Genomic DNA, 54,532 nt, shown 5'->3' with positions numbered 1-54,532 from the left:
CTTGACGCACTGTGCCGGCGGTATGCCATTGATAATAGCGGGCGTAGCCTGCATGGCGCGCTGCTCGACGCCGAAATCCTCGCCGAAGTCTATCTGGCCATGACCGGCGGGCAGGTCACCCTGCACCTGGGGGCCCGTGATAATGAGGGGCCGGCCCAGCCGGTGGCCGGCGACCAGGCGGTGAGTGCCGATCGTCCCCGTCTGCCGGTCATCGAGCCCACCGCCGAGGAAGCGGCCGCGCATGCCTCATGGCTGGAGCAGCTCGACCGTGACAGCGATGGCGCATGTGTCTGGCGGTCGCTGACCGGGGAGGCCCGCGCGTGACGCAGCGTTCGCTCAATGCGCCCATTGGCGCGGTCACTTTTGATCTCGACTTCACCCTCTGGGATCTCAACGGTGTCCTCCAGCATGCCGAGGCGGTCTGCCAGGGCCTGCTCGAACAGCATTACCCGGCGGTGGCGGCGCGTTTCGACCCGCAGGGCCTGAGGACCCTGCGCGACGGGATCGCCGCTGAGCGCCCGGATATCGCCCATGATGTCACCGCACTGCGCCGCGCGGGGCTGCGTCGGGCCGGTGAGGTGTCGGGCTATCGGGGCGCGGCCCTGGATACGCTGGTGGAGGAGGCCTTTGAGGTATTCCTCGAGGCCCGCCATGCCGTTCGGCTCTATCCGGACACACTGCCTCTGCTGCGGGCCCTGCATGGCCGCCTCCCCATCGGCGCGATCACTAATGGCAACGCCGAGATCGCCCGTGTGGGGCTGCAGGGGTACTTCGACTTTTCGCTGTCCGCTGTTGATCTGGGCGCCGCTAAGCCCTCACACCTGGTGTTCGAGACGGCCGCGGCACGCGCCGGTGTTGCGCCCGAGCGCATCATCCATATCGGCGACGACGTGCACAGCGATGTCTACGGGGCGGCGACCAGTGGCCTGCAGGCCGTCTGGCTGAATCGTGATGATGCCGGCTGGCCCGATGACGTGCCCGATGTGCCGCATACCCGCGTCGACAGCCTCGCGGGCCTCGAGGGCATGCTGCTGGGACTGATCCGGGAGTCGGCGTGATGGCTGAATCGGTACAGGGCTTCGGCCTGATCGTGATCGGGGATGAACTCCTATCCGGCAAGCGCCGCGACAAACACTTCCCGCACCTGGTGGGCCTGCTCGCCGATCGCGGGCTCGAGCTGCGCTGGGTGCGCATGATCAGCGATGAGCCGGCTCTGGTGACCCGAACCCTCGAGGAAACCTTTGCCGGGGACGATGTGGTGTTCAGCTGTGGCGGCATCGGTGCCACGCCCGATGATCGCACGCGCCAGTGCGCCGCGGCCGCGCTTGGACGGCCGCTGGCGTTTCACCCTGAAGGGGTCGCCATGCTGGAGGCGCGGTTCGGCCGGCCGGTCGAACCCTCACGCCGGCTGCATCTGGTGGAGTTTCCCGAAGGCGCATCGGTGATCCCCAACCCGGTCAATCAGGTGCCGGGGTTCAGCGTCGCCGGCCATCACTTCATGCCCGGCTTCCCGAGCATGGCCTGGCCCATGATGGAGTGGGTTCTCGATGAGCACTATGCCGGGTGGCAGGACCCGGATCGGCTGACCGAGGCATCGATCATCGTCCACGATGCCCGGGAAAGCGATGTGATCCCGCTCCTCGAGCGCTTCGAGGGGGATTATCCCGAGCTGCGCCTGTCCTGCCTGCCAACGCTGCGCGAGGACGGCTACTCGCTGGAGCTGGGGCTGCGCGGCGCACCGGCCGCGGTGGAGGCCGCCATGCGGGCGCTCCGCGAGGCGGTGGAGGCCATGGGCTTCAGCGTGCGCCCTGCGCCGGTGAGCGGTGGCGATGGCGACTGAGGTGCTCGAGAGGCGAGGCCGCTCGCACCTGCGCCAGACCCTGGCGGTGGTGGCCCTCATGATCATGGCACCGCTGCTCGGCCGGCTGCTCGCCGGCGGCGACCCCGAGGTCTATCTGCGCTTTCCGCCAAGGCCGCTGGAACCGGCGCCGGGGAGTTTCTCGCTGCCGGTCTTCACGCTCTACGCGGTGCTCATCGTCGGCACGCTGCTACCGTTCGTGGTCCGCATTATTGTGGCCAACCGGCGCACCGCCGATGGCGCGCCGGCGCCACGGACAGCGTCGGCGGGATGGCCGCGCTGGGGCAGTGTGGCGCTGGTGGCTCTGCTGATTGTCTGGGTGATCGCCTGGGTGCCGATCCCGGGGTTCGAGACACTGCGCCGCTACAGCTTTACGCCCCTGTGGCTCGCTTATATCGGCGTGATCAGTGCCTGGATCCGGCAGCGCGGCGGGCGGGTGCTACTGTGTGAGCAACCCCGGCGGTTTCTGGCGCTATTCCCGGCGAGCGCACTGTTCTGGTATCTGTTCGAGTACCTCAACCAGTTCACCGGCAACTGGATCTATACCGGCACCGGCGTGGCCGAGCATGATGCGCTCAACTGGTTCGTGCGCTCGGCGCTGCCGTTCAGCACGGTGCTGCCGGCCGTGCTCGTCACCCGTGACCTGTTCGCCACCTGGCCGACGCTGTCCCGCGGGCTGGATGATTTCATTCGGATAAGCCCTCCGCGGCCGGTGGCGACCGCCTGGGCGGTGCTGGTGGCGGGTGGTCTCGGGCTTGTGGCGATTGCGATCCGGCCGGATACGTTCTTCTCACTGGTCTGGGTCGGGCCGCCGATGCTGATCGTCGCCATTCAGGCGATCAGCGGCGAGCGTCATCTGTTCAGCGGTGTCGCCACCGGGCAGTGGCGCGATGCCTGGCTGGCCGTGTTGGCGGCACTGTTCTGTGGACTGTGCTGGGAGCTATGGAATGTATTCAGTCTGGCGCGCTGGACGTACCATATCCCCAACGCTCAGGTGCTCCACATCTTCGAGATGCCATTGCTCGGGTACGCGGGCTATCTGCCCTTCGGGCTGACCTGCGTGGTGGCGGCGCAGCTGCTGACCGGTACCGACCCCCGGGCGCGCTACGACTGACAATCGCCAAGGATGTCTGTGATGAGTGACTATCGCCGACGCGGCAATCGAACGCTGGCGTGGCTGGCCGTGGCCATTGTCCTCGCTTATGCGGTGCCCTACGGGCTGCTGGGCGATCAGCCCGTATGGCACGGGGCGTTTCTGGTCTGGCTGGTGTTTGGTGCGGTGGCGATCGGTCTGATCGCGCGCCTCGTTTCGGGCTGGCGGCCATGACCCCGGGCCTGATCGCGGCGCTGACCGTCTACGCCCTGATCGGCATTGGTGTCGCCTTTGCCGCGCGCCGTGGGTTGGGCGCGGGGGCGGCGGAGTATTATCTGGCCGGACGCCGGGCGGGTGGCATCATCTCGGCGCTCAGTTACGGCGCCACCACCTACAGCGCGTTCATGATGGTGGGGCTCGCCGGGCTGACCTATGCCGGCGGTGTCGGTGCCCTGGGCTTCGAGCTGGTGTATCTGGCCGGTCTCGGACTGGTGGCGATCTTTGGCCCGCGGTTCTGGCTGGCCAGTCGCGCTTTCGGCTTCATTACGCCCGCTGAGATGCTCAGCCATCGCTACGCCAGCCGCTGGGTGGGGGCGGTCATGGCGCTGACCGCCTGCGTCTTCCTGATCCCCTACAGCGCGGTCCAGCTCATGGGCATCGGCTACCTGGTCTCGGGGGTGACTGACGCGGCAATCGGCTTTGAGCAGGGGATCCTGATCGGCGCCGCACTGGCGCTGATCTGGACGCTGGCGGCGGGCATGCGCTCGGTGCTCTGGACCGATGCATTGCAGGTGGTCGTCATGCTGGTGACCAGCCTGATCGCGGCGGGCTTCGTGATCGCCGCGCTGGGCGGCCCGGTGGCGTTCCTCGAATCGACCCGGGCCGACCACGGCGAATGGCTGAGCGTGCCGGGTCCCGGCCTGTTCAGCCTGACCACGTTCATCGGTCTGACCGTGCCGTGGTTTTTCTTCTCGATCAGCAACCCGCAGGTCAGTCAGCGGCTGTTCACCACCGAGTCCATCGGTGCCATGCGCACCATGCTGCTGGGCTTTCTGATTCTTGGCTTTGTCTACACCCTGATTTCGGTCATCTGGGGATTCTCCGCCCTGCAGCTGGTGCCCGATCTGGACCAGCCCGACCTCGCCACACCGCGTCTGCTGGCCACCGATGCGGTCCCGGCGCCGGTGGCGATCGTGCTGGTGGTGGGGATCGTCGCCGCGGCCGTGTCCACGGTGGACTCGATTCTGCTGAGCCTGTCCGCGCTGGCCGCGCGGGACCTTTATCGACCCCTCGCCCCGAGCGGTGGCCATCAGATGATCGCCGGTCAGGCGGTGATACTGATCGTCACCGCGCTGGCCATCCTCTTTGCCCGGCTGCAGCTCGACCTGATCACCGTGCTGTCGGTGGCGGCGTCGTCGGGGTTGCTGGTGACGGTGCCGAGCATTGTCGGCTGCTTTTTCTGGCGGCGGGGTACGGCAAGCGGCGCCATTGTCAGCATGCTCGGAGCGGGCGTGGTGGTGACGGCCCTGCAGCTGACCGGTTTCGATCCATTGGGCATTCCCGCCTCGATCTGCGGCGGCGCACTCGCCGTGGCCCTTTTCGTGGGCGTCAGCCTGGCGACCCGGGCGGATTCGGCCCGGGCCGATGCGTTTCTGGCGCCAGTCGAGGCGGGACTCGCGGAGCACCGCATCCGCTGATCAGTCGGTTCCGGAGGACTCCGCGCCTGCCAGCAGATCCCGGCGCAGTCCGCGGGTCAGCGGATCGTCGGCATCCAGCCAGATCCCGAAATACGCCGCGGCGAAATCGCCCCCGGCCACCTGACCGACCGGCTTGCCGTTGAATGCAAGGCGTGTCCCCTCACCGGGAATGTATTCCATGCGGTAGCGATCGCCGTCCGAGACGGCCTGGAACAGCGCGTGGAAGCGGTCGATCTTTGGCTGAAGCCGGGTCTGCCGGGCCGGACTCAGCTGCTCGTCGAGCTTGGTGTTGGCGGCCCGGATGATGTCCTCGGCACTGATGTCATGGAAATACTCGATTTCCAGGCGCCGGGGCGTGTCCGTGGCCAGTGCCTGATCGGCATCCGCATCGGGCGGCAGATACAGACCCGCGGCATAGACGGTGAACACGATCCGGTATTTGGCGACGCCCGTGCCGGTCAGGCGCAGTCGCTCACCGGCCTGCTCGATGCGTTCATCGAAACGCGCGCCGTTCTGCTCCACCGTGGCACCCGTCAGCGTCGGCACCATCAGCATGATGGCGGTGAGTCCCGCGATCAGAAGGTTACCCATTGTCTGCCTCCCCGGCATCGTCGCGCCGGAAGAACAGCGTCACCGTCCCGACCCGGAAGCCGAACTTGGTCACCTCGGCGGTATTCACCAGGGTGTTGTCGTCGTGCAGATACATCCAGTCGTCGAACTGCACGTTCCAGGTCCGGTCGCCCACTTCGAGGGCGAGGGTGTACTGCCAGTTGAAGGCATTGCCATAGCGCTTGCCCTTGGCCACGCCGACCACATCACCGGCCGTGCCCTCATAGGTGTGCTCGTCGATGCGCTCGATCTCCCAGACCCGGCGGTCGGTTTCGCCATCCGCATAGGCAAACCGTTCATCCAGGGTGATCCGGTCGCCCTCGACGGTCCCGGTGATGTCCACGGTGAACCGCCGCTTCACCTCGCCGCTGCGCGACTGGAACATCCCCCAGGCGGTCACCTCGCCGTCGAAGTATTCCTCCAGGCGCAGTTCGGGTGAGGTGCCCGCGTAGTCCTCGGGCGCTACCCCCGCGCAGCCGGCGAGGACAAGGGTGACCGCTGTGACAAGGGACAGGGCCAGCAGGCGAAGTCGCGTCATGAAAACCTCCGGGGCATGCGTTGATAGATTGGGTTATGCCTCATTTGACCCTATCATGCACGTAGAATTCTCAACCGTGGGATGCGCCATGTCAGACGATCAAAGCCTTCGGGAGCTGGCCGCCAGCGCGGACGTTGTCGTGTTTCATTCCACCGTCACCGACCTGGGCGGGCTTGATGAGCTGCTCGAGGACTCGGGGCGCGACTGGCGGGCGGTGGAAATGGGCATGGGTTCAGCGGAAAACCGCGAGCAGTTCGCCCGTCTGAAGGCCCTGACCGGCTCCGCGACATTGCCCCAGGTGTTCATCGGGGGCCACTTTGTCGGTGGTCTGCGCGCCGCCAGCGCCCGTCTGCAGGCCGAGGGGCGGCACCGCATGGCAGCGGACTGGATGGGCTATCTGGGCCTGATCCCGTTCGCCGCCACCGCGGCGGGTCCCTGGCTGGGCATGGCCTGGACCAGCGACTGGCTGCTCGCCTATGGCGCGGTGATCCTGTCGTTCATCGGCGCGATCCATTGGGGGCTCGCCATGGGTCAGCGCAATCCGCCGCCAGCCGCTTTCTACACCTCGGTGATCCCGGCGCTGGTCGCCTGGGTGGTGCTGATGCTGCCAGTGATCATCGCATTGCCAGTGATGGCCGCCGCCTTCATCGCCTGGCGCTACGGCGAGTACCGATTCGTTGAGCCGACGCTGCCGCGCTGGTTCCGGCGACTGCGCACGGTGCTGAGTGTGGGGGCGGCCGTTGCCCTGGCGGCCGGATGGCTGGCGCTGCTGCCGTTCACAGGTACGGCGTAAACAGCCACGCAATGGCGTCGCGGATGCGCGGCAGCATCGGTCGCTCGTCGAGTTCGCTGAGTGTCACGCGGTGTGCCTCGCGCCGCGCCGCCTCGATATGGCGGGCCATGCGCCCGCCGAAGTCCGTGTCATAGACCTCGAGCATGATCTCGAAATTGAGCCGCAGGCTGCGGGCATCGAGGTTGGCGGATCCGACCTGAGTGTAATGCCGGTCCACCACGATCAGCTTGGTGTGATCGAATGGGCCGGGCTGGTAATAGACGCCGACGTTCCATTTGACCAGCTCCCAGAGCATGTTGCGGCTCGCCCAGTGCATGAATGGCAGATTGTTGTGGCCGGGCAGGATGATGTCGACGCGGGTGCCGCGCACGGCGGCCGCCTGCAGCGCTGCGACCAGCTCCCGGGGTGGGAGGAAGTAGGGCGTCATGATGGCGATGTGCTCGCGCGCGGCTGCCACCGCCCCCACCAGCACCATGGTCAGCCGATGCAGGTCCTCGTTGGGGCCGTCGACCAGGGTACGACCGAGGGCGGCGCCACCGGCCGTCGGCGCGCTTGACGATGGCAGATCAGGGCGCTCACCGGTAATGAACTCCCAGTCGTCGAGGAAGACATCCTCGAGCTGCCGGGTGACCGGTCCGTTGACGCGGAAGTGGATATCGCGGATGCCCTCGCGGTGATCCGGCCGCTCGATGAGATGGCGATCGCCGATATTCATGCCACCGACGAACACCGTCCCGCCGTCGGTGATGAGCAGCTTGCGGTGGTTGCGCAGGTTGATGACCGGGCTCGGGGGGATCAGCCGCGGGGGCAGGAAGCGCTCGACGCGCACGCCGTCACGGCGCAGGCGATGGCGGATCGCCGGCCGGTTGTAGAATTCGCCGGCGCCGTCCAGCAGCACCCGCACGTCAACGCCACGCGCCGTGGCGGCGGCCAGCGCATCGGCGAATCGCTGGCCGGTCTGATTGCTCTCGAAGATATAGGTGGATAGATAGACCCGGTCGGTGGCCTGCTCGATGGCTTCGAGCATCGCGGGGTAGGCCGCCTCGCCGCCAACCAGACTCTCGATGCGGTTGTCGTGGGTCATGGGCAGCCCGGTCACCGCCCGCGAGATCTGGGCCTGCGTGCGAAAGGCGGTGGGGATGGATTCGGGCACGCTGGCGCTCGCCACGTCGAGCCCGGCCAGCTGCTCGCCGCGCAGGCGTCGGGCGCGCATGCGGATGCGGTTGATCCCCAGCAGGTAGTAGAAGATCGGGCCGACCACCGGAAACAGCAGGCAGAAGGCGATCCAGCCGAACGCCGCCGCCGGCTCGCGCTTGAACAGCAGCGCGTGGACGGCGCTGGCGGTCGAGACGAGGGCGACAGCCACCACGAGAATCCATTGTACCGGCTGCATTGTCTGCGCCCCTCTCCAAGACTACTATCCTAATGAGGTGTCCATCCCCACAGTGAGGGTGCCATGTTAACCCTTCGACGTATCCTGCAAACCGGCCTGCTGCTGGCGGCTGCGGGCCCGGCGGCCGCCGCACCCTCGGCCAGCCTGCCGGTACCGGCGGCGCTGGAGCCGGCCATCGCCTTCTGGGAGCGCATCTACACCGACGTAGGGGTGGGTGAGGGCGTGATCCACGACACCGACGGGCAGATGCGGATCATCGCCCGTATCGATGTGCCGCGACCGCCCCAATGGCAGGCCCGCCGCGACGCGATTGAGGCGGCGTTGGCGCGGCATCGCAAGGCACTGAACGCCGCAGGTTCGCCGGCGCTGGCCGAACGGCTGCGTTTTCAGGGCGGGCTGCGCGAGCGTTTCCGCGAGGGGCTGGTGCGCTCCGGGCGGTGGCGGTCGCATATTCGCACCGCACTGGCTGAGCGCGGTGTGCCCGCGGCACTGGCGGCACTCCCCCACGTCGAGTCGTCGTTCAATCCCCGGGCCCGTTCGCACGCCGGTGCCGCTGGCCTGTGGCAGTTCACGGCCGGCACCGGGCGGCGGTTCCTGCGTATCGATCCCTTGATCGACGAGCGGCTTGACCCGTGGCGGAGCACCACCGCGGCGGCCGCGCTCCTGGCCCACAACTACGCCGAGATCGGCCACTGGCCACTGGCCATCACCGCCTACAACCACGGCCTCAATGGCATGCTTCGTGCGGTCCGCGCCGTCGGCTCGACGCAGTACATGGAGATCCGCGAGCACTACGAGGGGGCGCGTTTCGGGTTTTCATCGAAGAATTTCTATCCGGCCCTGATCGCCGCCGCCCGGGTGGACCGGGATGCCCGCCGGTACTTTCCCGATCTGGAGCGCGAGGCACCGGCCCCGGTCATGCGCGTCGAGCTACCGCACTACACACCGGTCGACACCCTGCTGACGGAGCTGGCCATCGACCGGGGCACGCTGCAGCGCCTCAACCCCGCCCTCGGTCCGTCGGTCTGGGACGGCCGCAAATTCATCCCACGCGGCTACGGTCTGGTCCTGCCGCGGGCGGATCAGGGCGACTGGGCAGCTGCCGTGGCGCGACTGCCCGGGGATCGGCTGTATCAGGACCAGCGCCCCAGTCAGGTGCATCGTGTGCAGGCCGGACAGACCCTGTCCGGCATTGCCATGCGATATGACGTCGATGTCCCCGCGTTGATGGCCGCCAACGGCCTTGCCGATCCACGCCGGCTGCGGGCCGGCCAGCGCCTGGATCTGCCCCTTGCCGGGTCCGACCCCCGCCGCGTGGGCCGCCGGCAGTATGAAGTCCGGCCGGGGGACACCCTCGGTGCCATTGCGGTGCGTCACGACGTTGGTACCGATCAGCTGATGCGTCTGAATGAACTTGATCATCCCGACCGGATCCAAGCGGGCCAGCAGCTGATTGTCAGCCGCGCCGCGTCGGTCGCCGTGGTCGACATGGCCGACGAGCCCTGATAAGAGGGACGTTCCGGATGAACGCAACCAGGTCCTCGAGATGATTGAAGCCATCAAGCAGTTCTACGAAACGCGGATCAACCCGGGTGCAGCGACCGCCGACGACCCGGAGCCGCATCGGCTGCAGCTCGCCACGGCGGCACTCCTTATCGAAATGGCGCAGGCCGACAACCAGCGCCATAGCGTCGAATTCCAGGCCATCCACGACGGCATCATCGAGGTCTTCGAGCTCACGCCGGAAGAAACTTCAGAAGTCATCGATCTGGCCGATCAGGAGGTCCACGAGGCGGTGGATCAGTTTGAGTTCACCCAGCTGATCAACCAGCAGTTTGACTACGCCCGCAAGTGCCGGGTGGTGGAGCTGCTGTGGCGCGTATGCCTTGCCGACGCCGAAATGGACCGATACGAGGAGCATCTGGTGCGCAAGATCGCCGAACTGCTCTACATCGAGCACAGCGACTTCATCGCCGCCAAGCTCAAGGTCCAGCGGGACTACACCGCCACCAGTCACCTTGGCGACTACGACGACTACGAGTAATGGCGGCATTCCGGGCCCGACAGGTTGCACGCATCCGCGATGCGATCGCGGCGGGTCGCCAGGCGGTCCGCCAAGCCGGTAGCCGCGATCGGCTGACGTTTGCCCGGGCGTTTGTTGATGCCGGGGGGCCGCAGGTCCCCGGTGATCGCAGTGGCGAGGCCAGTACGGCGCTGGCCGAGCGGCTGATGCAGGCGGTCACGGCGGGCCGCACCCGGGCCGCTGATGATCCGGATCTCGATCGCGAACTCCTGCGGGTGCACAACGAAACCGACTGGGCGCTTGCCCTCGATGACGAGCGGGTCATCGGGTTTCTGCTCGATCTGCCCGAAGCGGCCCTGGAAACGCCAACCGTCGAAGCCCTGGCGCATCAGAGCCAGGGACTCGGACCGGGGGTGTTCAGGAAGGCCGATATCCTGGTCCTGCAGCCGGAGTGCGACGGCGCCCGGTTCATCCCCGTTACCGATCACGACATCGAGTGCTGACGCCCGCCGGCGCGGGTTGACTTGTGCCTGTGTTGGGTTAAGCTGGGGTCAATTACACAACATGTAGTGGGCATTGCGACGAATCCCGATACATGTTGTGGATAACCGCCGGCAAGCCGCCTCTGTCGCGGTTCCCGAGATGAATCGACCAGCGCAAGGAGACTCCCATGACGACCGCAACAAAATTGCGTGCGCTCCCCAAGGCCGTAACGGATATCCCCATTCAACCCGCCTCGGCGGATATCTGGGACAAGAAGTACCGGCTCAAGTCCAAGGAAGATGTGGTCGTCGACAAGACGGTTGACGATACCTACAAGCGGGTCGCCCGGGCGCTCGCCGATGTCGAGCCCGAGAAGGATCGTGAGCACTGGTACGAGCAGTTCCTCTGGGCGCTGCGCCACGGGGCCATCCCCGCCGGCCGCATTACGTCCAATGCCGGTGCCTGGGACCACAAGCCCGCCACCTCGACGATCAACTGCACCGTCTCGTCCACCGTGGGCGATTCCATGGACGACATCCTCGACAAGGTTCACGAGGCGGGTCTGACGCTGAAGGCCGGTTGCGGCATCGGTTACGAGTTCTCGACGCTGCGCCCCAAGGGCGCGTACGTCTCCGGTGCCGGCGCCTACACCTCGGGGCCGCTGTCGTTCATGGATATCTACGACAAGATGTGCTTTACGGTGTCGTCCGCTGGTGGCCGTCGCGGCGCCCAGATGGCGACCTTCGACGTCGGCCATCCCGACGTCATGGACTTCATCCGCGCCAAGCGCGAGGACGGGCGGCTGCGTCAGTTCAATCTCTCGCTGCTGATCACCGACGGCTTCATGCAGGCCGTGCGGGAGGGCAGCGACTGGCCGCTGGCGTTCCCGATCAAGCCCGATGAGGCCGAGAGCGAGGGGGTCGATGTCAACGATCCCGATCAGGTCCTGTGGCGCGAGTGGCCCAACCGCAAAAGCGGCTATCTGACCCGCGAGGACGGGCTGGTGGCCTGCCGGATCTATCGCTGGGTCAAGGCGCAGCGGATCTGGGACATGATCATGACCTCGACCTACGACTATGCCGAGCCGGGGTTCGTGCTCATCGATCGCGTCAACGAGATGAACAACAACTGGTTCTGCGAGGAAATCCGCGCGACCAACCCCTGCGGTGAGCAGCCCCTGCCGCCCTATGGCGCCTGCCTGCTGGGCTCGGTCAACCTGACCAAGTTCGTCCGTGAGCCCTTCACCGAGCGCGCCCATTTCGACTGGGACGAGTACCGCCGGGTGGTGGCGCTGTTCACCCGCATGCTTGATAACGTGGTGGAAATCAACGGTCTGCCGCTGGACAGGCAGCGCGAGGAGATCGAGCGCAAGCGCCGTCACGGCATGGGCTTTCTGGGGCTGGGCTCCACGGTGACCATGCTGCGCATGAAGTATGGCGAGCCGGAGTCGCTGGCCTTTACCGAGGACGTCTCCCGCGAGATGGCCCTGGAGGGATGGCGCGAGGCGCTGCGCCTTGCCGAGGAAAAGGGCCCGGCGCCGATCATGGAAGAGGATTTCACGCTGACCGAGCGCATGATGGCCTGGCGCCCCGAGCTGCGTGATGCCGGCTATAAGGTGGGTGACAGCATCAAGGGTCGGGTGCTCTGGGGACGCTACAGCCGCTACATGCAGCGGGTCGCCGGCGAGGCGCCGGAGCTTGTCGACGCACTGGTCGAAAAGGGGGCCCGGTTCACGCACCACACTTCGATCGCGCCCACGGGCACCATCAGCCTGTCGCTGGCGAATAATGCCTCCAACGGCATCGAGCCGAGTTTTGCCCATCACTACTTCCGCAATGTGATCCGGGAGGGCAAGAAGTCGAAGGAGAAGGTGGACGTATTCAGTTTTGAGCTGCTTGCGTATCGCACGCTCATCAACGAAAACGCGCTGCCGAGCATGGATGCGGAGACCCGCAATCTGCCCGACTACTTCATCGCCGCTGACGATGTGACCCCGAAGCAGCACGTCGACATCCAGTCCGCGGCCCAGAAATGGGTGGACTCGAGCATCTCGAAGACCGCCAACGTGCCTACCGAGTATCCCTACGAGGACTTCAAGGGCATCTATCAGTACGCCTACGAAAACGGCCTCAAGGGCTGCACCACGTTCCGCTTCAACCCTGAGGCGTTTCAGGGTGTGCTGGTCAAGGAGTCGGATCTGGAGAACACGATCTATCGGTTCAAGCTCGAGGATGGTCGCACCGTCGAGGTGAGAGGCGGCGACGAGGTCGAGTACGACGGCGAAGTGCACACCGCCGCGAACCTCTATGACGCCCTCAAGGAAGGGTACTACGGGAAATTCTGAGGACACACGCCATGGCAGTAAAAATCGATACCAAGATCGTCGACTACGAAGTCGGTCAGGCCGACGCCGAGGCCGAAGCCGCGGCGGCCAATGACGCCGGTGCACCCTCCGCGGCCGCCATCGAACACATGCACGAGGAGCTGCAGCGCCCGGAGCGACTCGAGGGGCAGACCTACAAGATCAAGACGCCCCTGTCCGAGCATGCGCTGTACGTGACGGTGAACGATCTGATCCTCAACGAGGGGACCGAGCACGAGCTGCGCCGGCCGTTCGAGGTGTTCATCAATTCCAAGAACATGGACCACTTCCAGTGGATCGTCGCTCTGACCCGCATCATCTCGGCGGTGTTCCGCAAGGGCGGGGACTGCACCTTTCTGGTCGAGGAACTGCGCAGCGTGTTTGATCCACGCGGCGGATATTTCAAGAAGGGTGGTCGGTTCATGCCGTCGCTGGTTGCCGAGATCGGCGAGGTGCTCGAGCAGCATCTGCGCTCCATCGGCATGATCGAGTCGGAGGGCCTCGATGAGCACCAGCGTCGGTACATCGAGCAGAAAAAGGCCGAGGCCACGGCGCGGGGTGAACAGGCGGAGACCGCTGAGCCCGCGGACGAGGCCCGCGACGATGGTTATCCTGCCGGCGCCGAGCTGTGTGGCAAGTGTCACGTCAAGGCGATGGTCGTCATGGACGGATGCCTCACCTGCCTCAACTGCGGCGACAGCAAGTGCGGCTGACCGCAATGGCCTGACGGATCGGGGCGACCGATGAGCGGTGGCCCCGGCTGATCGCCGGCTTGCTAGTCTGGAGCTATGCGCTCCCTCTCCCGATCCGTTCCCCCGTACCGTCAGACCGGCAGCTCGCTGGTGGAGGTTCTGGCGGCCTCGAGCCTGCTCGCCATGGGCGTGCTGGGCCTGGTGATGGGCCAATCGCGAGCCTCCCTTGACCTGCGCCAGATGCATGAACATGTCCAGGCGCAATTTCTGGCCATGGACCTGGCCGAGCAGGCCCGCGCCTACCGTCCGGGGCCGCTGCCGGCCAGCCGCCTCATCGCCTGGCGCGAGCGGGTCGCCGAGCAGTTGCCCCGGGGTGAGGCCCGCGTGCAATGGCCCGGTCCCCCGCCCACTCCGGGCACATTGACCATCACCTGGCGTGTCAGCGACCGGTCGGATCCCGGGTCCCTGAACTACGTGTTTCGCCCATGATCGGGCCCGCCCCGCGGCAGCGGGGGTTCACCCTGATGGAACTGCTGATCGCCTCGGCACTCGGGGCAATGGTCGTGCTCACCGCCGGCGAGGTTCTGGTAATGTCGCGGGCCATTGAACGGGCCGATCAGACGGAGGCCGAGCAGTTGGATGCGTTGCATCTGGCGCTGAGACTCATGGCGCGCTCGGTGCGGCAGGCGGGCTATCCGGGCTGTCACCCGAGCAGGCGCCAATCGTTGATCAGTGCCGGCCATGACTGGCTCGAGCCGGTGGTCGCCACCGGCGATGGCCTGACCCTTCGGTCAATGCGCCACCAGGCACAGGCCCGGGTGAACGACGCGCCCACGCGCAGCGACCGCCTTGTGCTGGATCGGCGGCATGGCATTGCACCGGGTGCGCCGGTGATGGTGGTCGACCGGCGCGGCACGGACTGCGTGCTGTTCCGTCATGCCGGCGACGACCCGTCGGTGTTGAACCGTGGCCCCGGCGTGGCGGGTATCAACGAGCGGCCCACCCGGGGGCATGGCCTGCTGGGCGAGGCCATCGAAATCCTCGTGCCGGCGCGGACCGAGTACTACATCGACACCTCGGTGGGCGGTGACCGCCTGAGCCTTTTCCGCCGCCGACGGGCAAACAGCGGTCACCGTGAGGAGCTGGTGGTGGGCGTGGAATCGCTGAGCGCCACCGCAGGGGTCGACATCGTTGGTGATGGCGCTGTCGATCGCTGGGTGTCGGGCAATGCCGACCTGGCGGGTGCAGCGGTGGTGGCGGTCCGCATCCGGCTGCAGGCCCAGTCGGTGGATCTGGCCACCACCATTGCGCTGCGCAACGGTCGCCCATGAGACGCCGGCAACGCGGGATCGCGCTTGTCGGGGTTCTGGGCGTGGTGTTGATCGTCTCGCTCATTACGCTGACGGCACTCGAGCGCGCCCGTCTGCAGATTCGCACCGTCACGGCGACCATCGATCAGGCCCAGGCCCTCGAAGCGGCGGAGTTCGCCCTGCGCGAGGCGGCCCGGCAGGCCGCGCAGTGGTCCCGGCCGGCCCTGCAGCCCACGCCGGTGCCCCGCCGGCGTGCCTGGCGGGCGGTGCTTATGGCCGAGGGCCGGACGCTGTCGCTGCCCCACCGGACAGACGATGGCGCGCCACCCCTGCGGGTTCTCGTCGAACGGCTTCGCCCGGTGAGCAGGCCCGACTGCAGCGACGGTGGCTGCGGCTATCGCATCTCAGCGCTCGCCGGTGGCCGTGGTGCCACCCGGGCCAGTGTGCTGCTGCAGGCGAGGCTCGTGGACGGTTCACCGCTGCGAACCTGGCGGGCGCTGCAGTGATATCCTTGATGCTCATCCATGCCGGGGGGAAGTCGAGAGATGTCGCGCATCGTATACGTCAACGGCGAGTTCCTGCCTGAGGACGCCGCCTGCCTGTCCGTCTTTGATCGCAGCGTCCTCTTTGCCGATGCGGTCTACGAAGTCACCGCCGTGGTGGATGGCGGGATGGTGGATTTCGACGCCCACCAGCAGCGGCTGTGCCGAAGCCTTGCCGAGCTCGGCATCGATTTCGACCCCCGGGCTGCCGGACTGCTCGAGCTGCATCGCGAGCTCATCCGTCGTAATGCCCTGAATGAGGGGCTGGTCTATCTGCAGGTCAGCCGAGGCGTGGCGGATCGCAGCTTTCTCCAGCCCACCACCTGCCAACCCTCGGTCGTGCTCTTCACCCAGGCCCAGTCGCTGCTCGAGACCGCCGCCGCCGGGACCGGGCTGAGGGTGATCACCCAGCCGGATCTGCGCTGGCACCGGCGTGACATCAAGACCACCCAGCTGCTCTACCCATCAATGATGAAGACCCTGGCGGTGGAGCAGGGCGCGGATGATGTCTGGATGGTGGAAGGAGGAACGGTCACTGAGGGCAGCTCCAGCAACGCGCACATCATCCGTGCCGATGGGGCGCTCGTCACCCGGCCCACGTCGCCGGATATCCTCCACGGGATCACCCGCGCGGCGGTTCTGGATTACTCGCGGGAGACCGGCGCTGCGGTCATCGAGCGCCCATTCACGGTGGCTGAGGCCCAGCAGGCGCGCGAGGCGTTCATCACCAGTGCCACGGCGTTCGTGACCCCGGTGGTGGCGGTGGACGGCGTGGCCATCGGTGATGGCAGGCCGGGGCCGGCCACCCACCGGATCCGCTCGCACTATATTCAGCGCAGCCGCGAGCGGCTGCAGTACTGATTACTCGGGCTTTGCCCCGCCCATCACATCGATGAGCCGCTCGCCACGCGGCAGGCCGCGCACCAGGCGGATATCGCCACTGTCGTCGCGGTAGTAGACCGAGGGCGTACCGCGAATCCCCAGTCGGCTCATCAATTCGTTATTGGATGCCACGGCCTGCTGACTGGACGCCGGGATGGACTCGGCGGGTGGCGTGCCACCACTGTCGAAACGGGCCTCATGTTCGGCCAGTGCGGCGGCCGGATCATCCGCCGCCAGCAGAGTCGCGGCTTTGCCGAGACTGTCCTCGCGCAGGACACCCACCATGACGTGGCGGATCTGCACGGCGCCGGCATCCACCCAGTCGCGGGTCTGCTCGTAGAAACGGCTGCAGTAGGGGCAGTTCGGGTCGGTAAAGGCATAGATCACACGCTCGGCGGAGTCGCTGCCATCGGCGATCCAGCTGGCGTTGGCCACCTCATCCCATTCGCTCTGTGGCCGCGCGGCGTTGGCTGCCGCGGACAGGACCGGCTCGGACAGGTTGGTGCCGTCACCGTCGAGGAGTGTGCCCACGACCACATGATCCTGAGCGTTGGTGACATAAGCGGTGAGCGTCTGACCCTGAAAGCTCACGGTATACCCGGTGAGTCCGCCCGGTGCATCAAAGGTCTCACCGATGGTCGCCCCCCGGTCCTCCAGGGCCGCGATCGGATCGGGCAGTGCCGAGTCCTGGGCCTGAGCGCCGGCCAGGCCGGGGATCAGAAGAATGAGGGTCGCAAGTATCGATCGGATCATGCCAGGTGGCCTCCGGTGGCGGGCTTGGGGGCTAGCGGCTGTGGGGGCGAAAAAACCCCCGGCTCGCGGCGCGAGCCCGGGGGTTGCAGGGCATTGACGCGGACGGGTGTCAGCCGCTGGCACGCACCCAGGCGCTGCACCAGCCGTTGGTGTTGACCGCCTTGCCGGGGAAGGCCGTGCAGCCGCCCCACTCGTCGCCGCGGCTGCCGAGGTAGAGGCGGCAGTTGGCGCAGACAGCGTCCGGCTCACGCATGTCGTCCTTTTCAGTGGCGTCATGCACATAGTTGAGGGCGATCGCCTGGGGATCGTCCTCGGCGAGCTTGGGCATGTCCTGCGCCAGAGCGTTGGAGCCGCGCAGACCCATGTAACCGATGGGCGCAGCGGCAATGCCCATCAGCGCGCCCCGCAGCAGGCGCCGGCGATCGTTACGGAAGTTATTGTCAGTCATTGATTTTCCCCTTGATGGTCATCAGGAAATTGATTTGTAAACGTTTCAATCTCCCTGCGTACGGTAACCGCTGCGACGGCTGCGGGAAAGCCTTGGGGCGGCAGGAGTTGATCTGGCGCAAGTTCGATTCCGGGCCACGGGTCGGTCATTCGGGCACACAGATCTGGCCCCGACTGGCGGCCCGGATGGTGAGTACGATCAGCCATGCAATCACCGCGCTGGTGACTGCGAGCAGCAGCCCGCTCAGGCCCAAGGCCCAGTTCGCGGCTGTCTGCTGGTAGTAGACCATCGCGGCGATGGTCATTGCGGCCAGCGGGAAGGAGTAGGCCTAGAACGACAGAAAGAACGACAGGGCGGCAAACCGCCGGACCTGCGTGACCAGCAGCAGCGTCATGAACAGCGCAGTGTTGAACAGGATACGACTGAACGGATCAATGTCGCCGACCATTCCCTCGTAGGCGATGAAGCCCACGGCGGGCGGCGCGACCAGGATGAACAGCGTTGGCAGGAGCCGCCCCGGGAGCGGGTCATGGAAGATCACCCGGTAGAAAATGATGGTCAGCAGGATGATCCAGAAAACCAGGCCAATGCTGAAGAAAAACCACGAAATCGAGACCTGGCCATGGGTCATGCCGGCAATGGGGATGAGGATGTTGCCTACCGCGGGGATGAACCAGGCCGGGTTGATGTGGATGATCTGAAAGTGTTCGTGATGCATCCAGCGATTGACGATGAACAGGGTCAGCACCAGATGCAGCGCCGCACCGATGCCCCAGAGCACGATCGAAAGGTCGGGCAGGGAGTGGCGTGTAGCGGTGCCCAGCAGAATCAGGCTGATGCTGATGGTGGGTAAAAAACTGAGCTTGACCGGATGATCGAGCTCCGCACGCACCGCGTCACGATAGCGGATCGCCTTGAGGGCATAGGCGAGCAGTAGCACGGTGAACAGTCCCCCGGTCAGGACCAGAAGGCCCTGACCGATCGCGGGGGACAGCGGGAGCATTGTCGCGGATTTCTGCCAGACCAGTGTCAGGCCCGACAGGCCCATCACCATGGCGAACAGGGCAATGGGCAGGTGCTGCAGTCGCGAGTGTTCGCTCATGGATCAGGCGGTTTTCCTCAGTAACAGTTGAACGGGCGGATACACCGCGCAGGCCGCGGCAAAACCGATGCCCACGCCCGCCGCAATGATGGCGAGATAATCGACCAGACTCTGCAGCTGGGTCAGGCCGGCGCCGGTCCAGACGGGAAAGTACAGCGCTGCCGCGAGGCCCAGCACAACACCGATGCTGGCCGCCGTGCGGAGCCCGCGTGCCACGTTCAGGCGCCGATGCCGGCCGATGACGATGGCCAGTAGCAAAAGATCGGCCGCAATCAGGACTCCCAGCGGCAGAAGGATCGGCCGGAACAGCTCGAGAACAACGGCCAGAATGCCAAAAATCGAAAATTCCATGACAGACCTCCTTATACCCGGCCGCGCATCATCGCGTTGTAGGCGGCATGTAGCATGCGTTCCTTGAGAAACCATGGGGCCCACTGCGGCTCGAACGGATTGAGGAAGTCGAACGAGGGCGTCATCTCGAGGCTGAAGTCGAACTCGACCAGCATGGCCTGGCCCTTCTCGGTAATGAGCGGGCAGGAGGTATAGCCCGTCCATTCCATGGGGAGTTCGCGGTCCTCGATGGCGGCCACCACGTTGTCGGCGACCACCGGTGCCTGGGCCTTGACACTGGCAGCGGTCTTGCCCACCGGCGTGCCCACCACGTCACCGGCACCGAAGACGTTCGGGTAGCGGCGGTGCTGCAGGCTGTACTGATCCACTTCCATCCAGCCCTGGAAGTCGCCTTCCTGCCAGCCCAGATCGCCATAGCGGATCATGTCCGGGGCCGACATGGGCGGTACGACATGGATGAAGTCGTAGTCGATGGTCTGCGCCCCCTCCGGCGTGCCGAAGGTCGCCCGCCGGTTGCCCGGGTCGATGGCGGTTAGCGGATGACTCCAGTCAATGGCGATATCCCGCTGTTCGGGGAAATAGCTTTTGAGAAACTCGTGGATGTCGGGCTGCGAGAACAGCCCCTCACCGGGCGGCAGATAATGCATCTCCGCCTCGGCCCGGGTGCCGTTGTTCTGCAGCTCATCCTCGATGAGCATGGTCACCTTCAGCGGTGCGCCGGCACATTTGATCGGCCCCGGGGGACGGGTGAAAAGCCCGATGCCGCCTTCATCGATATACTGCCGGGCCGCCTCCCAGGTGCGCGAGGCATTCTGTGGACTGGCATAGACACAGCCGATTCCGTCGCTGCCAATCAGGGTTGGGTCCATGCCCTCGATCTCATCGAAGTTCAGTTGCAGCCCGGTGGTGACGACCAGATAGTCGTAGTCGACCCGACTGCCCCCCGACGTCTCGACCTGGTTGCTGTCGGGGTGGAAGGCAACGACGTCATCGCGGATCCATTCCGCCTGATCGGGGATGTATCGGGCATTTCGATCCTCAACCTGGGCAGGTTCCCAGATGCCTGTGCCAACCAGCGTCAATCCGGGCTGGTAGAGATGGATCTCGCGGCTGTCGATAAGGGTGATGCGGGCGCCGTCCAGCTGTCGGCTCAGACGGGTGGCGATGGAAAGCCCCGCGGCGCCGGCACCGGCGATGACGATGCGCGCATTGGTCGACACCGCCCGGGCACTGCCGCTTTTGAAAAGGGCGCCGCCGGCGATGCCGCTGGCGGCCGCACCGGCGGCCATGGCGGAACCGGCAAGAAACCGCCGGCGGGAGGTCTTTACGGGATTTGAATCAGTCATTCTGTCCTCCTAGGGGAAGGTCTTTATGCCTTCATGCCATGATCATGGCGCGGCAATCGGTGGGGGGACAGTGACAATGTCACCAAACGCCGTCGTGTCAGGCGCTCTGGCCAGTGAATCAGGTCCCGCAGAACGTGGCGGGCACGACCTCGGCCAACGACGGCGGCCGTTGCAGCCAGGCCGCCGACGGCGGGGGGTGATAGGGCGACTGGAGCGCGTCGATCAGTTGCCGGGCCGGCGCCATGTCGCCTTGCCGGGCGGCGTCGAGGGCGGCTTCGACCTGATGGTTGCGGGGAATCACAGCCGGGTTGGCGTGGTTCATCCGCGACTGGCGGGTGGATTCGGCAATGCCCACCGCCTGCAGACGCGTGGCGTAATCATCCATCCATTGCGCCAGGGCGTCGTCATCCCCCAGCCACTCGCCCATCGCCCGGCACTGGCCGGGTGAATCGGGCCGGTCTGTGGCGAGCGCCCGCCAGGTGTTGGTGAAGTCCGCTTCATGCCGGGCCATCAGTCCAAGAAAACGTTCAGCGAGCTCGGCATCTTCCCCGGTGGCGTCCTCCCCGACGGCCGGGTCCGTGCCTCCGCGCAGGTCCGTGAGCCCCAGTTTGGCTGACAGTGCGCGGTTGTAGTGCGCCTCAAAGCGGCCCGGGTAGGTGGCAAGAATCCGCTCCGCCCGCTGTGTGGCGCTCGCTTCATCGGGGTCGAGCAACGGCAGCAGGCATTCGGCCAGACGCGTCAGGTTCCAGTGCCCGATGCGCGGCTGCTGATTCCAGGCGTAGCGCCCGCGCACATCAATGGAGCTGTAGACCCGATCGGGCCGGAATCCGTCCATGAAGGCACATGGGCCGTAGTCGAGGGTTTCGCCACTGAGGGTCATGTTGTCGGTGTTCATCACCCCGTGAATGAAACCCACCCGCAACCATTCGCTGATCAGCGCCGCGGTGCGCTCGACCACGCGGTCGAGCAGGGCGGCGGCGCGCTCGCTGGCCGAGGCATCGCGCCAGTCCGGGTCATGCCAGTCGATGGCCATGTCGACCAGTGCCTGCAGCCCGTCGGTATCGCCGCGATGGGCGAAATACTCGAAACTGCCAAAGCGCAGATGACTGGCCGCGACGCGGGTCAGGACCGCGCCGGGCTCGGGGCCGAACTGCCGCTCGAGCGTTGCGCCGGTGGTGGCCACGGTCAGCGCCCGGGTGGTCGGGATACCCAGCGCGTGCATCGCCTCGCTGACGATATACTCCCGAAGCACCGGCCCGAGCGCCGCCTGTCCGTCGCCGCCACGCGAGAAAGGCGTGCGTCCGGAGCCTTTCAACTGCAGGTCAACGACGGCGCCGTCACGGGTGGTGACCTGTCCCAGAATCAGGGCCCGGCCGTCGCCAAGCTGCGGCACCGGCTGGCCGAACTGATGCCCGGCATAGGCCAGTGCAACGGGTCGTGTGCCGGCGAGGGGCCCGTTGCCGGTCCATAGCGCGGCGGCATCGGCACCCTGCAACCACGATGGCGCGATGTTGAGGGCTTCGGCGAGTGGTTCATTGACCAGCAGCAGGGCCGGCGCCGGAGCGGCGGCCGGGTCGCAGTGTGCGTAGCCGGTCGCCGGGAGTGCGTCGGGATAGCGATTGTCGAGTGTGAACTGCGTCATAACATCACCGTATCCGATGGCCCATGGGGATGGCGAGGCCGTCCCCCATTCGGCAAACTGGGCGGATGATGGCATTCCTTCAGCGCCAGTGGCGTCAACCCGCACATATCAACGGCCTGCTGGCGCTGATCTGCTTCGCGCTGGTGGCGATTGCCCTGGTGCTTGAGTGGGTGGGTGGCATGGAACCCTGTCCGCTGTGCGTATTCCAGCGCATCGCCTTTATTGCCATGGGTGTCGTGCTGCTCGCGGGAATCGTGGTGCCGGGTCGCAGCGTCGCGGTGCTGACCGTGCTCGCCTGCCTCGGTGGCATCGGTCTCGCCGGGCGGCACCTCTGGCTGCAGTCGCTGCCGGCGGATCAGGTGCCGGCCTGCGGCCCGGGTCTGGACTATCTTCTGGGCGTGTTTCCAGTCACTGAGGTGATCACGCTGGTGCTGTCGGGATCCGGTGAGTGCGCGGCCGTGGATCGGGTGCTGGGTGTGAGTATTCCAGCCTGGACGCTGCTGACCTATGGGGTCATCGGGGTGCTGGCCGTTGCCGCCAACCTTCGTGGCCGCCGCGCGGCGGGTGGCCAATGACCGACGATGCCGCGCTGGATCGCGCGCTCGCCGCCGATGGACCGCTGGCCGACCTGCTCGATGACTACTCGCCCCGTGAAGAGCAGCAGCGCATGGCGCAGGCCGTGGCGGCGGCCATTGAGGCCGAGGACTCGCTGGTGGTCGAGGCCGGCACGGGCACCGGCAAGACGCTCGCCTATCTGATCCCCGCGCTGCACTCGGGCAAGCGTGTGGTGATCTCCACCGGCACGCGCACGCTCCAGGATCAGCTCTATCATCGCGATCTGCCGATTGCCCGGGCGGCACTCGAGCGGCCTGTCCGCATGGCACTGCTCAAGGGGCGCGGCAACTATCTGTGTCTCTATCGCATGGAGCGCACCGCCGAGGAGGGCCGTCTCGAGACCGCGGCGATGGCCGATGGGCTGCAAAAGCTGCGGGCCTGGGCGGGGCGTACCCGAAGTGGTGATCTGGCCGAAGCGCCGGCCGGCAGCGTGGACGGGCGTCTGCAGCCGCGGGTCACGTCCACCGCCGACAACTGTCTGGGGCAGAACTGTCCGCTCTACAGTGAATGCTTTTTGATGGAGGCCCGCCGTGAGGCGCAGGAGGCGGATGTGGTCGTCGTCAACCACCATCTGCTGATGGCGGACTGGGCGCTGCGTGAGGGTGGCTACGGCGAGGTGCTGCCCAGTGCCGATGTGTATATCCTCGATGAAGCCCACCAGCTGCCCGAGACGGCGGCCCGGTTCTTCGGGGTGACGGTTTCAAGCCGCCAGCTACAGGATCTGGTGCGGGATACGCGTCTCGAGCAGCAGCGCGAGGCCGGTGACTCCCCGGATCTGGCGGAGCACGCCGCGCGGGTCGAGCGTGCCGCGGCCGAGCTGCGCCGGGCGCTGGGGGAGAGCTCGCGCATGGCATGGGCGGATGCCGGCGAGGCACCCCACGAGGCGGCGGCCGAGCTGGCGGCGGCCCTTGAATCGCTGACCGGGGCCCTCGCCCCCCAGGCGCCCCGGGGGCGCGGGCTCGAGAACTGTCACAAACGCAGCGATGAGCTGCAGTCGTCGCTACGCGGGTTTCTGGCCAATGATGCCGAGTCCCGTGAAGTGGCCTGGGTCGAGACCCGCGGCCAGGGGTTTGCGCTGCGGCTGACGCCACTGGATGTCGCCGAGCATTTCCGTCGCAGCCGCGCCCGGCACGGCCAGTCCTGGGTGCTCACTTCGGCGACGCTGGGCGTGAACGGCTCATTCGAGCATTTCCAGCGTCGCCTGGGGATCGACTCGGCGCAGACCCTGCAGCTCGACAGCCCCTTTGATTATGCCCGCAATACCCGGCTCTATCTCCCGGCGTCACTGCCAGAGCCGCGCGACCCGCGCTTTGACGAGGCCTACCTGCAGGCCGTCGAGCCCGTGCTCGAGGCCAGCGAGGGGCGGGCTTTCATGCTGTTCACCAGTCATCGCGCCCTGCGTCATGCCGCCGACTGGCTGCGGGCGCGGGGCTGGTCGGCATTGATGGTCCAGGGGGATGCCGCACCCAAGCAGCTGCTGGAGCGGTTCCGGGCCACGCCGGGAGCGATCCTGCTGGGCACACAGTCGTTCTGGGAGGGAGTGGATGTCCGCGGCCCGGCCCTGTCCTGTGTGATGATCGACCGCCTGCCGTTTGCCTCACCCGGTGATCCGGTCCTGCAGGCGAGGGCCGCCTGGCTGAAGGATCAGGGGCGGAGCTCCTTCGCCGACCATCAACTGCCGGAGGCCATTATCGGCCTCCGGCAGGGGGTGGGGCGGCTGATCCGCGACACCGCCGATCGCGGCGTCCTGGTGCTCGGCGATACGCGCCTCATCAGCAAGCCCTATGGCCGGCTGTTCCGCGCCAGTCTGCCGCCGATGCCACTGGTCCGCGACATCGAGGCGGTCAACGACTTTTTCGCCGATCAGTCCTCGACGAGCTCGTAGGAGCCATCGGCATCATGGGTCTCGCGACCCGTGACCGGCGGGTTGAACGCGCAGATCAGGCGCATGTCCTCGGTGCCGCCGCGCAGGACATGGCGGTCATTCTGATCCAGCGCATAGAGCACGCCGTCGCGCAGCTCATGGCGCTCGCCGGTGGCCAGGTCCTCGACGCTGCCATTACCTTCAACGCAGTAGACCGCCTCGAGATGGTTCTTGTACCACAGCGTCATTTCGGCACCGGCGGGAATGATGGTCTCGTGAAACGAGAACCCCATCCCGTCCTTTCTCAGCAATAGCCGCCGGCTGGTCCAGCCCGGGCCGTGGACTTCGCGCTCGGAACCCTTGATGACCTCAAGATCGACGATTTTCATTCTTTCTCCCCCTGTTCGGAGTGACTGCGGTGTGTGGGTGACTGGGTGCTCACGGCGCCAGCTGGTTGAGGGCCGAGGGCCGGTAGGGGCCGATGGTGAACAGCTCCTCCGCCGAGTGGCCGTTGTCCGGGAAATCCTCCGCCCGAAAGCAGGGGCTGATCTGGCAGTCGGTGTCGAGCTCGCGCGCCATCGACTGGAAAAGGGCCCGTGAGGCCTCGTTATCCGGCGCAATGGTCGTCTCGAGCATGCTCGCCCGATCGGCCCCGGGCTGACGCAGGAAGGCCGCAATCAGCCGCTTGCCCAGTCCCTGTCCCTGCAGTCCGGGCCGGATCCCCACCTGCCAGAGAAATACCACCTCGGGATGCCGCGGGCGGCGATAGCCGCTGGCGAAGCCGACGATCCGGCCTTCGTGTTCTGCAATGACGCAGGTGTCCGCGAAGTCGCGGGCCAGCAGCATGTAGAGATAGCTCGAGTTCAGGTCGAGCGTCTGCGTGTCTCTCGCCACCGACCACATGGCGCCCCCCTCATCGGCATTGGGCGAGCGCAGCCGGATGCCCTGGTCGGGGATTTCCTCGTCGATCAATGCTGTCTCCCTCGTGCATTGGCGGGTGTCGCCTGTGATAGTAGCAATGCCGGGGCAGGTCGACTATCCTCGGCGCACCCCCGTAGACGCACTCCCGACGCCACCACCGGTACCCGCATGCAGCGCACGATCTCACCGTTTATCGCACTGTTCGTTTCATTCGGACTGCTGCTGAGCGGCGGGGGGCTGCTGACCACCCTGGTGGGTGTGCGCATGTCCGAGGAGGCCTTTGACACCCGCGTCATCGGCCTCGTCACCGCCTGCTATTCGGTGGGTTTCGTCATGGCGACCTGGGTGTGCGCCGGGCTCATTGCCCGGGTGGGGCACATCCGCAGCTTTGCGGCCTTCGCGGCCATGGCGGCAATCAGCACATTGGCCTATCCGCTGTTGCTCGAACCCTGGCTGTGGGGGCTGATGCGCCTCGCCTTCGGGTTCAGCCTGGCGGGCCTGTATATGGTGACCGAGAGTTGGCTCAACGATCGCACGCCCAGTGAGCGACGCGGCCAGGTGCTGGGCGTTTACAGCATCGTCAGCTATGTCGGCCTTGGCGGCGGGCAGTTCCTGCTGATGGTGGGCGCGCCCGGCGGTTTTGAACTCTTCAGTCTGGCCGCCATGCTGATTGCCGCTGCGGTGGTGCCGGTGACGATCACCCGAATCGCTTCACCGGCGCTGCCGGTGGTGGAGCGGGTCGGCCTGCGGGACCTGTTCGATGCCTCGCCACTGGGTGTGGTGGGCTCGGCGCTGGCCGGGACGGTGGGTGGGGCGTTTCTGGGCCTGGCACCGGTGTATGCCCGCGGCGTCGGGTTCAGCGACGGCCATATCGCCTGGCTCATGGGTCTGAGCATCCTCGGCGGCTTTATCCTGCAGTGGCCGATCGGCCACCTGTCGGATCGTTTCAATCGGCGCGATGTCCTGATGGGAGTCAGTTTTTTGATGACCGCGACGAGCCTCGGCATTGTCTACATGACCGGTGCCCATGAATGGGCCGTGATCGGCATGGCGGTGGTCTGGGGTGGGCTTGCGTTCACCCTCTACCCCATCTCGCTGTCGCTCGCCAACGACTTTCTCGAGCCCCAGCAGATGCTGGGCGCCAGCGCCAGCCTGCTGCTGGTGCATGGGGCGGGGATGATCTTCGGCCCGCTGATCGCCACCCAGCTGATGACCCTGCTCGGCCCGGCCGGGCTGTTCTGGACCCTCGCGGGGGCTGGCCTGCTTCTGGGCGGGTTTGCCTGGCTGCGCCAGCGCATCGGTCCGCCGATCCCCGTGGGCGAGCCGTCCACCTACCGCGTCGTCCCCCAGGAAGCGGTCTATGCCGGTGGGCTCGACCCGCGCTATGAGGCGGTGCAGCTGGAGCTGGATTTTGAGACCGATACAACTGAGGCGCCCGAGCCGGAGGCTGAACCATGACGGCATCCCCCGTTATCCTAGGCATCGACGCCACCACCGGGGTCTGCACCGTGGCGCTGGCGGTGGGTGATACGATTATCACTCGAACCACCCGCCAGCGACAGGGTCAGACCCGGGCGGTACTGGCGGCCGCCGATGCGCTGCTGGCAGAGGCAGGTCTTGGCCGCACCGGCGTCGATGCCGTCGCCTGTACCCGTGGCCCGGGCGGGTTCACCGGTGTGCGGGTGACCACCGGCGTCGGTCAGGGCCTCGCGCTGGGTCTTGATCGGCCGGTGGTGGCACTGTCGACCCTGCAGGTGGTGGCCGAGACGGCCTGGCGGAACGATCCCACACCCACAGGGACGCTGGTGCTGCTGGACGCGCGCATGGGCGAGGTCTATGGCGGGCTTTTCCGGCATCCGCCGACCGCGGAGCTCGGGACGCTGCCGGTGGGTGATGAATGGCTGGGTGCGCCGGTCTGCCCGCCGCTGCCCGCGGGGCAGTGGTCCGGGGCCGGCAGCGGCTTCGCCGCCTGGCCGGCCATCGCCGATGGGGCGGGACTGAGCGCGGTGAATGCCGACTGCGAACCGGATATCGCCGCGGCCATGCCGCTGGCACGGCAGCGTCTGGCTGCCGGTGAGGCGGTCGCGGCGGCGGCGCTTGAACCGGTCTATCTGCGCAACCGCGTGACCCACGCGCAAAAGAGGTGAGGCGGATGAGCGCTTTCCCGGGCGAGGACCATGACCATCAGCGTTGCATTGATGCCGCGCTGGGCGAGGCTGAGAGACTCTGTCTGCAGCGTGGCCGGCGACTCACGCCGCTGCGCCGGCGGGTGCTCGAGCTGATCTGGGAGAGCCACCAGCCGGTCAAGGCGTATGATCTGCTGGCACGACTGCGTCAGGGCTCGGCATCGGCGGCGCCGCCGACGGTGTACCGCACGCTGGATTTTCTGATGGCCGAGCGCTTTGTCCACCGGCTGGCGTCGATCAATGCCTATGTCGGCTGCGGGCATCCCGAACACAGTCATAACGGCCAGTTCCTGATCTGCCGCCACTGCCATCGTGTGGCCGAGCTTGACGATCACGGCATCGAGGCGGCGCTCGCCCAGCGCGCTGGCGATCTGGGCTTTGCCCAACTGGCTCAGACCGTCGAGATCGAGGGCGTCTGCCCGGCCTGTCGCGGGGAATGACATCATGATCCGATTGACACGAACCCTTGGTCTGCTGCTTGGCCTCCTGCCGCTGGTCGCCGGCGCGCTCGACATCGACGGTCCACGGCGGCAGGGCGGGCTGCTGCATGGCGAGGCGCCCCCCGGCGCCGAGGTGCGGGCCCTCGGCCACACGATCCCCGTGGATTCAGCGGGGCGTTTCGTGCTGGGGCTGGGCCGCGATGCGCCGGCCGTGGTGACGGTGACGGCGGTCAGCCCGGATGGCACGCGCCGCCAGCGCACCCTGGAGGTTGCCCAGCGGCGCTATGACATCCAGCGCATTGACGGGCTCGACCGCAATCAGGTCAGTCCCGACGCCGAGACCCTCGAGCGGATCCGGCGCGATGCATCGGCGGTGCGGGCGGCACGCGCCAGGCGCCTGCCGGCGCGGCACTTCGATGCCGGCTGGATCTGGCCGGTGACCGGGCCGATTTCCGGGATCTACGGCAGTCAGCGGATTCTCAATGGCGAACCGCGTCAGCCCCACTACGGCATTGATATCGCCCGGCCCACCGGGACGCCGGTGCGGGCCCCGTCCGATGGCGTGGTCACACTGGCCGCCGAGGATCTGTTCTTCTCGGGTGGCACGCTGATCCTCGATCACGGTCAGGGCCTGTCATCGAGCTTTCTGCACCTGTCGGCGATGCGCGTGGCGGTGGGCGATACGGTCCGCCAGGGCGAGATCATCGCCGAAGTCGGCGCGAGCGGGCGGGTGACCGGTGCCCATCTCGACTGGCGGATGAACTGGTTCGATCAACGCATCGACCCCTCGATGCTGGTTCCACCGATGACGGAGGCCTCCACCCAATGAACACGCTCCGCCGGCTTATCGTGGTGCAGGCCGATCAGCTTGATCGCAATGGCCCGCTCCTCAGTGACATCGACCCCGCCCGAGACGCGGTCTGGATGGCCGAGACCGTCAATCAGCCGGCCGGGGGCGCGCCGCATCAGCAACGCCTGGTGCTGTATTGGTCGGCCATGCGGCACCTGCGCGATGCCCTGCGCCAGCAGGGCGTCGCCGTGCACTACCATGCCGCCGACGCGGGTCCCGGGGCGGCATTGACCGATACCACCCTGCCCGGGCAGCTGGCCGAGGACCTGGCGGCACTCGGACCGGCCAGCGTGGTCATGATGGAGGCCGGCGACTGGTCCCTGGAACAGGCCCTGCTCGAGTGCATTGAGCCACTGGATGTCGCGCTGGAGTGGCACCGCGACCGGCATTTCATGGCAAGCCGTGAGGCGTTCCAGGAGTGGGCGTCCAATCGCAAGAGCCTGACCATGGAATACTTCTATCGCAGCATGCGAAAGCGCCATGACGTGCTGATGGACGGTGGCCAGCCGCGCGGCGGGGCGTGGAATTTCGACAAGGACAACCGCGCGGCCTTTGGCGCCGGCGGGCCGGGTGATCTGCCGGGCCACCCGGTGTTCGAGCCGGATGCCACCACTCAGGCCGTGATCGCGCTGGTGGCCGAGCGTTACGGGCATTTCCCCGGTCGTGCCGCCGACTTTGATCAACCGGTGACGCCGGCGCAGGCGGAGACCGCGCTCGACGATTTCATCCGTCATCGACTGCCGGCCTTCGGCACCTGGCAGGACGCCATCTGGGTGGGTGAGCCGCTGCTCTACCATGCCCGCCTGTCGACTTCGCTCAACCTGCATCTGCTCGATCCGCGGCGTTGTCTGGCCCGCGCCGAGGCGGCGCTGGACGCCGGTGCCGCACCGATCAATGCCGTGGAGGGTTTTGTCCGCCAGATCCTTGGCTGGCGCGAGTTCATACGCGGCGTGTACTGGCTGCGTATGCCCGGGTATGCCGAGCTCAATGCCCTTGATCATCAGGCCGAGCTGCCGACGTTTTTCTGGGACGGACAGACCGATATGGCCTGTGTGGCCGATGCGATGGCGGCGCTGCTGCGCCATGGGTACGCCCATCATATCCAGCGTCTGATGGTGCTGGGCCTGTTCGCCCAGCTCTATGGCGTGCACCCCTACCGATTCCATGAATGGCATGCGGCGCTGTATCTGGACGCCGCAGACTGGGTAAGCCTGCCCAACGCCCTGGGGATGAGCCAGTTCGGCGACGGCGGGGTGGTCGGCACCAAGCCCTACTGCGCCAGCGGTGCCTACATCGACCGAATGAGCAATGCCTGCAGCCAGTGCCGGTTCAATCCGCGGGAGGCCGTCGGCGAGACGGCCTGCCCGTTCACCACGCTGTACTGGGAATTCCTGGACCGTCATGAGGCCCAGCTCGCCGGCAACCGGCGCCTGCAGTTTCAGTTCCGCAATCTGCAGCGCAAAAGCGAGGATCAGCGCGCCGCGATCCGGGCCCAGGCCGAGTCACTCCGCAGCCGGATGGGGGCGGAGCACGACCCTGCCACAAAGGGTTGAGAGGAAAGGCGAGGGGTGCTATATTGCATTGCAACACAGTTAGTTCTCTCTCTCCTCCTCTTGGCCGACGATCCCGTCGGCTTTTTTTTGCGCGGTCCTAGCCCCGATCCACGGCGAACACCCCTTCACCGCTGGTCACATACCGGCGGCGGCCGGCACGCCGGTCGATCAGTGCCCCGCCGGTCAGCCCGCCAAATGCCGGCAGTACCAGCCCGACATCCGGGGCTTCGACAAAAGCGGGCAGACGCAGGCTGTCGCCGGCGGCGCTGAGTCGCACCACCGGGTGCCAGTGGCCGGCAAGCCAGGGCGTATCCACCGGGCCCTCTGGCGGATGATGGCGCAGACTCAGGCCATGATGCAGGAGCCCCTCTGCCGCACAGAGGAGGGCGGGCTCGAGGCCACGGATATCCCGGTCATGGTTGCCGACAATGGCGATCATCTCGACTGTCGGATGGCCGGCGCGCCAGGCGAGCAGTGTGTCGCGCAGCGCCGGATCGGCGGCCAGCGAGGCGTGCAGGATGTCCCCCAGGAGGATGAGCGTGGCGGGCCGCCGGGCTTCGATCAGCGCATCGACGCGCGCCAGTGTCGCCTGATTGTCGCCCTCGGGCACTGCCAGCCCGGCGCGGCGGAAACGCGCGGCCTTGCCCAGGTGCAGATCGGCCAGCAGCAATGTCGCGGTTGCCGGCCAGAACACGGCGCGTTCGGGCAGCAGCTCGAGGCGCTGGCCGTTCAGATCAACGACAGGGCCGGTCATGGCCGATCCGCAGCCTTTTCAAGCTGGGCGACCATGCGGGCCACGCGATCCTGCCAGCTCTGGGTGCTGAGCCGGTTACGCAGCCGCTCCGCCCAGAGGGGGAAAGCCAGTGGCGTGAATCGCGCCGGGTGATGGAGGGCCAGTTCAGCGGCGGCCATCTGCTGCAGCGCCGCACGCAGGCGATCCACCTCGAGGGCGCTGTCAAGGACTTCGCGCCGGGCCTGGTCGAGCAGGCGGTTGTCGGGGTCATAGCGGTCAATGGTGTCGAACATGAGCCCGCTCGAGGCCTGGAGCTGGCGTGCACTCTTGCCCTTGCCCGGATAGCCCTGAAACACCAGTCCCGCCACCCGGGCGATATCACGGAACTGGCGACGCGCGAGCTCGCTGGCATTCATCGCCGCCGCCAGATCCTCGACCAGCCCATCGGCATCAAACAGGGACCGCCAGTCGTCAGTGCTCAGCTCAGGGAGATCGCGGCCCAGCAGTTCAAAGCCATAATCATTCACTGACAGGCTGTAGGTGGCCGGCGTGATCTGCCCGAGCCGCCAGGCGCAGAGGGTGGCCAGACCCTCGTGGGCCAGGCGGCCGGCGAATGGATAGATGAAGACATGCTCGCCCTCGCGGGAGGTCGTGCGCTCGATGATCAGTCGACCCGGGCGGGGTAGCTCGGACCACTGCGACTGGACCGTCAGCAGCGGGCGGATGGCACGCATCTCGGGCTCGTCGAAGTGGCCGCCAGCCGCCTTGGCCAGCAGACTCAGGACGCGGTCGGCGAGGGCGGTGGACAGGGGCAGGCGCCCGCCCTGCCAGCGCGGAACCGCCTGGCGGCGGGCGCTGGCGCGGCGGACGTACGCGGTCAGATCACGCACCCACACCAGGGCCAGGCTTCGGCCGGCGAACAGGAAGACATCGCCGGGACGCAGGCGGGCGATGAAGCTCTCCTCAATGGTGCCGATGTGTCCGCCGCCCTGGTAGCGCACGGCGATGGCGGCGTCGCTGGTGATGGTGCCAATGCTCATGCGGTGCCGGCTGGCATGGCCACGACCGGCGATCCGGTAGCGGCCGTCGATGCCCGCGACCACACGCTGGAAGTCGGGGTAGGCGGCCAGAACCGGTCCGCCGCGGGTCACAAAGTCCAGTGTCCACTGCCAGGCCGCCTCATCCAGGCCAGCGTAGGCGAAGGTGGTCCGCACCTCGGCATAAAGGGCGTCCGGTTCAAAGCCGTCGCCGGCCGCGAGGGTCACCAGGTGCTGTGCGAGCACATCCAGGCTCTCGCGCAGAGGCGGCCGGGATTCCACCTCACCGGCTGCCCACGCCTGCCGCGCGGCGGCGATCTCGATCATCTCGAGGGCGTTGGTGGGCACGCACAGGATCTGGCTGTGCCGCCCGGGCTGATGACCACTGCGCCCGGCACGCTGGGCGAGTCGCGCCACGCCCTTGGGGCTGCCGATCTGGATCACCTGGTCCACCGGGGCAAAGTCGACCCCCAGATCGAGGCTTGAGGTGGCCACCACGCAGCGGAATGCCCCGGCGGCGAGTCCCGCCTCGATGCGATCGCGCAGGGACCGGTCGATGGAGCCGTGATGCAGCCCCAGGCCCTCGATCCAGTCGGGCCGTGCCCGCACCAGCGCTTCGAACCAGCGCTCGGCCTGCGATCGGGTATTGGTGAACAGCAGGCAGGTGCCGTCTCCCTCGAGGGCCTCGATCACCCCGTCAATCAGTTGGGTACCGAGGTGCCCCGCCCACGGAAAGCGCTCCTCCTGGGTCGGTTCCAGGGTGCGGATATGGATGGGCCGGGCCGGCGGGCCCTGGATCAGGCGCCCGTCGCCGGCGCTACCACCCAGCAGGCAGTCCCGGGCCTCGTCGAGGTTGCCAAGGGTGGCGGAGAGTCCCCAGGTCCGCAGGCCCGGCGCCAGCGCCCGCAGTCGCGCCAGTGCCAGTTCAAGCTGCACACCGCGTTTGGTCCCGATGAGCTCGTGCCATTCATCGACGATCACGGCCCGCAGCGGCGCGAACTGGCGCGCCGCATCGCGGTAGGAGAGCAGCAGCGACAGGCTCTCGGGGGTGGTGACCAGCGCCTCCGGCGGACGCCGCCGCTGCCGGGTCCGGGCGCCGCCCGAGGTGTCCCCGGTGCGCTTTTCGATGCGCCAGTCCAGTCCGACGCCGGCGGCGGCGGTGCGCAGGCTGTCGAGCGTATCGCCGGCCAGGGCGCGCAGCGGCGTGATCCATAGCACCCGGAAACCCGCCGCCGTCTGATGCCCGGCGGCGGCCTGTTCAAGCCCCTCAAGCAGCGGTCCACCCCAGGCCGCCAGGGACTTGCCTGACCCCGTAGCCGAGTGGATCAGCCCGCTCTCGCCGGCGGCGTAGGCCGCCCAGGCGGTCTGCTGGAACTCGGCCGGGGTCCAGCCATTGCCGGCGAACCATTCGGTCAACCGGTTCGACGCCGCTACGGTCATGGCAGCAATGCCCGGGCCTGATCGAGGGTATCGGCATCACCGGGGCCCAGATCCTCGCGCCAGCGGCTGATGCGTGGAAAGCGCAGGGCAAGCCCGGATTTGTGGCGTGACGACGGGCTGATGCCCTCGAATGCCAGCTCGAACACCTGGACCGGCTCCACCGAGCGGACCGGACCGAATCGCTCGCGGGTATTGCGCCGGATCCATCGATCCAGCCGGCGGATTTCGGCATCGTCGAGGCCCGAATAGGCCTTGGCGATGGGCACCAGCTGGTCACCGTCGGGCACGGCGAAGCTGTAGTCGGTGTACAGGTTGGCGCGCCGGCCATGACCGGGCTGGGCGTAGAGCAGGATGACGTCGAGCGTCAGCGGGCTGATCTTCCACTTCCACCACGGCCCGCGTGGCCGCCCGGTGGCGTAGGCCGTGTGACGGCCCTTGAGCATGATCCCCTCGACGCCCCGGTCGCGGGATTCGTCGCGACGTGCGGCCAGCGTGGCCCAGTCCGGTGCATCGATCAGTGGCGAGAGCATCAGCGGCGGCTCGGCGTCCTCGAGCAGGGCCTCGAGCCGGGCCCGGCGGGATTGCAGCGGATCGTCCCGCCGATCCCTGCCAGCGGATTCGAGCAGATCGTAGGCCATCAGTCGCACCGGCACCTCGTTCATGAAGCGCCGCGTCACGCGCTTGCGACCCAGTCGTCGCTGCAGCTGTGCGAACGGCAGGACCTGATCGCGCCAGGCAAGGATCTCGCCATCAAGGACGGTATCCGCGGGCAGTGCCCGGGCGGCTTCGATCAGTTCCGGAAAGGTATCGGTGACCAGTGCTTCGCCGCGCGACCACAGGTACACCGCATCGGCGCGGCGCACGAGCTGCGCCCGGATGCCGTCCCACTTCCACTCGAGCTGCCAGGCATCGATCGCTCCCAGGGCGTCCGCGGGGTCGCCCTCCAGCGGATGGGCGAGAAAGAACGGGTAGGGGCGCGAGGCATCTTCCTGACCGGACCGGGCATCGAACAGGCCCTCGAAAAAAGCCGGCTCGGGGCGCCACTGACCCATCATGCGGTGGGCAATCACCGGACGGGGCAGACCGCTCGCCCGGGCCAGTGCCCGCTCGACCAGTGTCTGCGATACGCCAACGCGCAGGGCGCCGGTGAGCAGTTTGGTATGCAGAAAGCGCCCCGCTTCGTCGAGCTCGCGCCAGGCCGCCGTTACCGCCGCGCGACGCTGCCCGTTGTCGCAGTCGCGCAGGGACTGGATGCGTGTTTCGACCCAGTGGGCAAGCCCCGGATCGGGCGCCGCGCCGCCGTCCGCCGGGGTGTCGAGCATGAGTGCGACCGTCTCGGCGAGATCACCGACATGCTGATGGGTCTCGTCGACCAGCCAGGCCGGCAGACCGGTCATCTGCGCCAGCCATTCGCGCAGCTGCACGGGGCCGATGAGGCGTTTCAGGCGTCGCCCGCTGAGAAAGTACACGGCCCAGGCGCCGTCCGCGGCGGATACCCGGCTGAAATAGTCCGCCATGGCCGCGACCTTGGCGTTGGTGCCGCGCTGCTCGTCGAGCGCGCGGAACAGCTCGGCGAACCCCTGCATCAGCCATCCTCTCCGGCGTCGCCATAGAGTGTGGCCAGAGGCCGGGCGTCGAGGCCGCGTTCGCCCAGGTAGCGCACCAGCTCATCCGCGCGGCCGTGGGTGGTCAGGATCTCGCGGGCGCCGGTGTCTTCGATGGTCTGCAAAAGCCCCGGCCAGTCAACGTGATCCGAGATGACGAAGCCGCGGTCATAGCCCCGCCGGCGGCGGTTACCACGAATGCGCATCCAGCCCGAGGCAAACCCCAGAGCGGGCTGACGGAAGCGTCGCATCCAGGTTGAACCCGCCGCGCTCGGCGGTGCGATCACCAGCGCCCGGCCATAGTCCTCGTCACCGGGTGCCTCACTGACGCGATGGGTGGGCGGCAGTTCGATGCCGGCGTCGCGATAGTCCTGGGTGAGCGGGGCGACGGCGCCGTGCAGATAGATGGGACCGGGGTGGGGGGCCGGCAGCGCCGCCATCAGCCGCTGGGCCTTGCCGAGGGCGTACGAGAACAGCACCGTGGTGCGCCCGTTCGCCGCATTGTCGTGCCACCACTGGTGGATGTCCGCGGCGACCGTCTCCACCGCGGGCCAGCGGTAGACGGGCAGTGCGAAGGTCGCCTCGGTGATGAAGGTGTCGCAGGCCACCGGCTCGAAGGGGGCGCAGGTCGGATCCGGATCCCGTTTGTAGTCGCCGGATGCCACCCACACCGCGCCTTCGTGCTCGACGCGGATCTGCGCCGAGCCGAGGACATGACCGGCCGGGTGAAAGCTGACGCTGACCGGGCCGAACTGCAGCCGCTCGCCCTCGTCCACCGTGTTCAGGCAGGCCCTGCCACTGAGCCGCCGGCGCATCAGCCCGAGTCCGTCGCGCAGGCTCCAGTACGCTTCACTGCCAGGGCGTGCGTGATCGGCATGGGCGTGGGTGATCAGCGCCCGGGGCACCGGTCGCCAGGGGTCGATATGAAAATCACCGGCCGCACAGTAGAGACCGTGCCGGGTGGGCTGAATGAGCGGGGCTGCCATAATGGGCATTGTAACGCGGCAGAAGGAATCGATTGATGGAAACGCTCGATCACGACTCGAATGTCCTGGTGGTCGGCGCCAGCGGCGGGATTGGTGCGGCGCTGGTGGAGCAGCTGCTGGCCGGCTCGTCGGCGCGTCGGGTCTGGGCGGCCACACGTACCCCGGACAGCCCCCGGCTGACCGCCCTGCGCGAAGCCTATGGCGAGCGCTGTATGCCGCTGGCCGTGGATATCCTCGATGAGGCCAGCATCGCTGCGATGGCGGCGACACTGCGGGCCGATCAGCCGCGGCTGCACCTGCTGATCAATGCGTTTGGCCTGCTCCATGACGAGGCGCAGGGTATCTGGCCGGAAAAGCGCGTCGAGTCGATCAGCGCCGAGGGCATGCTCACCAGCTATCGGGTCAATACCCTGGCGCCGGCGCTGATCGCCCGGGAGTGCCTGGGGCTTCTCAACCACTCGCAGCGCGCGGTGTTTGCCAGCCTCTCCGCGCGGGTGGGCAGCATCGGCGACAATCGCCTGGGCGGGTGGTATGCCTATCGCACCAGCAAGGCGGCCCAGAACATGCTCACCCGCGACCTGGCCATCGAATGCACGCGTCGGGCACGCCGGGTGATCTGCCTGGCGCTGCACCCCGGCACCACCCGCACCGATCTGTCTGAACCGTTTCAGGCGCGCGTCCCCGAGGGCAAACTGTTCACCCCGGCGTTCGCCGCCGGCAAGCTGCTCGCCCGCATCGATGCCGCCACGACGGCGGACAACGGCGGGTTCTATGCCTGGGACGGCGCCCCGATCCCCTGGTAGGCGTCGGCTAGTCGGCGGCCGACTGCGCGGCCAGTGCCTCGGCCACCACACCGCTCAAGCGCTGGGCCATGGGCATGTGCAGGAACTCGTTGGGCCCATGGGCATTGGAGCCGGGGCCCAGCACGCCGGTGACGAGGAACCGCGCCGCCGGAAAGTGCGCGCCAAGCAGGTTCATCAGCGGGATGCTGCCGCCCTCGCCCATGAACACGGCGGGTTGACCGAACCAGGCCCGGGAGCTGGCACCAAGGCTGTCACCCAGCCAGCCGGCGAACGCCGGGGCATTCCAGCCGTTGGCGGCACCCGCGGGATGGAACTGCACTTCGGCATTCTGCGGCGGGGCCTCGGTCAGGGTCTGCTGGAGTGCGCGGGTGGCCGCCTCGCCGTCCACCGTCGGTGGCAGTCGCAGTGACAGCCGCAGGGTGGTCGCCGGGCGCAGCACGTTCCCGGCCTCGGTGCGGGGCGGCAGTCCATCGGCACCGATCACTTCCAGGGCCGGGCGCCATGTGCGGTTGAGGATCAGGGTCGGTGTCGACTCGCTGTTGGGCCGGGTGGCGCTCGCCCACGGGTACTTGTCGGCCAGATCGGTCCCGATCACTGACGCGGCAAGCTCGGCCTGCTCCACCCGCTCGGCGGGGATCTCGGCCTGCAGCGCCGGCAGGCGGATCGCCCCCGTGGCCGTGTCTTCGATCCGCTCGAGCAGTGCCCGGGCGATCCGGAAACTCGACGGCACCACGCCACCGGCGTCCCCCGAGTGGACGCCCTGATCGAGCACCCGCACCGTCAGGTCACCGGCGGCCATCCCGCGCAGCGAGGTGGTGACCCAGAGCTGCTCGTAGTTCGCGCAGCCCGAGTCGAGGCAGACCACCAGCCCCGGCTGCCCGAGGCGCGGACCGAGGTGCTCGATGTAGGCGGGCAGATCGGGGCTGCCGCTTTCCTCGGCGCACTCGATCAACAGCATGCAGCGCGGGCAGGAGACGCCCTGTTCGTGAAGCAGCCGCACCGCCTCGAGCGAGGAGAAAACGGCATAGCCGTCATCCGCCGCGCCGCGGCCGTACAGCCGATCGCCCTCGGCCACCGGTGTCCAGGGGGCCTTGTCGCTGTCCCAGCCGCTGGCTTCGGGCTGTTTGTCGAGATGCCCATAGAGCAGGGTCTCGCCGGGGCCAGTGCCCGGTACATCCACCCAGAGCAGGGGCGTGCGACCCCGCAGACGGATCACTTCGACATGACTGCCCGCGGGCGCCTGGGCCCGGCACCAGGCCTCGACCTGGGCGACGGCCTCGTCAATGTACCCGTTTGCTGACCAGTCGCGGTCAAAGGCGGGTGACTTCGCGGGAATGCGGATGAACGCCTCGAGTGCCGGGCGAATGCTTTCGCGCCAGTCCGACTCGACCATGGCCTGTGCCTGTTCCAGATTGAGATAGCCGCTCATGTACGCCTCTGATTGTCTGTCCGGGCTTGGAGGGCTCAGCCTATCGATCCGTTCCTAGAGGGGCCAGACCCGGGGGATGATCAGCAATGCCAGCAGCATGGCGATCAGATTCAAGGGCAGGCCGAAGCGGACATAGTCGCCGAACCGGTAGCCGCCCGGCCCGAACACCATGAGGTTGGTCTGATAGCCGATGGGCGTGGCAAAGGCCGCCGAGGCCGCGATCATGATGGTCACGGCGAACGGCGTCGATGAGACTCCGAGGGATTCCGCCGCCGCCATGGCAATGGGAAAGATCAGCACGGCGGCGGCATTGTTGGTGATCATCTCGGTGGTGACCAGCGTCAGTAGATAGATCGCCGCGAGGGTCAGCAGCGGGCGATCGGCGGTCAGGGCGATGACCTGGCTGCCGATGACCGCGGCGGCCCCACTGTTGTCCATGGCCTGACCGACGCCCAATGCCGCACCGATGACCAGCAGGACGTTCCAGTTGACGTTGCGGATGGCCTCGCCCAGCTCGATGCAGCGCGTGATCACCAGCGCCATTGCCGCGAGCAGGGCGGCATTGAGCATGCTCATCCACGGGCTTGCCGCCAGCGCCACCATGCCGATCAGGATCGGGATGGCCAGTCCGGCCTTGTCATGCTGGGGGGGTGCCGAGTCCTCGACGCCGCTGACCAGATAGAAGTCGCGGGCGTCGCGCTGGCGACGGACAAAGCTCGGGTGGGTTTCGAGCAACAGGGTATCGCCCGGGCGCAGCACGATGTCGCCGATCTTACCGGGCAGCTGGCGACCGCCCCGGGCTACCGCAATGACCGCCGCCTGATAGCGCTCGCGGAAACGGCCATCGCGAATGCTGCGGCCCACCAGCGGGCAGGCTTCAGAGACCACGGCCTCCACCAGGCACCGTTCCCGGCGCGGCTCGTTTAGGTCTTCCACCGCTCGGGTGGCCGGTCGCAGTCCGCGCATCTTGTGCAGGTCGACCACGGACTCCAGCACCCCGACAAACACCAGTCGGTCGCCGGCGCGGAGTTTTTCGGTGGGCCCCACCGCCGGAATGACCTCGCCCTGACGCTCGATTTCGGCCAGGAACAGGCCGGGCAGATGGCGCAGCCCCGCCTCCTCGATGCGTTTGCCGACCAGCGGGCCGTCCTGGACTACTTCCACCTCGACGGTGTACTGGCGGGGGTCGAGTCGGTCGGCGCTCAGGTCACGGCGGTCCGGCAGCAGCCAGGGCGAGGCCGCCAGCAGATAGATCAGCCCCACCGCGGTGATGGGCACACCCACCCAGGCCAGCTCGAACAGGCCCAGCCCCGGCAGGCCGCGGCCGTCGCGGGCGAGCTCGTTGATGATCAGGTTGGTGCTGGTGCCAATGAGCGTGCATGTCCCGCCCAGAATGGCGGCATAGCTCAGGGGCAGATAGAGCCGCGAGGCCGGCAGCTGAAGGCGCCGCGCCAGGTCATCGACCACCGGCAGGAAGACGGCGACGATGGGGGTGTTGTTGAGAAAGGCGCTGAGCCCCGCCACCGGCGTCAACAGCCCCAGCTGCGCGGAGCGGAGGCCGCGCGAGCGGGTGATCAGCGGGTCGGCGATCATGGCGATGGCGCCGGTCCGGGTCAGCCCGGACGCGACCACGAACAGCAGCCCGACGGTGATCAGGCCGCTGCTGCCGAACCCCTGGGCGGCGCTGGCGGCGTCGAGCAGCTGCCCGCTGCCACTGACCGCCGTCGCCGTGACCAGTACGGCCAGTGCGGCGAACAGCACCCCGACCGGCGAGGCAATGCCGCTCGCCAGCCCTGCCAGTACCGACAGGACCACAAGGATCGTCAGCCAGCCTTCCCAACCCATCGGCATTACTCCGTTGCCGTTCAAGCCCCCGGTCTGATCTCGGTCGGCGTCGCGGTTCGCCATGCCCCGGGAGCGGGGTCGGCGCTCGATCCAGTGCCAAGGAGATGGGCGACGATCTCCAGCCCCGTCACGGCGGCCGGCCCCGGGCGACTGAAGAATCGGTTGCCGTCGAGCAGATGGACCCGGGCGTTCAGGACGGCGGGCAGTTCGCTCCAGCCGGGGCGCCCGCGCAGGCGCCCCAGCCCTTCCTCCGCCCCCGCCAGCGACTGGCCGCAGGGTAGCACCAGAATATGTGAGGGGGCGAAAGCGCGCACCGCGTCCCAGTCGATGACCACCGAGTGATCTCCCGGCGCGTTGAGCGGCCGCCCCCCGGCGCTGACGATCATATCGGGTACCCAGTGCCCCCCGATGAACAGCGGCTCGGGCCATTCCACCGCCAGTACCCGGGGCCGCTCGCCGGTCGCGGGTGCAATGGCGTGACGCCGCCGGTCGAGTGCCGCGATGAGTGCCTCGCCACGGGCCGGCACACCGGCGGCCTCCGCCACCCGTCGGATGTCCTGCAGCAGGCCGGAGAGGTCGCGCCCATCGAGTGCGAGCACCATCGCGGCGCCGATGGCCTCGGTGGTCAGGCTGGCGGGCGTCGCCGCGCAGACGTCACACAGCGACTGCGAGAGGATCAGATCCGGACGCAGGGCCCGAAGCGTCTCCGGGTCGGCCTGGAAAAGCGGGGCCCCCCGGGCGAGTCGGTCGCGGACTTCGCGGTCAATCGCCGCCGGGTCGCTTTCGGTGGTTTCCAGCGCGGCCAGACTGACCCGCGGGCGATCCATCAGCGCCGGTGGCTGATCACACTCCGCCGAAATCCCCACCAGCTGATCGCCGAGTCCCAGTGCGGCGACGATTTCGGTGGCACCGGGGAGCAGGGAGACAATGCGCTGGCTCATGGTCAGCCGGCGCTAGCGTCGACGGCGCTGGCCCGAGTGGTGGCTGTCGATCCAGGCCTGCCGATTGCGATGGGACTCCAGGTCACGGCGCAGCCGCTGCTCGAACGCGCGTGCCTCGAGCTCCTGGTCGATCTGGCCGCGCAGCGCGTCAAGCGCCTCCCGGCTCAACGCCTTCAGATCAATGCTTCGGTTCAATGATAGGTCCTGCTGCGAAAGGTTGAGTTGATTACTGATTGAAGCGGTTGGCGAGCTGCTCGAGTTTTTCCTGACGCTGGCGGGCCTCGGCTTCCTCCGCCTGCTGGCGTTTGCGCTCCGCGCTGCGCTGTTTCTGCTCGGCGCGCTGTTCGCGGGCGCGGCTGATGGCCGATTCGGTCACTGCCTCGACCGGCTCGCCCTGTAGATTGACCCGGTCATGGCCGGCGATGATGGCGTTCAGATAGGCGGGTGCCCGCGTATACCGCGCGAGTGCCTGGCGGATGAGCCAATTGGGGATCGGCTCGTCGGCGGGCGGGTCATCGAGGTCGCTGCGCAATGCCTTCTCAATACCGATCTCCAGGGGACGGATCCGGTCCCGCTGGCGGGCAAAGCACGCCGGATAGCGCTGGCTGAGTTCGTTGAGGAATTCGCGGGTGCGCTCGGCGCGCCGCTGCCTCTGGCGATTGGAATTGGACATGGCTAAAGCATACGCGATGCGGATATGGGTCAACAGACCGGCGGTCGGGTTGTATGATGCAACCATGAAACATGTGACTGCAAAGGTGGATTTGATGAGAGCAGAGCCCGTTATCCCCAAGCAAGAGCTCCTGCAGATTCTCGAAGACAATCCATTCGAGCACCTCTCGAGCAGCGTCCACGTCATGGACAATCAGCGGGGCAGCGGCCATGAGCTGGCGGGCGTGTCCCTGTACTCCAACGCCCGCGGCTGGATGGCGCAGGTCAACTGGCGGGCGATCGTCGATGCCGACGAAATCACGCTGCGCGTGGGCGATGGCGACAGCGGGGAGCGCGCCTACGAGCTGCGCGACGCGGATCACTTCCGCCTCGCCGTCGGCGACGATGGGGGTGATCCCGTCAGCGCCGACGAGGTCTCGGCACTGGTGGCCCAGTCGCCACTCGCCAAGAGCTGGGAAGAGGACGTCGTGGGCGTGCTCAAGGAATCCCGCGAGCGTCAGGCCACCGTGCACTGACATGCGGACCCTGCCCGGCGCCCTGCGCGAGCGCTTTCGCACGGCGGCCGCCGGGCTCACCGGCCGCGATGATGCGGTCTATGCCGCCGCCGGGCGGGACCCGACTGAACCGATATTCGGTCTCGGGCCGGCGGATGCTCGCATTGCCTTTTTCGGTCGCGACCCGGGGCGCGATGAGGTGCATGTCGGCGTGCCCTTCATCGGCGCCGGCGGCCGGCAGGTCCGACGGGTGCTGCACGAGCGCCGGTTTCACGCCCCGCTCACCGACACCGCCGGGGCGCTGGCCGCCGGTGAGCCCTATTTCTGGGCCAACACCGTCCCCTACAAACCCGTTGGCAACAAGGCCTGGCCCATGGGCGTCAAACGACACTTCCAGCCCCTGGTCGCCGAACTGTTGCTGGATCAATGGCAGGGGCGCGAGGTGATCACCCTCGGGCGCGAAGCCTTTTTCTGGTTCGGTCTTGAACAGTCGCCGGCCGAGCGCCGGCGGCTGGATGATCACTGGCGGCTTGACGGGCGTTTCTCAAAATCCCTCGACATTGCATTCCACGGCCCGGATGGACGGCGACGGTCGCTGCGATTGCATCCGCTGCCGCATCCCTCGCCGCTCAATGCCACCTGGTTCAAGCGCTTCCCCGGTCTGCTGGCGGCGCGCCTGGACGCGCTGGAGGGCCGGGCATGACCGCCCACGACTGGGCCGACCACACCACCCATTCCCTGCGCGACGATATCAGCGAGGCGAGTGTCGCACTGCTGCCGCTGGGGGCCATAGAGCAGCACGGGGGGCACCTGCCACTGGCCACTGACGCCTGGATCGCGGAGGGGCTCTCAAAAGCGGCCATGCAGCGCTGTGATGAGCGGGTGCACGTGTTGCGGATGCCTACCCAGGCACTGGGACAGGGTGTTGAGCACATGGATTGGGCCGGTACCCTGGCGCTTTCCCCGGCCACCTTCGAGGCCATGCTCTATGATCTGGGGGCGTCGCTGGCCCGCGCCGGGCTGCGCCGCGTGGTGATGTTCTCCGCGCATGGTGGCAACCTGGCGGCGATGGCCACCGCGGCGCTGCGGCTGCGCCGGGACTTTGGTCTGCTGGTGGTGCAGGCCTGTTATTTCGACTTTCCGCCCCCCGCTGATGCGCTGACCGCCCGCGAGGCCCGCGAGGGGCTGCACGGCGGCGCGCTGGAGACGGCGTTGATGTGGCACTTCGCGCCGCAGCAGGTGGTGGCCAGCGCGATTGCCCATCACGCCTCGGTGGAGTTCGAGGCCCTGGCGGCGTTTGAGTGGATCGGTGCCGAGTCGCGCCCGGCACGATTCGCCTGGCTGGCCGGCGACCTCAATCCGGCCGGCGTCTGCGGGGATGCCCGGTTGGCGGATGCGGCGCTGGGTGCCCGCCTGGCCCGGCACTATGCTGATGCACTGGCCGCCATTCTGACCGAGGCGGCGGATTTCCCCCTGGCGTGCCTGTCGCCGCCAGCGCCCGGGTACTAGCGGGGCTGTTCGCCCACCGACTGCGAAACCACATCATCCAGCCAGTGGCCCGCGCGCTCCGCCTTGGTGGTCAGGTAGCGCTCGTTGTGGCGGTTGAGTGCGCCGTGAACCGCCTCGCGGCCGGCGATCTGAATGCCGTGCCGCTCGAGGGCCGCAATCTTGCCGGGGTTGTTGGTCATCAGGCGGACGCGGCTGATCCCCAGATCGTCGAGCATGGCCGCGGCCACCTCATAACGGCGTTCATCCGCGCCGAAGCCCAGAAGCCGATCGGCGTCGACGGTGTCGAGGCCCGTGTCCTGGAGGCCGTAGGCCCTCAGTTTATTCGCAAGACCAATGCCGCGCCCCTCCTGGGCGAGGTAGAGCAGGATCCCGCCGCCCTCATCAGCGATCGTGCCCACGGCACTGCGCAGCTGCTCGCCGCAGTCGCAGCGCAGTGATCCGAACAGATCCCCGGTGAGGCAGGCCGAGTGCATACGCAGCGCCGGCGTGTCCGGCCAGTGGTCGGGATCGCCCACCATCAGCGCGACATGCTCGAGCAGCCCGTCCGCCTCGCGGTAGAGAATGAACCGCGATTGCTCTGAATCGGCCAGCGGGACCTGCGCTTCGCTGATGCGCTCCGGCTGGCGGGCATTCTCGATACCCGCTGCGTGGATGTCCGCGACATTAACCGAGAGGATTTCGCCATTGCGGATGTCATCGACCAATGCGCGGTCGTCGTCATGGGTATCGATGGCGATCAGCGCCGGCAGCAGTGTGGCCTGACGGGCCAGATCCAGGGCAGCTTGCTCGTCGGCGCGGGCATTACGGGCCACCGGCTCGGCGCTGCGGGTCGTGAGATCGCCGGCCAGTGTGACCGCGGTCGCGACGCCGTCATCGGTGTCCAGGGGAACGGCCAGATCCTCGCCGGGGGCGGTTTCCATGCCGATGGCCCGTGCCCGGTGGCGGGTCATCAGCAGCCGCGCCTCCCCGGAGGCCAGCGACCGTGCCCGGGCCATCAGACCGTCGCTGAGGTTTTCCAGTGCCAGCACCAGCATCGCGCCGGCGGGATGGGTCACGTGGACGGGCTCACCCCGTCTGAGGTCGATCAGTGCGCGCCGGATGCGCTGCATGCCTGCTCCTTGGAATCAACTTCTCGCAATAGACCGTTCATGCCTGCAACAATTCTGTCAATATGACACAGCATAACCGATCCCGCGGGGCGGCGGCCCCACCGCCGATGGGCTGGGAAGCGCTCGTCGCCCAGTGCCGGCGCTGTTCCCTGCCCGCTGCGGCGCAACCGGTGGAATGGCCGGCGGATATCGGCGGAATCGCTGCCGAGGCCGTCGCCCCGGCACTGCAGGCGCGCTATGCCCCGTTGCTCGCCCCGGTCCGGCAACGGCCGCGGGTGGTCGCGCAGCTTGGCCAGAGCCTCGACGGGCGTATCGCCACGGCAACCGGGCATTCCCATTACGTGACGGGCGCCGCTGACCGGGCCCACCTGCATCGCCTGCGGGCGCTCTGCGATGCGGTGCTGGTCGGCGCCGGGACCGTCGTCGCCGACAATCCACGCCTGACCGTCCGTGAAGTGGCGGGACCCAACCCGGTTCGAGCGGTGGTCATGAGTCGCACCGGGCTGCCGGCTGACGCGGCGCTCCTGCGGGATGGCGCGGCCCCCACCTGGGCGCTGACCGGCCCGTCGGTGGCGGCTCCCGCGGTGGATCGCCGTTTTGCGCTGCCCGATCTGGCGCCGGCCACAGCGCTGCAGTGCCTGGCCGCGGCGGGTGTGCAGCGACTGCTGGTGGAAGGGGGGGCCAGGACCGTTTCCGCATGGCTGGCGGCGGGCCTGGTGGATACGCTCTATCTGGTGGTTGCGCCGGTGATCATTGGATCAGGGCCAACCGGCCTGAATCTGCCGCGCATCGATCACATGGATGAGGCCCTGCGCCCCGCGGTGACGCCCTTCGACCTGGGGGATGATCGGCTCTACCGGCTCGATTTCAACGCCGTATCAGCATGATCAGACCGGGCGTGCTGGCCGCCAGTGACAGCGCGCCGTAGAGTACCGCAGCGGTGATGCCCTCCGCCGCGGGCAAGCCGGCGAGCGGCCAGAGCAGGGCGGCCGCCCCCTCGCGCAGTCCCCATCCTGCGATGCTTGCAGGGATCAGCATGGTGAACAGGACCAGTGGTATCAGTGGCAGCCAGGCGGACGCCGGTGTCGCCGGATCCAGTGCCAGGACGCAGCAGGTGTAGACCGCGATATAGCTGGCCGCGACGGCCAGGGAAGCGGCCAGCTGGATGGGCAGCACCCGGGGGGTCAGCAGCGCCGAGTGCAGTGCGCGGCGCCAGTCGCCGAGCCAGGCGCGCCGGTGGCGCGGAATCAGGCCGATGGCGATGACCACCGCGGCGGCCGTCAGCGCCGCCAATGCCAGGCCGCCCGACGAAATGGGCAGGCTCAGCGCGCCACCGGGTGGCCAGTAGACCCAGACGCCCACCGCGATGGCCACCATGGCGAGCTGACCCGATAGCCGCTCGATGACCACCGCCTGAAAGGCCGGTCCACGCCGCGGCATGCCCTGACTGTGGCGCCAGGCGCGCTGAGCGTCGCCCACCACACCGCCGGGCAGCACCTGATTGACCAGCGTCGCCAGGTAGTACTCGCCCACGGCGCGGCCCGCCGGCAGCGCGATCTGCAGCCGGGCCGCCGTAAACCGCCAGCGCCATGCCGACAGCAGCACCTGGGCAACGGTGATGGACAGCGCCACGATCATCCAGCCCGGCTCGATGGCCTGCAGCCGCTCGAGCACGCCGGCCCCGAACTGCCGGGCGATCAGGCCCAGAATGGCCAGGCTGACCAGCAGCCGGATCAGTCGCGGCACGGAATGACCAGCAGGTCCTGATGCCCGACCGTGATGAAACTGTGCTCGAGCGCGCGCAGGCGCTCGTCCCGCCAGCGATCGATGACCGCGGCGGCGTCGGGTTGCTGGGCTCGGGCGGCGGCATGCCAGCCCTCGATGAGTGGCCGCTGCAGCGCGGCCTGTTCCGGGGTGAGATGCCAGTCGCTGGCCCGGCAGTCAACGCTTGCCCCGCGCTCGCGGAACAACTGCGCTGCAACGGCGGGGGCATCCGGGCCCAGCGCCGGTCCCATGTCCTTGGCTCCGCGCTGGTGGGCAAGGACCGCGGCCTCGACCTGCTGGTCAGCCTCCAGCGTGGGGGAAAACGCCAGGCGGCCGTCCACGTTGAGTGCGAACAGGGCCGGCAGACCGCGCCGGCAGCAGGTGTCCACCACCCGCCGCAGCCAGGCGTCCGGTACCAGATCGAGCAGGGCCGAGGCGGTGAGCAGATCGGGCGTTGTGTCGAGGCAGTCGGGGAATGTGCCGAGATCGGCCGGGTGGGCCCGGGCCTGAACCCGTGCCACGTGGCGATCGTCGTCGGCTGGATGCGCCAGGGCCACCGCCTGGTCGAGCAGCCCGCGATCGTGATCGATGAGCGTCCACGCCTGCGCCTGGGGCAGGCGTGGGCCCAGGTAGCGCAGGTTGCTGCCGGCACCGGCGCCCAGATCGGTGATACGGATCGTTCGATCCCGCGGCAGGACGTCGATCAGGGGCGTGAGTAGCGTGTCGTCACGGGCCGCATGGTCGGCCGGCTCACGCAGGGTCAGCCAGCGGGCGGCAAACTGCTCGGGCATGGCGATGCCTCCTCGATGAGAGCCATGAAAAGCGCGACGCTCCGATCCCAGTCATTGAGCTCGCGGCGGGCGCGACGGGCCCCCCGCGCCAGGGCCTGACGCCGGGAGGGGTCATCCAGTAGCGCGGCGATGGCGTCGCGCAGCGCTGTCGGGTCGTCCGGCGGGACAGTGATGCCGGCCTCCGGCGGAAGGGTGGTTGCCAGCGCACCACCGGTGGTGGTGATTACCGGCAGCCCATAAGCGACGGCCTCGCTGATCACCATGCCGTAGCCCTCGTAGAGCGACGGCAGGACGAACAGCTCGGCCTGGCGATAGGCCTCGTCCAGACGCTGCTCGTCGGCGGCGCCGGTGAGGGTGATGCGGTCCTGCAGGCCCTCGGCGTCGCGCTGTCTGGCGATGGCGGCGGCATAGTCGGGATCCAGATCCAAGGCGCCGATGAGCTGGCACTGCCAGGGTCGGTCGACCAGCCCGGCTAGCGCCTCGATCAGGCGATGCTGGGCCTTGCGCGGCGTGATCGAGGCGACGCAGAGCAGCAACGGCGGCTGCCCCGGCCGTCCCGTGGCGAGCGGTCGCGGCGTGCATCCGGGTGGGATGACGCTGACTTCGCCCGCGTACAACCCCAGCGTCCGCAGCCGTTGGGCGGTGAAGGCGCTGGTGGCGATGACGCGGGTCGCCGCGCCCAGCGCACGGGCTTCGTCATGGATCAGTTGCTCCACGCGGGCGGGGTCATGGCCGGTTTCATCGGCCAGGGGGTGATGCACCAGCGCATGAATGCGAAGGCGCCCGGCGTGCGGGGCCACCGTCGACGCCAGTCGTCCCAGCACCAGACCGTCGATCACCACCGCCCGACCATCCGGGATCCGCGCAAGCGCGGCGTCCACAGCCTCGCGGGCGGTGGGGTCGGCATCCGGAAAGCAGCCGGGCAGGGCGTCGACGTCGACGCTAACGCCCGCACCGCGCAGGCCGTCGATGATCCGACGGTCATAACGGCTCCCCCCGGTGGGTCGGTCCAGTGACCCCGGCACCAGGAAATGGCAGACGGTCACAGCTGGAGCGAGCGCTCGTAGGCGGCCGAGGCGATGTGCGACTCGTGCAGGGTGATCCGCAGTCGATCCAGGGTGCAGGCGGTTTCGCCCAGCTCACCGGCGTGAATGGCGGTCGCCAGCGCATCGGCGATATGCCGGGCGAGAAACTCCGTGGTGGTGTTGACGCCCTCGAACTCCGGCAGGCCGTCGAGGTTGACGAGGTTGTAGCGCGACAGGATGTCGTGCAGCACCGTGCTGGCGCGGGCAATGTCCACCACCACGTTGTCATCGTCGAGGCCGTCGCGGAAGAACGTGGCATCCGTGACGTAAGTGGCGCCGTGCAGGGCCTGGGCGGGCCCGAATGTCTCGCCCTGAAAGCTGTGGGCGATCATGAAGTGATCGCGGACGTTGACGCTGTACATTCTGTCTCCTTAATACTTGATGCGGTGACACAGACCCGGCCGGGTGACGATCGAGTCCATCGTCGCGGGCAGATCATCAAACGCGGTCTCGCCGTCGATCAGACAATCCCAGTGGGCGCGATGAGCCAGCAGTTCCAGGGCCTTGCGCATGCGTCGGCCATGGTCCCAGCGCGGGCGCATGACCGGGGCGAGCTGTCCGACCTGGCTGGCGCGCAGGGTCAGGCGGCGCGAGTGAAAGGCCTCGCCCAGTGGCACCTGGGGCGGGTGGTCACCAAACCAGCTTGCCTCGATCAGCATGGCCTCGTCCGCGGCGATCCTCAGGGCCAGGGCCAGGCCGGACTCGCTGGCGCTCGCGTGAATGACCCGGTCGTTGTCGGGGCGCGCGGCATCGGGTGTGGCAAAGGCAACACCCAGCGGCGCCGCAAGCGCGTGGCGATCCGGATTGATGTCCACCAGCTCCACCTCGGTGCCGGGGATTTCGGCGCAGAGCGCGGCGGCGAGCGCACCCACCACGCCCGCGCCGATCACGCTGATGCGCTCGCCGGCTTGGGGTTCGGCGTCCCAGCAGATGTTCAGGGCGGTCTCGACGTTGGCGGCCAGTACCGCGCGCTCCGGCGGCAGGCCCGCCGGCAGTGGATGGGCGGCGGCAAGCGGCACGGTGTAGCGGCGCTGGTGGGGGTAGAGACAGAACACCGTCTGTCCGATCAGTGCCTCGGCGCCGGACTCGACCACGCCGACACTGGCATAGCCATACTTGACCGGCGCTGGAAACTCGCCGGCCTGGAAAGGTGCGCGCATGCGGGTCTGCTGGCTGACGGGGATCCGCGCCTGCCAGACCAGCGACTCGGTGCCATGACTGATGCCCGAGTAAAGGGCGCGGATGCCCACCGAATCGTCGTCGGCTACCGCGACCGATTCATCGCGGATCCCGCCGCTGCGCGGCGCCACGATCCAGAAGGCCTGACTGCTGTGCTGACGGGTCACGCCGATGCGGTCCTCATGCTGCTAGACTTGGCGAATTGACTCGGAAAACGGAGCGTAGCATTGGTTCCCCCCGGGACGGACGATTCACCCCTGCAGATCCTACCCGACCTGCTGGTGGCGGCCATTGTGCTGACCGCCGCCGCCGGCGGGTTGCAGCAGACACTGGATCTGCCCGCCGGGGTGCTGCCGCTGGCGCTGGCCGCCTATGCCGCGCTGGCCCTGCTGGTGTGGCGGCTGGTGGGCAACCGGGTACTGACCCCCGCTGATCGGGTGACCATGGGGCGCGGCCTGCTCGTGATGTTGCTGGTCGGGCTCCTGCCCGCTGCCGGGAGCGGGCCGAACGTCGCCATGCTGCCCTTCGCGCTCGGCATGACGGCCTTTGTGCTGGATGGCATCGATGGCTGGGTGGCGCGGCGTCTGGGTTGTCAGACTCCTGCAGGGGCGCGCTTTGATATGGAGCTGGATGCCGTGCTGCTGCTGGTGCTGACACTGTGGCTGCTCCGGCTTGATCTCGCGGGTGCCTGGGTGCTCGCCATCGGTGGCTGGCGCTATGCGTTCATCCTTGCCGGTTACTGGCGTCCCGCGCTGCGCCGGCCCCTGCCGCCCTCACAGCGTCGCCGGGTGATCTGCGGGGTGCAGACCGGTGCCCTCGTGGTGTTGCTGGCACCGGACTTTCCTGCCGCCTGGGTGCCGCCGTCGGTCGCCGTGCTGCTGATCCTGCTCAGTTATTCCTTTATCGTGGATGGGGTCATGTTATGGCGGACAGCCGATCATTGAGGAGGTCTCTCATGGTTCACAATGCAATGCGCGCGCTGGCCCTGTTGCTCGCGCTAGGCTTGATGACGGCACCGGTCCAGGCCGAGCCGGAGCGTTTCCGGCTGGATGAAAGCCATGTCAGTGTCGGTTTCCTGATCGGGCATGCCCGCTTTGCCGATGTCCTCGGCCAGTTCACCGATGTCAGCGGCGGGTTCCGTTATGACGCGGAGACCCGAACGCTCGAATCGGGGCGGGTCGAAGTGGCCGCCGACAGCGTTTTTACCGGCCACGATGAACGCGATGGTCATGTGCGCGACGGGGACTTCCTGGCCGCGGACGCGCATCCGACGATCGTCTTTGAGGCCAACGGCTATGAACCCACCGGCGAGGGCGAGGGCATCCTGCGCGGCGAGCTGACGATGCTCGGCGTCACGCGCCCCATTGAGCTCGATCTGACTCTCAATCGCCGCGGTGAGCATCCCATTGGCGGTGCCGACACCCTGGGCGGATCGGCGCGTGGCGCGATCCGGCGCAGCGAGTTCGGCATGGACTACGCGCTGGAGAATGAGCTGGTGGGTGACCGGGTCGAACTGATCATCGAGTTCGAGGCCATCCGCGAGGATGACTGAGTCACGCCCGTCGCCGCCGGGCGGGTGCATCGGCCTGGCCCTGGGCGGCGGCGCGGCGCGCGGCTGGGCACACATCGGCGTCATCCGCGCCTTGCGTCAGCAGGGCATCGAGCCGTCAATCATCGCCGGGACGTCAGTCGGTGCCATCGTCGCCGCGATGTTCTGCAACGGCCGGCTGGACGCGTTCGAGACCTGGGTGCGATCGCTCAAGCGCCGCGATGTCCTGAGCTACATCGACGTCAATCTGGGGCATGGCGGTTTCATCCAGGGGCATCGATTGATGGCGCAGCTCGACCGCACCCTGGGGGCAGTGGATTTTGCTGACCTGCAGCGCCCGCTGGGGGTGGTGGCCACGGACCTGTACAGCGGCCAGGAGCGCTGGCTGCGCCGGGGGGATCTGGCCAGCGCGGTGCGCGCGTCAATGGCGCTGCCGGGGCTCTTTACCCCGGTCTACCGGGATTCCGAGTGGCTGGCGGATGGCGGGCTGGTCAATCCGGTACCGATTTCACTGTGCCACGCGATGGGGGCCGATCGGGTGATCGCCGTCAACCTCAGCGACGGCCTGATGGGCCGGCGCATTCCGGCGCAGCTCGCCGATGCCAGCGCCCCACCGGGGGTGTTCGATGTGATCGCCACGGCGGTGAACGTCATGCAGGATCGCATCACCCGCAGCCGCATGGCTGGAGATCCGCCGGATCTGTTGATCGCCCCGCAGCTTGCCCACATCGATCTGCTGGAACTGCATCGTGCCGATGATGCGATCGCCGAGGGCGAGGCGGCGGTTGCGCGTCTGCAGCCCGCCATCGAGACCTTCCTGCGCGACTAGCCGCTCAGTGCAACAATGCGGTTGAGCACCGGCCAGGCCACCAGCATCTGCGCGAAGCGGACTGTGGATGGCTGCGTGGCGCCGTTGACCGGATCACCCGCTGGCGCGTCCAGTCCCACAAAGGCGGAGATCGCATATTCCAGGGTCTCAAGGGCCGTGGGCGCCATGTAGCCGTCGACATGCAGCACATTCACCGACTGGCCGCGGAACTGACTGGGCACGGTGGCCAGCATGAAGGGCATGGCGGTCTGGCGGGTCATGTTGCTCAGATCCACCGGCAGGAACAGCGACTGCTGATCATCGTCACGAGGCGTCACGATCAGTTCCAGGTGATAGCAGGTCTCGGGCATTTCGGCGCTCAGCTGGCCCACGGCCAGTTCGCTGAGCTCGCTGGGGTGGATGCGCAGGATGACATCGGCGACATCCTGCTGGCCGGCGATCCAGCGGTCGTACTGATGGGCCCGTCGCTCGATCTCGGCGGCCACATCGGATTCCGCATAGCCGCGTTCCCGCGTGTCACGGCGCTGCTTCCAGTCGCGCTTCACGGCGGCGGCCGTGTCCACATACACCGAGAAGTCGAGCAGCGGACGGAAAGCCGGATAAAGGGTGTGCAGGCCCTCGATGACCACCACCGGCGTCGGCGTATGCAGGCGCGGCGCGCGGAATGTGCCCGAGGCATGGTCGTACACTGGCACCTCGACCGCTTCGCCGGCGCGCAAGCGCTTGATGTGGCTGACCGCGCGATCGAGGTGGTTGGCCTCGGGATCCAGCGGGGTGCGTCCGGATACGCGGCGCGTCGCCCGATCCTCGGCATGATAGCCGTCAAGACTGATCTGGCTGACCCGCTCGGAGCCCAGCAGCCATTCGATGCCCTGGGTATAGGTGCTCTTGCCGCTGCCGCTGTCGCCGGCGACACCGATGATGATCGGCCGCTCCCGCGCCGCCAGTCGGGCAGGCAACTGATTGGCGCCGGGGCGCGGCGCCTTGTCGGGGGAAAAGCTGGCTGTCATCGCTCGACCTGCGCCGCCATCCGGCCACACGGGCCGCGTAGCGGTATTGTCCGCCGCCGCGGCGGCGTGTCAAACCAGACGGCCCGCGGAGTTGCTCACGGATCAGTGGCCGGTTAGCGTTGGGGCATCATCCAAGGAGTCCCGGAATGGCAATCAAGACAACCGATCTCTGCGACGACCATGCCGACGCGCTGCGTGTGCTGGCCCCGATCTTCGGTGACTACGGCGGCCGCCACGGCTTTGCCGGCGTGATTCAGACCGTGAAGACCTTCGAGGACAACAGCCGGGTGCGGGAGGTGCTCGATACCCCGGGCGAGGGTCGGGTGCTGGTGGTCGACGGCTCGGGATCGCTGCGCTGCGCACTGATGGGCGATCAGCTCGCGGCCAAGGCGCGGGACAATGGCTGGGCCGGGCTGCTGGTGTATGGCTGCGTGCGGGACGCGGCCGATCTGGCCGATCTGGACATCGGCATCAAGGCACTCAACACCCACCCCTGCCGCAGTCAGCCCGACGGCGCGGGCGAGGTGGGCGTCGTGGTGACTCTGGCCGGCGCCACCATGACCCCCGGTGAGTGGCTCTGTGCCGATCGCGACGGTATTGTCATCGCAGAACGGGCGCTGGTGTAAACGGCGCGGCGACCACCGGAGGAGAGTCTGATGCCCAATACCATGCGATCGCTGCTGCGCGAGGGAAACGGATCCCTGCAGGCGCTGGGGCCGGAGAGCACGGCCGCCGACGCCGTTGCCCTCATGAACCGGCGCAACATCGGCGCCGTGCTCGTGATGACGCCCGACGAAACCCTGCTGGGGATCTTTACCGAGCGCGATGTGCTGCGGCGGGTTCTGGGTGAGCGGCTCGATCCCGCCACCACGGCCCTCGAGTCGGTGATGACCCGCGAGGTGTTCTGGATCGGGCCTTCGGGCACCACCGATCAGGCCCTTGCCCTGGTGGCCGAGCGCAATGTCCGGCATCTACCGGTCATGGATGAGCAGCACGTGCTGGGAATGGTGTCGGTGCGGGATCTGAGTGCCGCCGTCGTGCGCGAGCGCGACATGGAGGTGGCGGCGCTGACCAGCTACATGCACGGCAGTTACACGGGACACGCGGATGGCTGAATCGGTGCGCCTGGACCGCTGGCTGTGGGCGGCGCGTTTTTTCAAGACCCGGCGGCTGGCGGTGGATGCGATCAAGGGCGGCAAGGTGGACGTCGACGGCGTGCGCGCCAAGCCGGCCCGGGCGGTCCGTGCCGGTAACCGGCTGCTGATCCGCAAGGGCCCGCAGACGTTCGAAGTGGATGTCGAGGGCCTCGCCGAACAGCGTGGCCCCGCCCCCCAGGCGGAGGCCCTGTACACCGAGACCGACGCCAGTGTCCGCGCC

General features: G+C 67.7%; 62 protein-coding genes (1 of these 62 cut by a window edge). 34 read left to right on the top strand and 28 right to left on the bottom strand.

Translation table 11 applies throughout. From position 1 onward, the window contains the following. The 6 genes in view from dnaQ to BA899_RS01040 are tightly spaced (at most 21 nt apart) and all read left to right on the top strand, a layout consistent with a single transcriptional unit that may run on beyond the window. A protein-coding gene (gene dnaQ / locus BA899_RS01065) for a DNA polymerase III subunit epsilon (RefSeq protein ID WP_159299461.1) crosses the window boundary here: on the top strand, positions 1–324 show its 3' end. Its footprint begins 405 nt before the window's first position; 324 of the gene's 729 nt are visible here — the last part of the coding sequence; the start codon falls outside the window, past its left edge; it ends in the stop codon at positions 322–324. Continuing rightward, the gene (locus BA899_RS01060; RefSeq protein ID WP_159299460.1) at positions 321–1,058 is read left to right on the top strand and encodes an HAD family hydrolase; all 738 of its coding nucleotides are present in this window, start codon (positions 321–323) and stop codon (positions 1,056–1,058) included. Before dnaQ ends, BA899_RS01060 begins: the two co-directional genes overlap by 4 nt. Then, on the top strand, positions 1,058–1,840 hold the full coding sequence (locus tag BA899_RS01055; RefSeq protein WP_159299459.1) for a molybdopterin-binding protein: 783 nt from the start codon (positions 1,058–1,060) through the stop codon (positions 1,838–1,840). Before BA899_RS01060 ends, BA899_RS01055 begins: the two co-directional genes overlap by 1 nt. Further along, positions 1,830–2,972, top strand: a complete 1,143-nt coding sequence (locus BA899_RS01050) for a hypothetical protein (RefSeq protein WP_159299458.1) — start codon at positions 1,830–1,832, stop codon at positions 2,970–2,972. The genes BA899_RS01055 and BA899_RS01050 overlap by 11 nt, the downstream gene beginning before the upstream one ends. Positions 2,973–2,993: 21 nt before the next feature. Then, a complete protein-coding gene (locus BA899_RS01045) occupies positions 2,994–3,185 on the top strand; it encodes a hypothetical protein (RefSeq protein ID WP_159299457.1) in 192 nt (63 codons plus the stop codon). Then, a complete protein-coding gene (locus BA899_RS01040) occupies positions 3,182–4,648 on the top strand; it encodes a sodium:solute symporter (protein ID WP_148122302.1) in 1,467 nt (488 codons plus the stop codon). The genes BA899_RS01045 and BA899_RS01040 overlap by 4 nt, the downstream gene beginning before the upstream one ends. Here BA899_RS01040 and BA899_RS01035 read toward each other — a convergent pair whose 3' ends face one another. Further along, positions 4,649–5,239 carry a chalcone isomerase family protein gene (locus BA899_RS01035; RefSeq protein ID WP_159299456.1) on the bottom strand — a complete coding sequence of 197 codons (591 nt, stop codon included), beginning with the start codon at positions 5,237–5,239 and terminating at the stop codon, positions 4,649–4,651. It abuts the gene before it with no gap. Continuing rightward, positions 5,232–5,795, bottom strand: coding sequence for a DUF3833 domain-containing protein (locus tag BA899_RS01030; RefSeq protein ID WP_159299455.1), 564 nt, complete (start codon positions 5,793–5,795; stop codon positions 5,232–5,234). The genes BA899_RS01035 and BA899_RS01030 overlap by 8 nt, the downstream gene beginning before the upstream one ends. Positions 5,796–5,883: 88 nt before the next feature. Between BA899_RS01030 and BA899_RS01025 the strand changes: the two genes are divergently transcribed. Beyond that, a complete protein-coding gene (locus BA899_RS01025) occupies positions 5,884–6,588 on the top strand; it encodes a DUF3429 family protein (RefSeq protein WP_157809116.1) in 705 nt (234 codons plus the stop codon). On the opposite strand, the gene BA899_RS01020 is transcribed toward BA899_RS01025, so the two are convergent. Then, positions 6,572–7,981 carry a phospholipase D-like domain-containing protein gene (locus BA899_RS01020; protein ID WP_159299454.1) on the bottom strand — a complete coding sequence of 470 codons (1,410 nt, stop codon included), beginning with the start codon at positions 7,979–7,981 and terminating at the stop codon, positions 6,572–6,574. The two genes, BA899_RS01025 and BA899_RS01020, sit on opposite strands and share 17 nt — an antisense overlap. 63 nt (positions 7,982–8,044) lie before the next feature. Between BA899_RS01020 and BA899_RS01015 the strand changes: the two genes are divergently transcribed. The 9 genes from BA899_RS01015 (at position 8,045) to BA899_RS00975 (ending at position 16,254) form a co-directional block, all read left to right on the top strand. Next, the gene (locus tag BA899_RS01015) at positions 8,045–9,487 is read left to right on the top strand and encodes a lytic transglycosylase domain-containing protein (RefSeq protein ID WP_159299453.1); all 1,443 of its coding nucleotides are present in this window, start codon (positions 8,045–8,047) and stop codon (positions 9,485–9,487) included. 40 nt (positions 9,488–9,527) lie between these two features. Further along, positions 9,528–10,025 (top strand): TerB family tellurite resistance protein, encoded by a 498-nt coding sequence (locus BA899_RS01010; RefSeq protein WP_069134196.1) that lies wholly within the window; start codon positions 9,528–9,530, stop codon positions 10,023–10,025. Next, positions 10,025–10,507 (top strand): hypothetical protein, encoded by a 483-nt coding sequence (locus tag BA899_RS01005; protein ID WP_159299452.1) that lies wholly within the window; start codon positions 10,025–10,027, stop codon positions 10,505–10,507. Before BA899_RS01010 ends, BA899_RS01005 begins: the two co-directional genes overlap by 1 nt. Before the next feature lie 167 nt (positions 10,508–10,674). Then, complete coding sequence (locus BA899_RS01000) at positions 10,675–12,831, top strand: adenosylcobalamin-dependent ribonucleoside-diphosphate reductase (RefSeq protein ID WP_069134198.1); 2,157 nt, start codon at positions 10,675–10,677, stop codon at positions 12,829–12,831. An 11-nt stretch (positions 12,832–12,842) separates the two neighbouring features. After that, positions 12,843–13,562 carry an NrdJb gene (locus BA899_RS00995; protein WP_159299451.1) on the top strand — a complete coding sequence of 240 codons (720 nt, stop codon included), beginning with the start codon at positions 12,843–12,845 and terminating at the stop codon, positions 13,560–13,562. A 75-nt stretch (positions 13,563–13,637) separates the two neighbouring features. Beyond that, positions 13,638–14,030, top strand: coding sequence for a hypothetical protein (locus tag BA899_RS00990; protein ID WP_159299450.1), 393 nt, complete (start codon positions 13,638–13,640; stop codon positions 14,028–14,030). After that, entirely contained in the window at positions 14,027–14,872 is an 846-nt protein-coding gene (locus BA899_RS00985; protein WP_159299465.1) for a PilW family protein, read from the top strand. Before BA899_RS00990 ends, BA899_RS00985 begins: the two co-directional genes overlap by 4 nt. Continuing rightward, positions 14,869–15,357 carry a hypothetical protein gene (locus BA899_RS00980; RefSeq protein ID WP_144348131.1) on the top strand — a complete coding sequence of 163 codons (489 nt, stop codon included), beginning with the start codon at positions 14,869–14,871 and terminating at the stop codon, positions 15,355–15,357. The genes BA899_RS00985 and BA899_RS00980 overlap by 4 nt, the downstream gene beginning before the upstream one ends. 39 nt (positions 15,358–15,396) lie before the next feature. Beyond that, the gene (locus tag BA899_RS00975; RefSeq protein WP_159299449.1) at positions 15,397–16,254 is read left to right on the top strand and encodes a D-amino-acid transaminase; all 858 of its coding nucleotides are present in this window, start codon (positions 15,397–15,399) and stop codon (positions 16,252–16,254) included. On the opposite strand, the gene dsbG is transcribed toward BA899_RS00975, so the two are convergent. From dsbG to BA899_RS00945, 7 genes are all read right to left on the bottom strand, one after another. After that, positions 16,255–17,028: a thiol:disulfide interchange protein DsbG gene (gene dsbG, locus BA899_RS00970; RefSeq protein ID WP_159299448.1), complete on the bottom strand. Its 774-nt coding sequence runs from the start codon at positions 17,026–17,028 to the stop codon at positions 16,255–16,257. Between the two features lie 109 nt (positions 17,029–17,137). Continuing rightward, positions 17,138–17,476: a high-potential iron-sulfur protein gene (locus BA899_RS00965; RefSeq protein ID WP_148122293.1), complete on the bottom strand. Its 339-nt coding sequence runs from the start codon at positions 17,474–17,476 to the stop codon at positions 17,138–17,140. Between the two features lie 145 nt (positions 17,477–17,621). Continuing rightward, a complete protein-coding gene (locus BA899_RS10075) occupies positions 17,622–17,780 on the bottom strand; it encodes a hypothetical protein (protein WP_370456292.1) in 159 nt (52 codons plus the stop codon). 24 nt (positions 17,781–17,804) lie between these two features. Then, on the bottom strand, positions 17,805–18,578 hold the full coding sequence (locus BA899_RS00960) for an SLAC1 anion channel family protein (protein WP_370456291.1): 774 nt from the start codon (positions 18,576–18,578) through the stop codon (positions 17,805–17,807). Positions 18,579–18,581: 3 nt separating this feature from the next. After that, complete coding sequence (locus BA899_RS00955) at positions 18,582–18,929, bottom strand: DUF5368 family protein (RefSeq protein ID WP_148122291.1); 348 nt, start codon at positions 18,927–18,929, stop codon at positions 18,582–18,584. Between the two features lie 11 nt (positions 18,930–18,940). Next, positions 18,941–20,275: an NAD(P)/FAD-dependent oxidoreductase gene (locus tag BA899_RS00950; RefSeq protein ID WP_159299447.1), complete on the bottom strand. Its 1,335-nt coding sequence runs from the start codon at positions 20,273–20,275 to the stop codon at positions 18,941–18,943. Positions 20,276–20,393: 118 nt separating this feature from the next. Next, positions 20,394–21,917 carry a YdiU family protein gene (locus BA899_RS00945; protein ID WP_159299446.1) on the bottom strand — a complete coding sequence of 508 codons (1,524 nt, stop codon included), beginning with the start codon at positions 21,915–21,917 and terminating at the stop codon, positions 20,394–20,396. 68 nt (positions 21,918–21,985) lie between these two features. Here BA899_RS00945 and BA899_RS00940 point away from each other — a divergent pair, with 68 nt between their 5' ends. Together BA899_RS00940 and BA899_RS00935 are read left to right on the top strand one after the other, a co-directional pair. Beyond that, positions 21,986–22,492, top strand: coding sequence for a disulfide bond formation protein B (locus BA899_RS00940; protein ID WP_159299464.1), 507 nt, complete (start codon positions 21,986–21,988; stop codon positions 22,490–22,492). After that, the gene (locus BA899_RS00935; protein ID WP_159299445.1) at positions 22,489–24,417 is read left to right on the top strand and encodes an ATP-dependent DNA helicase; all 1,929 of its coding nucleotides are present in this window, start codon (positions 22,489–22,491) and stop codon (positions 24,415–24,417) included. The genes BA899_RS00940 and BA899_RS00935 overlap by 4 nt, the downstream gene beginning before the upstream one ends. Here BA899_RS00935 and BA899_RS00930 read toward each other — a convergent pair. Next, entirely contained in the window at positions 24,396–24,785 is a 390-nt protein-coding gene (locus BA899_RS00930; RefSeq protein ID WP_069134212.1) for an ectoine synthase, read from the bottom strand. The genes BA899_RS00935 and BA899_RS00930 overlap by 22 nt on opposite strands. A gap of 49 nt (positions 24,786–24,834) precedes the next feature. Beyond that, on the bottom strand, positions 24,835–25,368 hold the full coding sequence (gene ectA, locus BA899_RS00925) for a diaminobutyrate acetyltransferase (RefSeq protein WP_069134213.1): 534 nt from the start codon (positions 25,366–25,368) through the stop codon (positions 24,835–24,837). A gap of 117 nt (positions 25,369–25,485) precedes the next feature. Between ectA and BA899_RS00920 the strand changes: the two genes are divergently transcribed. The 5 genes from BA899_RS00920 to BA899_RS00900 are packed head-to-tail and all read left to right on the top strand — an operon-like array spanning position 25,486 to position 30,346. Next, positions 25,486–26,775, top strand: coding sequence for an MFS transporter (locus BA899_RS00920; RefSeq protein ID WP_159299444.1), 1,290 nt, complete (start codon positions 25,486–25,488; stop codon positions 26,773–26,775). Beyond that, on the top strand, positions 26,772–27,464 hold the full coding sequence (gene tsaB, locus BA899_RS00915) for a tRNA (adenosine(37)-N6)-threonylcarbamoyltransferase complex dimerization subunit type 1 TsaB (protein ID WP_069134215.1): 693 nt from the start codon (positions 26,772–26,774) through the stop codon (positions 27,462–27,464). The genes BA899_RS00920 and tsaB overlap by 4 nt, the downstream gene beginning before the upstream one ends. A 5-nt stretch (positions 27,465–27,469) precedes the next feature. Then, positions 27,470–27,943 (top strand): Fur family transcriptional regulator, encoded by a 474-nt coding sequence (locus BA899_RS00910; protein ID WP_069134216.1) that lies wholly within the window; start codon positions 27,470–27,472, stop codon positions 27,941–27,943. A 13-nt stretch (positions 27,944–27,956) separates the two neighbouring features. Next, on the top strand, positions 27,957–28,772 hold the full coding sequence (locus BA899_RS00905; RefSeq protein WP_370456290.1) for a M23 family metallopeptidase: 816 nt from the start codon (positions 27,957–27,959) through the stop codon (positions 28,770–28,772). Continuing rightward, positions 28,769–30,346 carry a cryptochrome/photolyase family protein gene (locus BA899_RS00900; protein WP_144348145.1) on the top strand — a complete coding sequence of 526 codons (1,578 nt, stop codon included), beginning with the start codon at positions 28,769–28,771 and terminating at the stop codon, positions 30,344–30,346. Before BA899_RS00905 ends, BA899_RS00900 begins: the two co-directional genes overlap by 4 nt. Before the next feature lie 97 nt (positions 30,347–30,443). On the opposite strand, the gene pdeM is transcribed toward BA899_RS00900, so the two are convergent. Genes pdeM through BA899_RS00880 form a run of 4 tightly spaced genes read right to left on the bottom strand, consistent with a single transcriptional unit; the run spans position 30,444 to position 36,146 of the window. Further along, positions 30,444–31,100 carry a ligase-associated DNA damage response endonuclease PdeM gene (gene pdeM / locus BA899_RS00895; RefSeq protein ID WP_159299442.1) on the bottom strand — a complete coding sequence of 219 codons (657 nt, stop codon included), beginning with the start codon at positions 31,098–31,100 and terminating at the stop codon, positions 30,444–30,446. Further along, positions 31,097–33,556 (bottom strand): ligase-associated DNA damage response DEXH box helicase, encoded by a 2,460-nt coding sequence (locus tag BA899_RS00890; protein ID WP_159299441.1) that lies wholly within the window; start codon positions 33,554–33,556, stop codon positions 31,097–31,099. Before BA899_RS00890 ends, pdeM begins: the two co-directional genes overlap by 4 nt. Then, entirely contained in the window at positions 33,553–35,142 is a 1,590-nt protein-coding gene (locus BA899_RS00885; RefSeq protein WP_159299440.1) for an ATP-dependent DNA ligase, read from the bottom strand. The genes BA899_RS00890 and BA899_RS00885 overlap by 4 nt, the downstream gene beginning before the upstream one ends. Beyond that, complete coding sequence (locus BA899_RS00880) at positions 35,142–36,146, bottom strand: ligase-associated DNA damage response exonuclease (RefSeq protein WP_159299439.1); 1,005 nt, start codon at positions 36,144–36,146, stop codon at positions 35,142–35,144. The genes BA899_RS00885 and BA899_RS00880 overlap by 1 nt, the downstream gene beginning before the upstream one ends. Positions 36,147–36,181: 35 nt before the next feature. On the opposite strand from BA899_RS00880, the gene BA899_RS00875 reads away from it, so the two are divergent. Continuing rightward, the gene (locus tag BA899_RS00875) at positions 36,182–36,949 is read left to right on the top strand and encodes an SDR family NAD(P)-dependent oxidoreductase (RefSeq protein WP_144348150.1); all 768 of its coding nucleotides are present in this window, start codon (positions 36,182–36,184) and stop codon (positions 36,947–36,949) included. A 7-nt stretch (positions 36,950–36,956) separates the two neighbouring features. Here the strand turns inward: BA899_RS00875 and BA899_RS00870 are convergent, their stop codons facing one another. The 5 genes from BA899_RS00870 to BA899_RS00850 are packed head-to-tail and all read right to left on the bottom strand — an operon-like array spanning position 36,957 to position 41,837. Beyond that, positions 36,957–38,378 (bottom strand): M20/M25/M40 family metallo-hydrolase, encoded by a 1,422-nt coding sequence (locus BA899_RS00870; protein WP_159299438.1) that lies wholly within the window; start codon positions 38,376–38,378, stop codon positions 36,957–36,959. A 54-nt stretch (positions 38,379–38,432) separates the two neighbouring features. Further along, a complete protein-coding gene (locus tag BA899_RS00865; RefSeq protein WP_159299437.1) occupies positions 38,433–40,223 on the bottom strand; it encodes an SLC13 family permease in 1,791 nt (596 codons plus the stop codon). Between the two features lie 20 nt (positions 40,224–40,243). Beyond that, a complete protein-coding gene (locus BA899_RS00860) occupies positions 40,244–41,164 on the bottom strand; it encodes an ABC transporter substrate-binding protein (RefSeq protein ID WP_159299436.1) in 921 nt (306 codons plus the stop codon). 12 nt (positions 41,165–41,176) lie between these two features. Continuing rightward, a complete protein-coding gene (locus BA899_RS00855) occupies positions 41,177–41,359 on the bottom strand; it encodes a hypothetical protein (protein ID WP_069134227.1) in 183 nt (60 codons plus the stop codon). Between the two features lie 31 nt (positions 41,360–41,390). Next, on the bottom strand, positions 41,391–41,837 hold the full coding sequence (locus BA899_RS00850) for a ProQ/FINO family protein (protein ID WP_148122758.1): 447 nt from the start codon (positions 41,835–41,837) through the stop codon (positions 41,391–41,393). Between the two features lie 94 nt (positions 41,838–41,931). Between BA899_RS00850 and BA899_RS00845 the strand changes: the two genes are divergently transcribed. The 3 genes from BA899_RS00845 to BA899_RS00835 are packed head-to-tail and all read left to right on the top strand — an operon-like array spanning position 41,932 to position 43,839. Continuing rightward, a complete protein-coding gene (locus BA899_RS00845; protein WP_069134273.1) occupies positions 41,932–42,351 on the top strand; it encodes a hypothetical protein in 420 nt (139 codons plus the stop codon). Between the two features lies 1 nt (position 42,352). Continuing rightward, complete coding sequence (locus BA899_RS00840; protein WP_159299435.1) at positions 42,353–43,033, top strand: uracil-DNA glycosylase family protein; 681 nt, start codon at positions 42,353–42,355, stop codon at positions 43,031–43,033. Then, on the top strand, positions 43,030–43,839 hold the full coding sequence (locus BA899_RS00835) for a creatininase family protein (protein ID WP_159299434.1): 810 nt from the start codon (positions 43,030–43,032) through the stop codon (positions 43,837–43,839). Before BA899_RS00840 ends, BA899_RS00835 begins: the two co-directional genes overlap by 4 nt. On the opposite strand, the gene BA899_RS00830 is transcribed toward BA899_RS00835, so the two are convergent. After that, on the bottom strand, positions 43,836–44,948 hold the full coding sequence (locus BA899_RS00830) for a GTP cyclohydrolase II (protein ID WP_159299433.1): 1,113 nt from the start codon (positions 44,946–44,948) through the stop codon (positions 43,836–43,838). The two genes, BA899_RS00835 and BA899_RS00830, sit on opposite strands and share 4 nt — an antisense overlap. Before the next feature lie 62 nt (positions 44,949–45,010). Between BA899_RS00830 and BA899_RS00825 the strand changes: the two genes are divergently transcribed. Beyond that, positions 45,011–45,835, top strand: a complete 825-nt coding sequence (locus tag BA899_RS00825) for a RibD family protein (protein WP_110882989.1) — start codon at positions 45,011–45,013, stop codon at positions 45,833–45,835. Here the strand turns inward: BA899_RS00825 and BA899_RS00820 are convergent. From BA899_RS00820 to BA899_RS00800, 5 genes are read right to left on the bottom strand one after another with little or no spacing between them, the layout of a single operon-like run. Continuing rightward, positions 45,816–46,694 (bottom strand): lysylphosphatidylglycerol synthase transmembrane domain-containing protein, encoded by an 879-nt coding sequence (locus tag BA899_RS00820; protein WP_159299432.1) that lies wholly within the window; start codon positions 46,692–46,694, stop codon positions 45,816–45,818. The genes BA899_RS00825 and BA899_RS00820 overlap by 20 nt on opposite strands. Beyond that, positions 46,682–47,503, bottom strand: a complete 822-nt coding sequence (locus tag BA899_RS00815) for a class I SAM-dependent methyltransferase (protein WP_159299431.1) — start codon at positions 47,501–47,503, stop codon at positions 46,682–46,684. The genes BA899_RS00820 and BA899_RS00815 overlap by 13 nt, the downstream gene beginning before the upstream one ends. Continuing rightward, positions 47,473–48,528, bottom strand: a complete 1,056-nt coding sequence (locus BA899_RS00810; protein ID WP_235013272.1) for a glycosyltransferase family 4 protein — start codon at positions 48,526–48,528, stop codon at positions 47,473–47,475. The genes BA899_RS00815 and BA899_RS00810 overlap by 31 nt, the downstream gene beginning before the upstream one ends. Before the next feature lie 17 nt (positions 48,529–48,545). Beyond that, entirely contained in the window at positions 48,546–48,950 is a 405-nt protein-coding gene (locus BA899_RS00805) for a 6-carboxytetrahydropterin synthase (RefSeq protein ID WP_159299430.1), read from the bottom strand. A gap of 9 nt (positions 48,951–48,959) precedes the next feature. After that, positions 48,960–49,934 (bottom strand): zinc-binding alcohol dehydrogenase, encoded by a 975-nt coding sequence (locus tag BA899_RS00800; RefSeq protein ID WP_159299429.1) that lies wholly within the window; start codon positions 49,932–49,934, stop codon positions 48,960–48,962. Positions 49,935–49,994: 60 nt separating this feature from the next. Between BA899_RS00800 and BA899_RS00795 the strand changes: the two genes are divergently transcribed. From BA899_RS00795 to BA899_RS00785, 3 genes are read left to right on the top strand one after another with little or no spacing between them, the layout of a single operon-like run. After that, on the top strand, positions 49,995–50,711 hold the full coding sequence (locus BA899_RS00795; protein ID WP_159299428.1) for a CDP-alcohol phosphatidyltransferase family protein: 717 nt from the start codon (positions 49,995–49,997) through the stop codon (positions 50,709–50,711). 11 nt (positions 50,712–50,722) lie between these two features. Then, positions 50,723–51,319, top strand: a complete 597-nt coding sequence (locus BA899_RS00790) for a YceI family protein (RefSeq protein WP_159299427.1) — start codon at positions 50,723–50,725, stop codon at positions 51,317–51,319. Continuing rightward, positions 51,312–52,145, top strand: coding sequence for a patatin-like phospholipase family protein (locus tag BA899_RS00785; RefSeq protein WP_159299426.1), 834 nt, complete (start codon positions 51,312–51,314; stop codon positions 52,143–52,145). The genes BA899_RS00790 and BA899_RS00785 overlap by 8 nt, the downstream gene beginning before the upstream one ends. Here BA899_RS00785 and BA899_RS00780 read toward each other — a convergent pair. Next, entirely contained in the window at positions 52,142–53,155 is a 1,014-nt protein-coding gene (locus BA899_RS00780) for a phosphoribulokinase (RefSeq protein WP_148122264.1), read from the bottom strand. The genes BA899_RS00785 and BA899_RS00780 overlap by 4 nt on opposite strands. 146 nt (positions 53,156–53,301) lie before the next feature. On the opposite strand from BA899_RS00780, the gene rraA reads away from it, so the two are divergent. From rraA to BA899_RS00765, 3 genes are all read left to right on the top strand, one after another. Next, positions 53,302–53,781: a ribonuclease E activity regulator RraA gene (gene rraA / locus BA899_RS00775; RefSeq protein WP_159299425.1), complete on the top strand. Its 480-nt coding sequence runs from the start codon at positions 53,302–53,304 to the stop codon at positions 53,779–53,781. Between the two features lie 30 nt (positions 53,782–53,811). Further along, entirely contained in the window at positions 53,812–54,270 is a 459-nt protein-coding gene (locus tag BA899_RS00770) for a CBS domain-containing protein (RefSeq protein WP_144348167.1), read from the top strand. Further along, on the top strand, positions 54,263–54,532 hold a 270-nt coding region (locus BA899_RS00765), incomplete at its 3' end, for an RNA-binding S4 domain-containing protein (protein WP_200833021.1). The genes BA899_RS00770 and BA899_RS00765, both read left to right, overlap by 8 nt.

The organism is Spiribacter sp. SSL99, assembly GCF_009805925.1.
Taxonomy (GTDB): domain Bacteria; phylum Pseudomonadota; class Gammaproteobacteria; order Nitrococcales; family Nitrococcaceae; genus Spiribacter; species Spiribacter roseus.
The sequence above is the reverse complement of the archived record's forward strand: the minus strand, read 5'-3'. Positions and strand labels throughout refer to the sequence as shown.

Coding starts and splice junctions, on each gene's coding strand:
- BA899_RS00910 (WP_069134216.1), top strand. CDS start 27,470: ATGAGCGCTTTCCCGGGCGAGGACCATGACCATCAGCGTTGCATTGAT.
- BA899_RS00960 (WP_370456291.1), bottom strand. CDS start 18,578: ATGAGCGAACACTCGCGACTGCAGCACCTGCCCATTGCCCTGTTCGCC.
- BA899_RS01055 (WP_159299459.1), top strand. CDS start 1,058: ATGGCTGAATCGGTACAGGGCTTCGGCCTGATCGTGATCGGGGATGAA.
- BA899_RS00860 (WP_159299436.1), bottom strand. CDS start 41,164: ATGAGCCAGCGCATTGTCTCCCTGCTCCCCGGTGCCACCGAAATCGTC.
- BA899_RS00805 (WP_159299430.1), bottom strand. CDS start 48,950: ATGTACAGCGTCAACGTCCGCGATCACTTCATGATCGCCCACAGCTTT.
- BA899_RS00900 (WP_144348145.1), top strand. CDS start 28,769: ATGAACACGCTCCGCCGGCTTATCGTGGTGCAGGCCGATCAGCTTGAT.
- pdeM (WP_159299442.1), bottom strand. CDS start 31,100: ATGACCGGCCCTGTCGTTGATCTGAACGGCCAGCGCCTCGAGCTGCTG.
- BA899_RS00880 (WP_159299439.1), bottom strand. CDS start 36,146: ATGGCAGCCCCGCTCATTCAGCCCACCCGGCACGGTCTCTACTGTGCG.
- BA899_RS01005 (WP_159299452.1), top strand. CDS start 10,025: ATGGCGGCATTCCGGGCCCGACAGGTTGCACGCATCCGCGATGCGATC.
- BA899_RS00980 (WP_144348131.1), top strand. CDS start 14,869: ATGAGACGCCGGCAACGCGGGATCGCGCTTGTCGGGGTTCTGGGCGTG.
- BA899_RS00975 (WP_159299449.1), top strand. CDS start 15,397: ATGTCGCGCATCGTATACGTCAACGGCGAGTTCCTGCCTGAGGACGCC.
- BA899_RS00865 (WP_159299437.1), bottom strand. CDS start 40,223: ATGGGTTGGGAAGGCTGGCTGACGATCCTTGTGGTCCTGTCGGTACTG.
- BA899_RS00815 (WP_159299431.1), bottom strand. CDS start 47,503: ATGCCCGAGCAGTTTGCCGCCCGCTGGCTGACCCTGCGTGAGCCGGCC.
- BA899_RS00940 (WP_159299464.1), top strand. CDS start 21,986: ATGGCATTCCTTCAGCGCCAGTGGCGTCAACCCGCACATATCAACGGC.
- BA899_RS00945 (WP_159299446.1), bottom strand. CDS start 21,917: ATGACGCAGTTCACACTCGACAATCGCTATCCCGACGCACTCCCGGCG.
- BA899_RS00840 (WP_159299435.1), top strand. CDS start 42,353: ATGCGGACCCTGCCCGGCGCCCTGCGCGAGCGCTTTCGCACGGCGGCC.
- BA899_RS01025 (WP_157809116.1), top strand. CDS start 5,884: ATGTCAGACGATCAAAGCCTTCGGGAGCTGGCCGCCAGCGCGGACGTT.
- BA899_RS00965 (WP_148122293.1), bottom strand. CDS start 17,476: ATGACTGACAATAACTTCCGTAACGATCGCCGGCGCCTGCTGCGGGGC.
- BA899_RS01010 (WP_069134196.1), top strand. CDS start 9,528: ATGATTGAAGCCATCAAGCAGTTCTACGAAACGCGGATCAACCCGGGT.
- BA899_RS00790 (WP_159299427.1), top strand. CDS start 50,723: ATGGTTCACAATGCAATGCGCGCGCTGGCCCTGTTGCTCGCGCTAGGC.
- BA899_RS00920 (WP_159299444.1), top strand. CDS start 25,486: ATGCAGCGCACGATCTCACCGTTTATCGCACTGTTCGTTTCATTCGGA.
- dsbG (WP_159299448.1), bottom strand. CDS start 17,028: ATGATCCGATCGATACTTGCGACCCTCATTCTTCTGATCCCCGGCCTG.
- tsaB (WP_069134215.1), top strand. CDS start 26,772: ATGACGGCATCCCCCGTTATCCTAGGCATCGACGCCACCACCGGGGTC.
- BA899_RS00955 (WP_148122291.1), bottom strand. CDS start 18,929: ATGGAATTTTCGATTTTTGGCATTCTGGCCGTTGTTCTCGAGCTGTTC.
- BA899_RS00780 (WP_148122264.1), bottom strand. CDS start 53,155: ATGACAGCCAGCTTTTCCCCCGACAAGGCGCCGCGCCCCGGCGCCAAT.
- BA899_RS00825 (WP_110882989.1), top strand. CDS start 45,011: ATGACACAGCATAACCGATCCCGCGGGGCGGCGGCCCCACCGCCGATG.
- BA899_RS00835 (WP_159299434.1), top strand. CDS start 43,030: ATGACCGCCCACGACTGGGCCGACCACACCACCCATTCCCTGCGCGAC.
- BA899_RS00885 (WP_159299440.1), bottom strand. CDS start 35,142: ATGCAGGGGTTCGCCGAGCTGTTCCGCGCGCTCGACGAGCAGCGCGGC.
- BA899_RS01000 (WP_069134198.1), top strand. CDS start 10,675: ATGACGACCGCAACAAAATTGCGTGCGCTCCCCAAGGCCGTAACGGAT.
- BA899_RS00930 (WP_069134212.1), bottom strand. CDS start 24,785: ATGAAAATCGTCGATCTTGAGGTCATCAAGGGTTCCGAGCGCGAAGTC.
- BA899_RS00995 (WP_159299451.1), top strand. CDS start 12,843: ATGGCAGTAAAAATCGATACCAAGATCGTCGACTACGAAGTCGGTCAG.
- BA899_RS01045 (WP_159299457.1), top strand. CDS start 2,994: ATGAGTGACTATCGCCGACGCGGCAATCGAACGCTGGCGTGGCTGGCC.
- BA899_RS00875 (WP_144348150.1), top strand. CDS start 36,182: ATGGAAACGCTCGATCACGACTCGAATGTCCTGGTGGTCGGCGCCAGC.
- BA899_RS01035 (WP_159299456.1), bottom strand. CDS start 5,239: ATGGGTAACCTTCTGATCGCGGGACTCACCGCCATCATGCTGATGGTG.
- BA899_RS00870 (WP_159299438.1), bottom strand. CDS start 38,378: ATGAGCGGCTATCTCAATCTGGAACAGGCACAGGCCATGGTCGAGTCG.
- BA899_RS00830 (WP_159299433.1), bottom strand. CDS start 44,948: ATGCAGCGCATCCGGCGCGCACTGATCGACCTCAGACGGGGTGAGCCC.
- BA899_RS00935 (WP_159299445.1), top strand. CDS start 22,489: ATGACCGACGATGCCGCGCTGGATCGCGCGCTCGCCGCCGATGGACCG.
- BA899_RS00990 (WP_159299450.1), top strand. CDS start 13,638: ATGCGCTCCCTCTCCCGATCCGTTCCCCCGTACCGTCAGACCGGCAGC.
- BA899_RS00785 (WP_159299426.1), top strand. CDS start 51,312: ATGACTGAGTCACGCCCGTCGCCGCCGGGCGGGTGCATCGGCCTGGCC.
- BA899_RS00890 (WP_159299441.1), bottom strand. CDS start 33,556: ATGACCGTAGCGGCGTCGAACCGGTTGACCGAATGGTTCGCCGGCAAT.
- BA899_RS01015 (WP_159299453.1), top strand. CDS start 8,045: ATGTTAACCCTTCGACGTATCCTGCAAACCGGCCTGCTGCTGGCGGCT.
- BA899_RS01050 (WP_159299458.1), top strand. CDS start 1,830: ATGGCGACTGAGGTGCTCGAGAGGCGAGGCCGCTCGCACCTGCGCCAG.
- BA899_RS00845 (WP_069134273.1), top strand. CDS start 41,932: ATGAGAGCAGAGCCCGTTATCCCCAAGCAAGAGCTCCTGCAGATTCTC.
- BA899_RS00950 (WP_159299447.1), bottom strand. CDS start 20,275: ATGACTGATTCAAATCCCGTAAAGACCTCCCGCCGGCGGTTTCTTGCC.
- BA899_RS00850 (WP_148122758.1), bottom strand. CDS start 41,837: ATGTCCAATTCCAATCGCCAGAGGCAGCGGCGCGCCGAGCGCACCCGC.
- BA899_RS00985 (WP_159299465.1), top strand. CDS start 14,027: ATGATCGGGCCCGCCCCGCGGCAGCGGGGGTTCACCCTGATGGAACTG.
- BA899_RS01030 (WP_159299455.1), bottom strand. CDS start 5,795: ATGACGCGACTTCGCCTGCTGGCCCTGTCCCTTGTCACAGCGGTCACC.
- rraA (WP_159299425.1), top strand. CDS start 53,302: ATGGCAATCAAGACAACCGATCTCTGCGACGACCATGCCGACGCGCTG.
- BA899_RS01040 (WP_148122302.1), top strand. CDS start 3,182: ATGACCCCGGGCCTGATCGCGGCGCTGACCGTCTACGCCCTGATCGGC.
- BA899_RS00770 (WP_144348167.1), top strand. CDS start 53,812: ATGCCCAATACCATGCGATCGCTGCTGCGCGAGGGAAACGGATCCCTG.
- BA899_RS01020 (WP_159299454.1), bottom strand. CDS start 7,981: ATGCAGCCGGTACAATGGATTCTCGTGGTGGCTGTCGCCCTCGTCTCG.
- BA899_RS10075 (WP_370456292.1), bottom strand. CDS start 17,780: ATGACCATCGCCGCGATGGTCTACTACCAGCAGACAGCCGCGAACTGG.